This is a genomic window from Aeromonas media, from assembly GCF_000819985.1.
In the GTDB taxonomy this organism is placed as follows: domain Bacteria; phylum Pseudomonadota; class Gammaproteobacteria; order Enterobacterales; family Aeromonadaceae; genus Aeromonas; species Aeromonas media.
Genome location: NZ_CDBZ01000010.1, coordinates 56,812 through 101,804 on the forward strand (window position 1 = coordinate 56,812; position 44,993 = coordinate 101,804).

43 protein-coding genes and 5 tRNA genes (1 of these 48 running past the window's edge) are annotated in these 44,993 nt (G+C 61.6%); 20 read left to right on the top strand and 28 right to left on the bottom strand.

Annotation, left to right across the window (positions count from 1 at the left end; all coding sequences use genetic code 11):
- On the bottom strand, positions 1-59 hold the beginning of the coding sequence (locus BN1127_RS01055) for a bacterioferritin-associated ferredoxin (protein ID WP_041204947.1). Its footprint begins 148 nt before the window's first position; the window shows 59 of its 207 coding nt (coding positions 1-59); the start codon lies at positions 57-59; the stop codon falls past the left edge of the window.
- A gap of 139 nt (positions 60-198) precedes the next feature.
- On the opposite strand from BN1127_RS01055, the gene BN1127_RS01060 reads away from it, so the two are divergent.
- From BN1127_RS01060 to BN1127_RS01085, 6 genes are all read left to right on the top strand, one after another.
- A complete protein-coding gene (locus BN1127_RS01060; protein ID WP_042648173.1) occupies positions 199-513 on the top strand; it encodes an HlyU family transcriptional regulator in 315 nt (104 codons plus the stop codon).
- The gene (locus BN1127_RS01065; protein ID WP_042648174.1) at positions 510-2,582 is read left to right on the top strand and encodes a tRNA(Met) cytidine acetyltransferase TmcA; all 2,073 of its coding nucleotides are present in this window, start codon (positions 510-512) and stop codon (positions 2,580-2,582) included. The genes BN1127_RS01060 and BN1127_RS01065 overlap by 4 nt, the downstream gene beginning before the upstream one ends.
- A gap of 366 nt (positions 2,583-2,948) precedes the next feature.
- Complete coding sequence (coxB, locus tag BN1127_RS01070) at positions 2,949-4,109, top strand: cytochrome c oxidase subunit II (protein ID WP_082029915.1); 1,161 nt, start codon at positions 2,949-2,951, stop codon at positions 4,107-4,109.
- Positions 4,110-4,118: 9 nt separating this feature from the next.
- On the top strand, positions 4,119-5,705 hold the full coding sequence (gene ctaD / locus BN1127_RS01075; RefSeq protein WP_041204949.1) for a cytochrome c oxidase subunit I: 1,587 nt from the start codon (positions 4,119-4,121) through the stop codon (positions 5,703-5,705).
- A 9-nt stretch (positions 5,706-5,714) separates the two neighbouring features.
- Entirely contained in the window at positions 5,715-6,269 is a 555-nt protein-coding gene (locus BN1127_RS01080) for a cytochrome c oxidase assembly protein (RefSeq protein ID WP_042648176.1), read from the top strand.
- A 2-nt stretch (positions 6,270-6,271) separates the two neighbouring features.
- The gene (locus tag BN1127_RS01085; protein ID WP_041204951.1) at positions 6,272-7,153 is read left to right on the top strand and encodes a cytochrome c oxidase subunit 3; all 882 of its coding nucleotides are present in this window, start codon (positions 6,272-6,274) and stop codon (positions 7,151-7,153) included.
- Positions 7,154-7,161: 8 nt separating this feature from the next.
- Here BN1127_RS01085 and BN1127_RS01090 read toward each other — a convergent pair whose 3' ends face one another.
- Positions 7,162-7,368: a DUF2909 family protein gene (locus BN1127_RS01090; RefSeq protein ID WP_005330432.1), complete on the bottom strand. Its 207-nt coding sequence runs from the start codon at positions 7,366-7,368 to the stop codon at positions 7,162-7,164.
- An 81-nt stretch (positions 7,369-7,449) separates the two neighbouring features.
- Between BN1127_RS01090 and BN1127_RS01095 the strand changes: the two genes are divergently transcribed.
- The 4 genes from BN1127_RS01095 to cyoE all read left to right on the top strand — a co-directional run bounded on the left by BN1127_RS01095 (position 7,450) and on the right by cyoE (position 10,586).
- Positions 7,450-8,112, top strand: a complete 663-nt coding sequence (locus BN1127_RS01095; protein WP_048824568.1) for an SURF1 family protein — start codon at positions 7,450-7,452, stop codon at positions 8,110-8,112.
- Positions 8,109-8,597, top strand: coding sequence for a hypothetical protein (locus BN1127_RS01100; protein WP_042648177.1), 489 nt, complete (start codon positions 8,109-8,111; stop codon positions 8,595-8,597). The genes BN1127_RS01095 and BN1127_RS01100 overlap by 4 nt, the downstream gene beginning before the upstream one ends.
- 70 nt (positions 8,598-8,667) lie before the next feature.
- Positions 8,668-9,684, top strand: coding sequence for a COX15/CtaA family protein (locus tag BN1127_RS01105; protein ID WP_042648178.1), 1,017 nt, complete (start codon positions 8,668-8,670; stop codon positions 9,682-9,684).
- Positions 9,681-10,586 carry a heme o synthase gene (gene cyoE / locus BN1127_RS01110; protein ID WP_005330425.1) on the top strand — a complete coding sequence of 302 codons (906 nt, stop codon included), beginning with the start codon at positions 9,681-9,683 and terminating at the stop codon, positions 10,584-10,586. Before BN1127_RS01105 ends, cyoE begins: the two co-directional genes overlap by 4 nt.
- A gap of 76 nt (positions 10,587-10,662) precedes the next feature.
- Here the strand turns inward: cyoE and BN1127_RS01115 are convergent, their stop codons facing one another.
- The 7 genes from BN1127_RS01115 to nhaC all read right to left on the bottom strand — a co-directional run bounded on the left by BN1127_RS01115 (position 10,663) and on the right by nhaC (position 18,781).
- Entirely contained in the window at positions 10,663-12,093 is a 1,431-nt protein-coding gene (locus tag BN1127_RS01115) for a gamma-aminobutyraldehyde dehydrogenase (RefSeq protein ID WP_042648179.1), read from the bottom strand.
- Between the two features lie 29 nt (positions 12,094-12,122).
- Positions 12,123-12,956, bottom strand: coding sequence for an ABC transporter permease (locus tag BN1127_RS01120; RefSeq protein ID WP_005330421.1), 834 nt, complete (start codon positions 12,954-12,956; stop codon positions 12,123-12,125).
- A complete protein-coding gene (locus BN1127_RS01125) occupies positions 12,946-13,914 on the bottom strand; it encodes an ABC transporter permease (protein ID WP_042648180.1) in 969 nt (322 codons plus the stop codon). The genes BN1127_RS01120 and BN1127_RS01125 overlap by 11 nt, the downstream gene beginning before the upstream one ends.
- Positions 13,911-14,924 carry an ABC transporter ATP-binding protein gene (locus BN1127_RS01130; RefSeq protein ID WP_005330414.1) on the bottom strand — a complete coding sequence of 338 codons (1,014 nt, stop codon included), beginning with the start codon at positions 14,922-14,924 and terminating at the stop codon, positions 13,911-13,913. The genes BN1127_RS01125 and BN1127_RS01130 overlap by 4 nt, the downstream gene beginning before the upstream one ends.
- Before the next feature lie 74 nt (positions 14,925-14,998).
- On the bottom strand, positions 14,999-16,144 hold the full coding sequence (locus BN1127_RS01135; protein WP_005330412.1) for an ABC transporter substrate-binding protein: 1,146 nt from the start codon (positions 16,142-16,144) through the stop codon (positions 14,999-15,001).
- A 198-nt stretch (positions 16,145-16,342) separates the two neighbouring features.
- Positions 16,343-17,266 carry a LysR family transcriptional regulator gene (locus tag BN1127_RS01140; protein WP_005330410.1) on the bottom strand — a complete coding sequence of 308 codons (924 nt, stop codon included), beginning with the start codon at positions 17,264-17,266 and terminating at the stop codon, positions 16,343-16,345.
- Positions 17,267-17,371: 105 nt separating this feature from the next.
- Positions 17,372-18,781 (bottom strand): Na+/H+ antiporter NhaC, encoded by a 1,410-nt coding sequence (gene nhaC, locus BN1127_RS01145; RefSeq protein ID WP_042648181.1) that lies wholly within the window; start codon positions 18,779-18,781, stop codon positions 17,372-17,374.
- A gap of 304 nt (positions 18,782-19,085) precedes the next feature.
- Between nhaC and BN1127_RS01150 the strand changes: the two genes are divergently transcribed.
- Positions 19,086-19,295, top strand: a complete 210-nt coding sequence (locus BN1127_RS01150; protein ID WP_041206801.1) for a hypothetical protein — start codon at positions 19,086-19,088, stop codon at positions 19,293-19,295.
- Positions 19,296-19,302: 7 nt separating this feature from the next.
- On the opposite strand, the gene BN1127_RS01155 is transcribed toward BN1127_RS01150, so the two are convergent.
- The 9 genes from BN1127_RS01155 to rsmC form a co-directional block, all read right to left on the bottom strand.
- The gene (locus BN1127_RS01155; protein ID WP_005330407.1) at positions 19,303-19,569 is read right to left on the bottom strand and encodes a late competence development ComFB family protein; all 267 of its coding nucleotides are present in this window, start codon (positions 19,567-19,569) and stop codon (positions 19,303-19,305) included.
- Positions 19,570-19,672: 103 nt separating this feature from the next.
- Positions 19,673-19,758: transfer RNA gene (locus BN1127_RS01160), tRNA-Leu, on the bottom strand.
- A gap of 71 nt (positions 19,759-19,829) precedes the next feature.
- Positions 19,830-19,915 (bottom strand) — tRNA-Leu (locus tag BN1127_RS01165).
- A 46-nt stretch (positions 19,916-19,961) separates the two neighbouring features.
- Positions 19,962-20,047 (bottom strand) — tRNA-Leu (locus BN1127_RS01170).
- Positions 20,048-20,093: 46 nt separating this feature from the next.
- Positions 20,094-20,179 (bottom strand) — tRNA-Leu (locus BN1127_RS01175).
- A gap of 51 nt (positions 20,180-20,230) precedes the next feature.
- Positions 20,231-20,316, bottom strand: a tRNA-Leu gene (locus BN1127_RS01180).
- A 116-nt stretch (positions 20,317-20,432) separates the two neighbouring features.
- On the bottom strand, positions 20,433-21,893 hold the full coding sequence (gene glgA, locus BN1127_RS01185) for a glycogen synthase GlgA (RefSeq protein ID WP_042648182.1): 1,461 nt from the start codon (positions 21,891-21,893) through the stop codon (positions 20,433-20,435).
- Positions 21,883-23,100, bottom strand: coding sequence for a glucose-1-phosphate adenylyltransferase (gene glgC / locus BN1127_RS01190; protein ID WP_005327542.1), 1,218 nt, complete (start codon positions 23,098-23,100; stop codon positions 21,883-21,885). Before glgC ends, glgA begins: the two co-directional genes overlap by 11 nt.
- Positions 23,101-23,248: 148 nt before the next feature.
- Entirely contained in the window at positions 23,249-24,277 is a 1,029-nt protein-coding gene (gene rsmC, locus BN1127_RS01195; RefSeq protein ID WP_042648183.1) for a 16S rRNA (guanine(1207)-N(2))-methyltransferase RsmC, read from the bottom strand.
- A gap of 278 nt (positions 24,278-24,555) precedes the next feature.
- On the opposite strand from rsmC, the gene dapA reads away from it, so the two are divergent.
- The 3 genes from dapA (at position 24,556) to BN1127_RS01210 (ending at position 27,927) form a co-directional block, all read left to right on the top strand.
- A complete protein-coding gene (gene dapA, locus BN1127_RS01200) occupies positions 24,556-25,428 on the top strand; it encodes a 4-hydroxy-tetrahydrodipicolinate synthase (RefSeq protein ID WP_042648184.1) in 873 nt (290 codons plus the stop codon).
- Positions 25,429-25,523: 95 nt separating this feature from the next.
- Positions 25,524-27,164, top strand: a complete 1,641-nt coding sequence (locus tag BN1127_RS01205) for a sensor domain-containing diguanylate cyclase (RefSeq protein ID WP_042648185.1) — start codon at positions 25,524-25,526, stop codon at positions 27,162-27,164.
- Positions 27,165-27,336: 172 nt separating this feature from the next.
- Positions 27,337-27,927 carry an HAD family hydrolase gene (locus tag BN1127_RS01210; protein WP_042648186.1) on the top strand — a complete coding sequence of 197 codons (591 nt, stop codon included), beginning with the start codon at positions 27,337-27,339 and terminating at the stop codon, positions 27,925-27,927.
- Positions 27,928-28,062: 135 nt separating this feature from the next.
- Here BN1127_RS01210 and hfq read toward each other — a convergent pair whose 3' ends face one another.
- Entirely contained in the window at positions 28,063-28,422 is a 360-nt protein-coding gene (gene hfq, locus BN1127_RS01215) for an RNA chaperone Hfq (RefSeq protein ID WP_005327536.1), read from the bottom strand.
- Positions 28,423-28,745: 323 nt separating this feature from the next.
- Between hfq and BN1127_RS01220 the strand changes: the two genes are divergently transcribed.
- Genes BN1127_RS01220 through BN1127_RS01230 form a run of 3 tightly spaced genes read left to right on the top strand, consistent with a single transcriptional unit; the run spans position 28,746 to position 32,225 of the window.
- Positions 28,746-30,017, top strand: a complete 1,272-nt coding sequence (locus tag BN1127_RS01220; protein WP_042648187.1) for a paraquat-inducible protein A — start codon at positions 28,746-28,748, stop codon at positions 30,015-30,017.
- Positions 30,010-31,656, top strand: coding sequence for an intermembrane transport protein PqiB (gene pqiB, locus BN1127_RS01225; protein WP_042648188.1), 1,647 nt, complete (start codon positions 30,010-30,012; stop codon positions 31,654-31,656). The genes BN1127_RS01220 and pqiB overlap by 8 nt, the downstream gene beginning before the upstream one ends.
- Positions 31,656-32,225 (top strand): PqiC family protein, encoded by a 570-nt coding sequence (locus BN1127_RS01230; protein WP_042648189.1) that lies wholly within the window; start codon positions 31,656-31,658, stop codon positions 32,223-32,225. The genes pqiB and BN1127_RS01230 overlap by 1 nt, the downstream gene beginning before the upstream one ends.
- A gap of 57 nt (positions 32,226-32,282) precedes the next feature.
- Here BN1127_RS01230 and ompA read toward each other — a convergent pair whose 3' ends face one another.
- Complete coding sequence (gene ompA / locus BN1127_RS01235; RefSeq protein WP_042648190.1) at positions 32,283-33,314, bottom strand: porin OmpA; 1,032 nt, start codon at positions 33,312-33,314, stop codon at positions 32,283-32,285.
- Positions 33,315-33,599: 285 nt separating this feature from the next.
- The gene (locus BN1127_RS01240) at positions 33,600-34,607 is read right to left on the bottom strand and encodes an SGNH/GDSL hydrolase family protein (RefSeq protein ID WP_042648191.1); all 1,008 of its coding nucleotides are present in this window, start codon (positions 34,605-34,607) and stop codon (positions 33,600-33,602) included.
- 237 nt (positions 34,608-34,844) lie between these two features.
- On the opposite strand from BN1127_RS01240, the gene BN1127_RS01245 reads away from it, so the two are divergent.
- Positions 34,845-35,225 carry a YgiW/YdeI family stress tolerance OB fold protein gene (locus BN1127_RS01245; RefSeq protein ID WP_042648192.1) on the top strand — a complete coding sequence of 127 codons (381 nt, stop codon included), beginning with the start codon at positions 34,845-34,847 and terminating at the stop codon, positions 35,223-35,225.
- Positions 35,226-35,288: 63 nt separating this feature from the next.
- Here BN1127_RS01245 and mltC read toward each other — a convergent pair whose 3' ends face one another.
- From mltC to BN1127_RS01270, 5 genes are all read right to left on the bottom strand, one after another.
- Complete coding sequence (gene mltC, locus BN1127_RS01250; RefSeq protein WP_042648193.1) at positions 35,289-36,389, bottom strand: membrane-bound lytic murein transglycosylase MltC; 1,101 nt, start codon at positions 36,387-36,389, stop codon at positions 35,289-35,291.
- Positions 36,390-36,571: 182 nt separating this feature from the next.
- A complete protein-coding gene (locus BN1127_RS01255) occupies positions 36,572-36,844 on the bottom strand; it encodes an oxidative damage protection protein (protein ID WP_041204967.1) in 273 nt (90 codons plus the stop codon).
- Positions 36,841-37,914, bottom strand: a complete 1,074-nt coding sequence (gene mutY / locus BN1127_RS01260; protein WP_042648194.1) for an A/G-specific adenine glycosylase — start codon at positions 37,912-37,914, stop codon at positions 36,841-36,843. Before mutY ends, BN1127_RS01255 begins: the two co-directional genes overlap by 4 nt.
- A 94-nt stretch (positions 37,915-38,008) precedes the next feature.
- Positions 38,009-38,695 carry a GspB family T2SS assembly factor variant ExeB gene (gene exeB / locus BN1127_RS01265; RefSeq protein ID WP_042648195.1) on the bottom strand — a complete coding sequence of 229 codons (687 nt, stop codon included), beginning with the start codon at positions 38,693-38,695 and terminating at the stop codon, positions 38,009-38,011.
- Positions 38,695-40,338: an ExeA family protein gene (locus BN1127_RS01270; protein ID WP_042648196.1), complete on the bottom strand. Its 1,644-nt coding sequence runs from the start codon at positions 40,336-40,338 to the stop codon at positions 38,695-38,697. Before BN1127_RS01270 ends, exeB begins: the two co-directional genes overlap by 1 nt.
- A 219-nt stretch (positions 40,339-40,557) precedes the next feature.
- On the opposite strand from BN1127_RS01270, the gene BN1127_RS01275 reads away from it, so the two are divergent.
- Positions 40,558-41,796, top strand: a complete 1,239-nt coding sequence (locus BN1127_RS01275) for a multifunctional CCA addition/repair protein (protein ID WP_042648197.1) — start codon at positions 40,558-40,560, stop codon at positions 41,794-41,796.
- Positions 41,797-41,863: 67 nt separating this feature from the next.
- Here the strand turns inward: BN1127_RS01275 and BN1127_RS01280 are convergent, their stop codons facing one another.
- Both BN1127_RS01280 and BN1127_RS01285 read right to left on the bottom strand, forming a co-directional pair.
- Complete coding sequence (locus BN1127_RS01280) at positions 41,864-43,129, bottom strand: inorganic phosphate transporter (protein WP_005327500.1); 1,266 nt, start codon at positions 43,127-43,129, stop codon at positions 41,864-41,866.
- A gap of 25 nt (positions 43,130-43,154) precedes the next feature.
- A complete protein-coding gene (locus BN1127_RS01285) occupies positions 43,155-43,835 on the bottom strand; it encodes a TIGR00153 family protein (protein ID WP_025328355.1) in 681 nt (226 codons plus the stop codon).
- A 169-nt stretch (positions 43,836-44,004) separates the two neighbouring features.
- Here BN1127_RS01285 and BN1127_RS01290 point away from each other — a divergent pair, with 169 nt between their 5' ends.
- Entirely contained in the window at positions 44,005-44,949 is a 945-nt protein-coding gene (locus BN1127_RS01290; protein ID WP_042648198.1) for a CYTH domain-containing protein, read from the top strand.
- The last annotated feature ends 44 nt before the right edge of the window (positions 44,950-44,993 follow it).

Consider the following 44,993-nt stretch of genomic DNA (forward strand, 5'->3'; position numbering starts at 1 on the left):
GCCTGTACCGCCTTGCGGATCTGGTTATCTGTGATGCCGCGGCACAAACACACGTACATATTAATGAACCTCATGCTGGAATGAGATGAAATCTAAATGAGAATGGTTCGTAATGCAAAGAACGAATGGTAATAAGATCCCCTGCTTGCCAGTGATTCCCCCCTTGAGGAGAATACAACCATCAGAGAGGAGACCAAGATGCTCAAGAAACTATTCAATGCCCTGTTCAAAGAGCAACCTGCCCAGATAGTCGATGTCACGCCCACCGAATACGCCGGTTATCTCATTTATCCCGAACCCATGGCGGAAGGGGGGCAGTTCCGGCTTGCAGGACGCATCACCAAGGATGTGGATGGCGCCCTGCAAACTCACCGCTTCATCCGCTCCGATCTGTTCACCAACCCAGCCGACGCCGAGCGCTTCATGGTGCAAAAAGCCCATACCTTCATCGATCAGATGGGGGAGCGCATGTTTGAGCCACGGGTGAAGCCGGGCGACAGCTCATCCTCATGATCCCAGCCGAGGTGGATCTGTTGCGCCAAGGTCTCGCTCACGCCGGTGAGCGTCGCCTGATTTGGCTGGAAGGTCTCGAAGCCGATTGCATCACCCGCGCCGAACCCTTGCTGGGGGAGGTGGTCTTCTGGCTGGGAGATGGCCCCGAGCACCATGGACCGTTGCCCGCTGCCAAGGCGCTACAACGGCTCGGTCAGGAGTGCGATACCCTGGTGTTCAATGCCTTCAGCGGCTTTCATCCCGATGCGTTCGGCGCCTTGGCGGGCACGCTGCGCGCCGGTGGCCTGCTGCTGCTGCTGACGCCTCCCAGAGCGGCGTGGCCAGCCTACCCGGATCCCGACAGGTTGCGGCTGGTCGCCCAGCCCGAGGATGCCAAGCGGGCGGGTCATGGTTTTATCGCCCGCCTGGTGCGGCTGCTGACAGGGGACCCGGCCCTCTCCTTGGGCCCTCCCGTCGGCGTCGAGCCCTGGCGTCCTATTGACGCAAGCCGGCCACTCAGTGCCGATCAAGCCCGTGCGCTGCCGGCCATCCACAAAGTATTGCATGGTCATCGCCGTCGTCCGCTGGTGCTGAGCGCGGATCGTGGCCGCGGCAAGAGTGCGCTGCTGGGTCTGGCCAGCGCCGATCTGCTGCGCCAGGATCCCGGCCTGCAGATAGTGGTGACGGCTCCCGCCCAGGCGACGGTCGCCACGCTCTTTGCCCATGCCTCGGCGGCGCTGGCAGACATGCCTGAGCGGTTGACGGGGCTGACCTATGTGTCGCCAGACCGAGTCGCTCAAGGGGATGTGCAAGCGGATCTGCTGCTTGTGGATGAGGCGGCCGCCATTCCGACCCCGCTGCTGGAGGCCATCCTTGCCCATCACAGCCGCATAGTGTTCGCCACCACCGAGCACGGCTATGAAGGGACGGGGCGTGGCTTTCATCTGCGTTTCAAGCGGGTGCTCGATAGGCAAACCCCGGATTGGCAGGAGCTGCATCTGGCTGAACCCATCCGCTGGAGTCGGCATGATTCGCTAGAGCCGCTGATCTTCCGGTTGCTAGGCCTCAATGCCGACATAGTGGCACCTCAACCTCCGAAGACACCGAGCTGGCGACGGCTGGCACAGGAGGCGCTGGCCTGGGATGAGGCTCTGCTCAATCGGGTGTTCGGCCTGCTCGTCCTGGCCCATTATCAGACCAGTCCCAGCGATCTGCGGTATTTGCTGGAGAGCCCGGACCTAGACATCCACCTGCTGGAGCAGGAGAGGGAGTTGCTCGGTGTTGCCCTGGTGGCTCGGGAAGGCAACATAGCGCCAGCGCTGGCTCATGATATCTGGGCTGGGCGACGACGTCCCCGCGGCCATCTGCTGCCCCAGTCGCTGCTGGCACACGCCGGTTTCATCACGGCAGGGGAGCGCACCTATGCCAGGGTGATGCGCATTGCCATCCATCCCTCCTTGCATCGTCTGGGACTGGGTTCTTTGTTGCTGGCTCAGCTGGAAACACACTACCGCACGCAGGGATACGACTATCTGGGGTCAGCCTTCTCTGCCAGTCCTGATTTGCTGCCATTCTGGCTCAAGGCGGGGTTGACGGCATTGCGCATCGGCCTGCAGCGAGATGCGGCCAGTGGCAGCCATGCGGCCTTGTTGCTCAAACCGCTGAAAGCGGAACTCGATTCGGAACTGGCTCAATGGCGACGGCGCTTCGTGAGCCAGTTGCCCACCCTGCTGGCAGGAGAGCTCAAGGGGCTGGAGCCCGAATTGGTCTGGCTATGTCTGAGAGGTAACGTGGCCGTAGAGGTGCCCGAACTGGATGAGTTCGAGTATCAGGAGCTCGATTGCTTTGCCCATCATCACAAGCCGTTCGAGCTGTGCCAAGCCAGCCTGCAACGCTGGCTGGCCAGTCGGTTGACTGTGCTGGATGAACTGCTTCCCGACGAGCGTCGGCTGCTGATTGCCCCCATCTGGCAGTATGTGGACTGGAATGAGTTGGCAAAGACGTTGGGGGTTGCCGGCAAACCTGCACTTATCAAGATGCTGCGCAGCCTGCTGGCCCGGCTGCTGGACAAACCGGCACCCATGGCCTGATGACGGACGACATGGCCGCGGCGGTGCGAGATGACACCTGCGGTTGCTATTAGAACAAGGGGCCTGTGTGGCCCCTTCTCTTTTGTCGAGCGGCCCTGGCCGTTCGCTATCGGATATCTCCTGTGATTGTGCCATTCAGGGCGATGCCATGGGGCAATGGCCGCCGCCAGCATCCCCTCCTTCACTCTGGATAGGACGCCAACTGCTCTGACGAGTCCCTCATCGGCTGGCATAACTTTGGTTTTTTCAGAATATGGACTAATACTTGAGTGTGACTGAACGTTTAATAAATGCATTATTTTCAGATGGTTAGCTTTTAAGTTGTCAATGCCTGCCATCTTTTCTAACGTGCACAGGGAGTGCAATGTGGGAAAAAATGCAATCAACCATGGCGCATGGATGGTGTGGCTCGCCAGCAGCAGTGTTTCCGCCAACGACATCACATTCAACATGACACGCGGGGCGACCGCCATCAGCCAGCAGGTGTATGACCTGCATATGACGATCTTCTATATCTGCTGTGCCATTGGCCTTATCGTCTTCGGGGCCATGCTCTGGTCCATCGTCCACCACAGAAAGTCTCGCGGCGCCAAGGCCGCCCAATTCCACGAGAGCACCCGCATCGAGCTGCTATGGACGGCCATCCCGGTGCTGATCCTGGTCGCGATGGCGGCACCGGCGACCTCGACACTGCTGAAAATGGAGGATACCTCCAAAGCCGATCTCACCGTGCTTATCACGGGTTCGCAATGGAAATGGCATTACAAATACCTCGAGCATCCGGTGGAGTTTTACTCCTTGTTGGCGACCAGCAAGAAGCAGATCTCGGGCGACGAACCCAAGAGCGGCACCTATTTGCTGGAAGTGGATCAGCCTTTGGTGTTGCCCGTCGGCAAGAAGATCCGATTCCTGATGACCTCGGACGATGTAATTCATTCCTGGTGGGTGCCCGCCTTCGCCGTGAAGAAAGATGCCAATCCCGGTTACATCAACGAATCCTGGACCCGCATCGACAAGGCTGGCACCTACCGGGGGCAGTGTGCCGAGCTGTGCGGCAAAGACCACGGCTTCATGCCCATAGTGGTGGTGGCCAAGCCGGCCGGGGAGTTCGATGGCTGGATCGCAAAGACAGCAGCAGATCAGGCAGCGGCCAAGGCCCAGCAGCAAGACCTGGCCAGCCAGACCATGACGCTGCCGCAGGCCATGGAGCTGGGTGAGAAGGTGTTCCTGGGGCATTGCGCCGCCTGCCATCAGCCCGCGGGTACAGGCTTGCCCGGCATCTTCCCGGCCCTCAAGGGCAGCAAGGTGGCGACGCTACCAGAACACAGGGCCCAGCATCTGGACATAGTCCTGCATGGCAAGAGCGGGACTGCGATGCAGCCCTTCGGCAAGCAGCTGACGGCGCAGGAACTCGCCGCCGTCGTGACATACGAGCGCAATGCCTGGGACAACAAGACCGGTGATGTCATTCAGGCTGCAGAGGTGCAGTCCCTTCTGAACCCAGTCGAACCAAACAAGGACAAGTGAGGCGCCAGCATGAGTGATGGAATCACGGATACCCTGCACAGCGAGCACGCCCACCAACCTGCATCGGGCCTGAAACGCTGGTTATACACCACTAATCACAAAGATATCGGCACTCTCTATCTGTTGTTCGCCCTGACCATGTTCTTCACCGGTGGCGCCATGGCCATGGTCATTCGGGCCGAGCTGTTCCAGCCCGGTCTGCAACTGGTCGAGCCCCTGTTCTTCAACCAGATGACCACGGTACATGGCCTCATCATGGTCTTTGGCGCCGTGATGCCCGCCTTCACCGGTCTCGCCAACTGGCTGATCCCCATCATGATCGGGGCCCCGGACATGGCATTGCCCCGGATGAACAACTGGAGCTTCTGGATCCTGCCATTTGCGTTTCTGATCCTGCTGTCGAGCCTGTTCATGGAGGGTGGTGGCCCCAGCTCGGGCTGGACCTTCTATGCCCCCCTGTCCACCAAATACAGCGGCAACAGCACGGCGCTATTCGTCTTCGCCATCCACATCATGGGCATCTCCTCCATCATGGGAGCCATCAACGTCATCGTTACCATCTTCAACCTGCGGGCGCCGGGCATGGGCTGGATGAAGATGCCGCTGTTTGTCTGGACCTGGCTTATCACGGCCTTCCTGCTCATTGCTGTCATGCCGGTTCTGGCTGCGGCGGTGACCATGGTGCTGACGGACAAGTATTTCGGGACCAGCTTCTTCGACGCGGCCGGGGGAGGGGATCCTGTGATGTTCCAGCACATCTTCTGGTTCTTTGGCCACCCTGAGGTGTACATCATGATACTGCCGGCCTTTGGCATCGTCTCCAGCATCATTCCCACCTTCTCTCGCAAGAAACTGTTTGGTTATCGCTCCATGGTCTATGCCACCAGCAGCATCGCCTTGCTCTCCTTCATGGTCTGGGCTCACCACATGTTTACGACTGGGCTGCCGGTTGTCGCCGAACTGTTCTTCATGTACGCCACCATGCTGATCGCGGTGCCGACCGGGGTGAAGGTATTCAACTGGGTGGCCACCATGTGGCGGGGGTCACTGACGTTCGAGACCCCCATGCTGTTTGCCATCGCCTTCATCACCCTGTTCACCATAGGTGGCTTCTCGGGGTTGATGCTGGCCATGATCCCGGCCGATTTCCAATATCACGATACCTATTTTGTCGTGGCCCATTTTCATTATGTGCTGGTCACCGGCGCCGTCTTCTCGATCCTGGCCGCCGCCTATTACTGGCTGCCCAAATGGACGGGGCACATGTATGACGAGCGACTCGGCCAATGGCATTTCTGGTGCTCGCTCATTTCGGTCAATGTGCTCTTCTTCCCCATGCATTTCGTCGGTCTGGCGGGCATGCCCCGTCGCATTCCGGATTACGCGCTGCAGTTTGCCGACTTCAACATGCTGATCAGTCTTGGCGGCTTCGCCTTCGGGTTGTCGCAGTTGTTGTTCGTCTGGGGGGTGATCAAGTGCATCAGGGGCGGGCAGCAGGCGAGCAATCAGGTGTGGGAAGGGGCGGAGGGGCTGGAGTGGACGCTCTCATCCCCCCCTCCCTACCACAGCTTCAAGACCCCACCAGAGGTGCGGTAAGGAGGTCATATGGTTCAGGTCAATCACGGTCCCCTGCTCAGAAAGCTGGCCCTGGTGGTGCTTGTCATGTTCGGGTTCGCCTTTGCACTGGTGCCGCTGTATGACGTCTTCTGCAGGATCACCGGTCTCAACGGCAAGACTGCAGTACAGCCGGCCACGACAGAGCGGGCGGTGATCGACAGCAAACGGACCATCCAGATCGAGTTTCTTGCCCATGCGGACACCCGGATGCCGTGGCAGTTCAGCGGCGAAACGGCGCGGTTGTCGGTGCGGCCTGGTGAAATGAAGCTGGTCAATTATCGGGTGTTCAATCCCACCGATCGCACCATGATTGGTCAGGCGGTACCGTCAGTCTCGCCCGGTCCTGCCGCCGCCTATTTGAAGAAAGTGGAGTGCTTTTGCTTCAACCGTCAGGAGTTGCAGGCGGGAGAGAGCAAGCTGATGCCGCTCAAGTTTTATGTCGACCCCGATTTGCCCGACAACATCAACACCATCACGCTCTCCTACTCACTCTATGAGATCACTCAGTCCACCCCAGCCCCGACGCTGGCGCAGAGGAAATAATCATGGCCAAAGTGAACCAGACGTATTACGTCCCTGACCAGAGCCGCTGGCCCATCATAGGGGCGGTGGCCCTGTTTTTCCTGGCTTTCGGGGCGGGGCATCTGGTCAATGAGGTGGCGAGCAAGCAGGCCGGGGTCGGCCGGTACTTGATGATGGCTGGCGTTGCCTTGCTGATTTTCATGCTGTTTGGCTGGTTTCGTCACATCATCCAGGAGTCTATGACCGGGCTCTACAGCGCCCAGATGGACAGATCCTTCCGGCAAGGCATGGTCTGGTTCATCTTCTCCGAGGTGATGTTCTTCCTTGCCTTCTTCGGAGTGCTGTTCTATGCCCGCCAGCTTGCCATGCCCTGGCTGGACGGCGCGGGCAACAAGGCGATGACGGCCCAGTTGCTGTGGCCGGATTTCTCGGCGCACTGGCCCATGGTCAAGACCCCGGGAGGAACCACGACCCAGGCCATGCCCTGGCACGGAATCCCCCTCATCAATACCCTGATCCTGCTCGGCTCCTCCGTCACCCTGCTGTTTGCTCATACCGGGCTGGAGAATGGAAAACGCAGTCGTCTCAAGGGGATGCTGCTTGTGACCGTGCTGCTCGGGTTGGCGTTCCTCTGGCTGCAAGGCTATGAATACCTGCATGCGTACCGGGATCTGGGGCTGCGACTGGACTCCGGCATCTACGGCAATACCTTCTTCATCCTGACCGGATTCCATGGCTTGCATGTCACCCTGGGGACTGTGTTCCTGCTGATCATATGGTTGCGGATAGTGCTGAAGGATCACTTCACCGCCGAGCGCCACTTCGCCTTCCAGGCCGCGGCCTGGTACTGGCACTTCGTCGACGTGGTATGGCTCTGCCTCTTCGTGTTCGTCTACCTGCTCTGAGATCGGGATCAGTAAGGGCGCGGGTTGGGCTCCAGCCAGCCCATCATCAGGGAGAGCAGCAGGATGACGACCACCAGCAGGGAAAAGAACACCCGACGCCCCAGCGGGGCGGACATCTTCTGGGGATGACCCGTGGTCATCATCAGCCAGAGGGCATGAAACAGCTGCCCAATGATGAGCAGCAGCATCAGTACCAGCACTATCTTGATCAACATGTTGGAGCCCTCCGTTATATGCGTGACATGGCTACATGGGATAAGCAGCGACCATGGCATCACAGGCGCTGGATCGTACTGATGTTCACTCTGGTTGTGACGGCGGGTTTGTGCAAGCTGTCGCTTTGGCAGTGGCAGCGGGGGATGGAGAAAGAGGCCTGGCTGGGGCGGATGGCAGTGGCGCAGCAGGTGGCGCCACTGACGCTTGCCCGGATCGACTGGCGCAACCTCGAGTCACTGGACGGCCTGTCACTGGGAGGGGAGGTCGAATGGGTGTCCCCTCATGTCTGGTTGCTGGACAACCAGGCGGTGGCGGGCGAGATCGGCTATGACGTCATCATACCGGTACGCGCCGGTGATGCCCGTCCCTTGTTGCTGGTCAACCTGGGCTGGGTGCCTGTACCCGCCAGCCGGCAGCAGCTGCCAAGGCCCGTCATCCCGGCAACTCTGGAGCTCGACGGTCTGTTGCGCACAGCCCCCGGTGGCGTCTTGCTGGGTCAGAACATAGAGTCCGGCCCCTATCCTAACCGGCTGCAGTCCATCAGGGTGAATGCCCTGAGCGAGATCATCGGCTCGCCCCTTGCTGACGCCGTGTTTTATCAAAGGCAGACTCCCTTCCTCCATCACTACCAGCCGAATGTCATGCCGCCCGAGAAGCACAGGGCGTATGCAGTGCAATGGCTTGGGCTGGCACTGGTGATGCTGGTGGGCGGTCTGGTGCTGACAAGGAGGTTGTCCCCATGAACTCATGGTCAAGATGGAAGGTACCTGTCCTTTTTTGGCTGGTGATACTGCTGCCTGTGGTATTGGCTGCGCTGACCCTGAGGCAGGGCTGGTATGAACCCGGTACTCGCAACAAGGGGGCCTGGTTGGATCGGGAGGTCTATCTGTTGCAGCCGCTCCCGTCCCATCAGAGCAAATGGCGGCTGGTCTATCTGGCTGCCAGGCGTTGTGAGGCGCAATGCCAGCAGGTGCCAGAGTTGATGTCGCGGATCCAGAGCGCCCTTGGCCGCAATCTGGACAAGCTGGAACTGGTGCAACTGACCGATGCGCCGCCGCGCGGGGCGAACGGAGCCGTGCGGGCGGGCGATATGATGCTGGTGGACTCGCAAGGGCTGGCCATTCTGCGTTACGAGGTGCCGGCCAGCACGGCGGCGTGGCCGCTGCTTGGCAAGGCAGTGCTGTCGGATCTGCAGCAACTGCTCAAGTATCAGCGAGGTGTGCAATGAACGCGCACCTGAGGCCTGTGTCGTGTGTCCTGTTGCCATCATCCGGGTACAAGCTTCAGCGGGGGGGCGTATGAAAATACAGAAGAGGCTGGCATCGATCGCCATTGTGCTGGCGGTGTTGGTCATCGTGCTCGGTGCCTATACCCGGCTGACGGATGCCGGGTTGGCCTGCCCCGATTGGCCCGGTTGTTACGGCTCCCTGGCCGTCCCCCAATCCGTGCATATGGAGCGGGCGGCCCAGCTCTATCCGGATACACCGCTGGAGCCTCACAAGGCGCGCAGCGAGATGGTTCATCGCTACTTCGCCGGTGTGCTGGGTGGTGTGATTGCGTTGCTGTTCATGCTGAGCTGGCGCGCTGGCGGTCGTCTGCGCCACCTCTCGGGGGCCTTGCTGGTGCTGGTGGTTGGCCAGGCAGCCCTTGGTATGTGGACGGTGACGCTGGCGCTGCATCCTCTGGTGGTGACCACCCATCTGCTGGGTGGGTTCGCCATCCTGACCCTGCTCTGGCTCTATCGGACCGAGCTTGTGCGCTCCCCCGCGAACGCGCCCGTCTGCCACGGTGAGGGCTTGCCCTGGCTGGGCAATGCGGCCTGCGGTGTGCTGCTGCTTCAGATAGCGCTGGGGGGCTGGACGTCGGCGAACTATGCGGCCATGGCCTGCGTCGAGCTGCCTCTCTGTCAGGGGAGCTGGCAGGCGCAGCTGAACTGGGAGGAGGCATTTCATCTGCCGTTCGGCCACGCTAGCTATGAGTTCGGGGTGCTGAGCAAGGAGGCGCGCCAGACCATCCATATCGCCCATCGTCTGGGAGCCCTTGCCACCGCCCTGCTGGTGGGGGGCTTTGCCCTCGCTCTGATCCGTCAGGGGGCCCCGTTGCGCTTCCTGGGGGGGGGCTTGCTGGCCCTGCTGCTGGTGCAAATTGCCTTGGGGCTGGCGAATGTCCACCTGGCCCTGCCGTTGGCCAATGCCCTCGCGCACAACCTGGTGGCGGCGCACCTGCTGGTGTGTTGTGTACTGGCCCGTGGGCGGCTCTCCCGCCCCCGGCTTTCCCCTTCGCTGTCGCCTGAGGCGATCAGGAGTCAGACATGAACAGCAAGTCATTGGCCCGCTTCATCGACACCCGGCTGTTGCGGGACTACTACCAACTGACCAAGCCCAAGGTGGTGGCCTTGCTGCTGCTGACCGCCTGGGTCGGCATGCTGCTGGCCGAGCCGACCCAGGCCTCACTGGACGAGATGGTGCTGGGACTGACGGGGATAGGGCTGCTGGCTGCGGGGGCCGCGGCCATGAATCACTCTCTGGATCACGGCATCGATGCCCAGATGCGCAGAACGCGCTGGCGACCGGTCGCCATGGGGCGGATCGGGCCTAAGTCTGCGATGGTGTTTGCGCTCTGGCTGGCGTTGACGGGCTTCGTCCTGCTCTATTGGGGCGTGAATCCTCTGACCGCCTGGCTGACCCTGGCCAGCCTGTTTGGCTATGCGGTCGTCTATACCCTGCTGCTCAAGCGGGCCACACCACAGAACATCGTCATCGGCGGGTTGGCAGGGGCCATGCCACCGCTGCTGGGCTGGACCAGCATAACGGGAGGGCTCTCGGCCGAGCCCTGGCTGCTGGTGATGATCATCTTCACCTGGACGCCGCCTCACTTCTGGTCCCTGGCCATCCACAGACGGGATGACTATGCTGGCGCGAACATTCCCATGCTGCCCGTCACCCACGGCATCGCATTCACCAAGACGGCAATCCTGCTCTATCTGATGATCCTGACCCTGGTCTGCCTGCTGCCCTACCTGATCGGCATGTCCGGGCTGCTTTATCTGATCGGCAGTCTGGCGTTGAACCTCGGGTTCTGCTGGCATGGCTGGTTGCTGAAGTATTCGGATCGCCCCGGTCAGGCGATGCGCACTTTCCGCTTCTCCATCTATCACCTGATGTTGCTGTTTGGTCTGCTTATTCTGGATCACCACTGGTTGTGGCGGCTGTCATAGGGGGGAGGTATCTGGCAGGGGATATGGGTAGTGGTTTGCACATTCAGGCTGGCCCCGAGGCCAGCCTGAATCATGTTCAGAGCTTGACCATGATGTGGCGCGGCACCGTGTAGTCTTCCAGCGCGTAGAGGGAGAGATCCTTGCCGTAGCCGGACATCTTCATGCCGCCGTGGGGCATCTCGGAGGTGAGCATGAAGTGGGTGTTGATCCAGGTGCAGCCGTACTGCAAGTGGCTGGCCACCTTGCTGGCGAGGCTCAGATCCCGGGTCCAGACCGAGCTGGCGAGGCCGTAGTCCGAGTCGTTGGCCCACTGCACCACCTGCTCGGCGTCGGTGAAGCGGGTCACCGACACCACCGGGCCAAACACCTCCCGGCGCACGATTTCATCCTCCTGACGGGCGTGGGCGATCAGGGTCGGCTCGAAGAAGAAGCCGTTGCCGGGGCGGATCTTGCCCCCCGCCGTCACCTCCACGTGACCGCTGCTCTGGGCCCGCTCGACAAAGCTGGCGACCCGGTTGCGCTGCCGGTCCGAGATGAGCGGCCCCATCTCCACCCCCTCCTCGCGCGGGCCGCCCACCTTGATGGAGGCCACCGCCTCGGTCATGGCGGCGACAAACTTGTCGTAGATCTTGCCCTGGGCATAGATGCGGCAAGCGGCGGTGCAATCCTGACCGGCGTTGTAGAAGCCGAAGGTGCGAATGCCCGCCACCACAGCCTCCAGATCCGCATCGTCGAAGATGATGACCGGCGCCTTGCCCCCCAGCTCCAGGTGGGTGCGCTTCATGGTGCGGGCGGCGCTCTGCAGGATCTTCTGGCCGGTGGCAATATCACCGGTGAGCGACACCATGCGCACCAGCGGGTGCTCCACCAGCGGTGCCCCTACGCTCTCGCCCCGGCCGCAGACGATGTTGATGACGCCGCGCGGGAAGAGCTCGCTGGCGAGCTCCGCCAGGCGCAGGGCGGTGAGCGGGGTCTGCTCGGAGGGCTTGAGCACCACCGTATTGCCGGCGGCGAGTACGGGAGCCATCTTCCAGGCCGCCATCATCAGCGGATAGTTCCAGGGGGCAATGCTGCCCACCACCCCGATGGGGTCGCGGCGGATCATGCTGGTGTGCCCCTCGATGTACTCCCCCGCCAGCGGCCCCTGCAGGCAGCGAGCCGCGCCGGCGAAGAAGCGGAAACAGTCCACCACCGCCGGCAGCTCGTCATTGAGCACCGCCAGATAGGGCTTGCCGCAGTTGAGGGATTCGAGCGCCGCAAACTCCTCGGCGTGGCGCTCGATGGCATCGGCCAGGCGCAGCAGCAGGGTGCTGCGCTGGGCCGGGGTGGTGCGGCTCCACTGGGCGAAGGCGCGCTGGGCACCGTTCACCGCCCGGTTCACCTGCTCGAATGAAGCTTCTGGCACCGAGGCGAGAAGCTCCCCGGTGGCCGGGTTGAGGATGGGCTCGGCCTGGCCGTCACCGGTGACGAACTGACCGTCGATCAAGAGTTGGGTAGAGAGTTTCATGGTTGCATCCTTGCGCACGCGTTGAGTCGTTATTTGCCACTGCCGGCGACGTCCTGGCCGTCGCGGGTGAGGTAGTAGGCAAGCAGAATGGGAATGGTGGTGAAGGCCACTATGATGAGCGCCACCACGTTGGTGACCGGCCTGTCCCGTGGCCGGATCAGCTCCTGATACATCCAGATCGGCAGTGTGGTTTGCTGACCGGCGGTGAAAGTGGTGACGATCACCTCGTCAAAGCTGAGCGCAAACGCCAGCATGCCCCCCGCCAGCAGGGCGGTGGCGAGGTTGGGCAGGATCACGTAGCGCAGGGTCTGGAAGCCGTCGGCACCAAGATCCATCGACGCCTCGATGAGACTCTGGTTGGTACGGCGAAAGCGCGCCAGGGCATTGTTGTAGACCACCACCACGCAGAAGGTGGCGTGACCGATGACGATGGTCCAGAAGCTGAAGGGGATCTCCATCACCCCATAGGCGGAGCGCAGCGCGATACCGGTGACGATGCCGGGCAGGGCGATGGGCAGCACCAGCAAGAGCGACACCACCTCCTGACCGAAGAAGCGGCTGCGGGCGATGGCCCCCGCCGCCAGGGTGCCGAGCACCATGGCGGCCAGCGTCGCCAGTCCCGCTACCTCCAGCGACAGCTGGATGGCACGCCACACGTCGGGGCGGTTGAGGGTCACCTCGAACCACTTGAGAGTGAGCCCGGGCGGTGGGAACTGGTAGCTCTTGCTCTCGCTGGTGAAGGCGTAGAGGAAGATGAACAGGATCGGAAAGTGCAGGAACAGGAGGCCGCCGATGGCCGCATACTTGAGCAGGCCGGAAGGCTGGTTGCCATGGTCCCGTTTCTTAGGCTGATTAGAGCGCATCGAAGGCCCCCAAGCGTTTTGCGATGGTGAGGTAGATGGCGATGATAAGGATCGGCACCAGCGAGAAGGCGGCGGCGAAGGGCAGGTTGCCCGCCGTGCCCTGCTGCATGTAGACCACCTGACCTATGTACATGGTGGAGTTGCCTATGATGCCGGGGATGATGTAGTCCCCCAGCGTCAGGGAGAAGGTGAAGATGGAGCCCGCCACCACGCCGGGCAGGGCCAGCGGCAGGATCAGGGTACGAAAGGTCTGGGCCGGGGTGGCGCCGAGATCGCCGCTCGCCTCAAGCAAAGAGCGCGGGATCCGCTCCACCGCCGCCTGGATCGGCAGGATCATGAAGGGTAGCCAGACGTAGACGAAGACGATGAAGGTGCCGAGCCGCGAGAACGACAGCGAGGGGCCGCCTATCACCGGCAGGGAGAGGATGCCATCCAGCAGCCAGTCCAGCCCCAGGGTGTCTGCCAGCCAGCTGATGACCCCCTCCTTGGCCAAGATCAGCTTCCAGGCGTAGACCCGCACCAGATAGCTGGACCAGAGTGGCAGCATGATGCCGACGTAGAACAGGGCCCGGGTCTTGCCGCTGGTGTAGCGCGCCATGTAGTAGGCCACCGGAAAGCCGAGCAGGGCGCAGGCCAGGGTCACCAGCAGCGACATGCCGACGGTGCGCAGGATCACGTCCAGGTTCTCTGCCCGCAGCAGGGCGACGAAGTTCTGCAGCCCCAGTTCGTGGCGGATCTGGCCGCTGAATTCGTCCAGCCCGAAGAAGGCGTTGGAGAGCAGCATCAGCAGGGAGCCGACATAGATGATGCCGAGCCAGAGCAGGGGTGGCCCGAGCAGGATGGCCAGCAACAGACCGGGACGGCCGTAGAGCAGGGTGGAGAGGCGCCGCAGCGGCCGCAAGCGTGCAGGTTCGATGGCGTGGCTCATGGCTAGACTCGCACTGTGGGGGAGGCTCATGGCTGAGCCCCCGATCCTGAGGCGCTCAGGCGGTGGATGGCTTGCTCAGGCCAGCTGAGGCTGACCCGGGCACCACGGGCCAGGCGGGCCTGCCCCTCGTTGGGGTGGTTGACGATGAGCTCGAGCTGCTCGCCGAGATCGACCCGGTAGCGCACGAAGGGGCCGAGGTACTCCACTTCGCGCACCTCACCAGACCAGCCCGGTGTGCCGGCCTCGGCAAGCCGGATCCGCTCCGGGCGCACCATCATCTGGCGAGCATCGCCGCACAGACGGCGGGCCTGCTCCCCCTCGAACAGGTTGACGGTGCCGACGAAGCGGGCGACGAAAGGGGTGGCGGGGGCGTCGTAGATGGTATCCGGCGCGGCTATCTGCTCGATCTTGCCCTGATTGAAGATGCAGATGCGGTCGCTCATGGAGAGCGCCTCCTGCTGGTCGTGGGTGACGAAGATGAAGGTGATGCCGAGCTGGCGCTGCAAGGCTTTCAGTTCGAGCTGCATCTGCTCGCGCAGCTTGAGGTCGAGCGCCCCGAGCGGTTCGTCCAGCAGCAGGATGCGCGGCTGGTTGATCAGTGCCCGGGCGATGGCGATGCGCTGGCGCTGGCCGCCGGAGAGCTGGCCGGGCTTGCGGTTGCCGACGCCGGGCAGGCGCACCAGCTCCAGCATCTCGTCCACCTTGCGGTAACGCTCCGCCTTGGCGACGCCCTTGAGCATTAGGCCATAGCCGATGTTGTCGCGCACATCCATGTTGGGGAAGAGTGCATAGTCCTGAAACACGGTATTGAGGTTGCGATCGTAGGGGGGCACGGTGGAGCAGGGCTCGCCGAACAGCCGGATCTCTCCCTCGCTTGGGTATTCGAAGCCTGCGATCATCCGCAGGCAGGTGGTCTTGCCGGAACCGCTCGGCCCCAGCAGGGTGAAAAACTCGCCGGCCGGGATCTGGAAGGAGATGTCATCGACCGCCTTCACCTCGCCATAGTGGCGGCTGACCCGGTCAAATTGTACGGCGTTCATGGGACGTCCTTGTCTGTGTGGGAAAAGGCCGGACTCCTGTCCGGCCCGCCGGGTAGTGCGTTGTCAGCCCAGGCTCAGCGACCCCCCAGGATGGCGATATAGTCCGAGACCCAGCGATAGTAGGGCACACAGGTTCCCTGGCTCTTGCACTGGGAGACGGGGGTACGCCAGAAGTGAACCCGATCGAAGTTGTCGATGCCGTTGGTCTTGCAGCCCTCTTTCCCGAGCAGGGCGTTGCCCTCGCAGGCGGCGGGCACCACGGGCACGGAGCCGAACCAGGAGGCGAGATCCCCCTGCAACTTGTTGTTCAGGGAGTGCTCCAGCCACTTATAGGCACAGGTGAGGTTCTTGGCCTCGTTGTGCACCATGCTGGTGTCGGCCCAGCCGGTGACGCCCTCCTTGGGCACCGTCGTGGCGATGGGCTGCTTGTCGGCGATCAGGGTATTGGCCTGGAACGGCCAGGAGCCGGAGGCCACCACCCCCTCGTTCTTGAAATCATCTATCTGGACGAAGGCATCGTGCCAGTAGCGCCCCACCAGCTGGCGCTGCTTGCGCAGCAGATCGAGGGAGGCTTTGTATTGCTCCTCGTTCAGTTCGTAAGGATCCTTGATGCCGAGCGCGGGCTGGTGGCTCATCAGATAGAGAGCGGCATCGGCGATGTGGATGGGGCCGTCGAACGCCTGCACTCGCCCCTTGTTGGTCTTGCCGTCCGGCAGGGTCTGCTCTTCGAACACCACGCTCCAGGAGTCGGGCGCCTTGGGGAACACCTTGGTGTTGTACATCAATATGTTGCCGCCCCACTGGTAGGGCACGCCATAGTGCTTGCCATCTACCGTGTGCCAGGGAGCATTCTGCAGGCGGGGGTCTATCTTGCTGTAGCTCGGGATGAGCGCCAGGTTGAGTGCCTGCACCTTGCCCCCCGCGATGAGGCGCAGGCTGGCGTCGCCGGAGGCAGTCACCAGATCGAAGCCCCCTTCGTTCATCAGGGCCACCATCTCGTCCGAGGTGGCGGCCGTCTTGACGCTGACCTTGCAGCCGGTCTCCTTCTCGAAGCCGGTTACCCAGTCGTAGTTCTTGTCGGTCTCGCCGCGCTCCACGTAGCCGGCCCAGGCCACGATATTGAGCTGGCCTTCACCCTTGCCGAGTTCGGTCGGGGCGGCCTGGATCTGGCCTGCCAGCAGGGCAGGGATCAGGGCCAGGGTCAGGGGGGTCAGTTTCATCTTGCTCTCCTTGCATGAACTGGAGCCATGCGATACCGCAATGGCACTTAACATCCTGTTAACCAGTCATGAGCGTAGGAGAAGGCAGTGGGAATGAGAATTTCAATTTTTGACGCCAGAGGTATCTGCCAAATCTATATCGAGTGCAGATGAATCTTTTTTTTGATGATGGCTCGGTGATCACCCTGAGGGCGCTGGCTAGCGGGAGACCGGCTGGCGGGCCCGCAGCCGGCTCTGATCCCGCGCTATGTCAATGAACTCGCGGGCGGTCCAGTCGAGCCGCGAGCCGCGCCGCCACACCAGGCCGATGTCGATGGCGGGGATGGGCTCCTTGATGGCGCGGGCCTCGACCCGCTCCTGCTCCAGCGACCAGGGGCGGTAGGCAAAGTCCGGCAGCAGGGCTAGCCCTAGCTGGCTCGCCACCAGGCTGCGCACCGCTTCCACCGAGGCGGTACGCAGCACGATGCGCGGTGCTATGCCGTAGCGGCGCAGGCCGGCCCCGATGATCTGATCCAGCTGATCGGCGGTCAGCGAGATCATGGGCTCGTCACCCAATGCTTTGAGGGAGAGGGTCGATTCGGCGCAGAGCGGGTGGTTGGCGGCGAGCCAGACCCGCAGTGGCGAGCGGGTCAGCAGTTCGGTATCGAACGCCTCCTGGCGTATGGTGCGGTTGGTCATCAGTATTCCCACGTCCACCTCGCCGTTGACGATCTGATGCTCCAGAAACGGCTGCTCATCCTCCTTCACCTCGATGCGCACCGCCGGAAAGGCGCGGCGAAAGCGGCCTATGGCCTCCGACAGGTAGTAGCCGGCCACCAGCGTCGTCACCCCTATGGTGAGCTGCCCCTGATCCTGCTGGGCCACCGCCTTGAGGGACTGGCCGGCTTCGGTCATGGCGCCGAGAATGCGCCTGGCATGGAGCAGAAACTGGTGGCCCTGGGCCGTCAGGGTGACGCCACGCGGGTTGCGCTCGAACAGGGCCGCGCCGAGTTCGGTCTCCAGCTCGCGGATGGCGCTGGTGACTGCCGACTGGGATATGTGCAGCTCGGCGGCGGCGCGGCTGACCGAGAAGCTGTCGGCCACGGCCACGAAGTAACGGATCTGGCGAAAGGTGAAGTTCATCTGGGCATCCTGCCACGGGCGACGAGGTTGGCTGCCAGCTTAACCCCGAACTTCCCCCAAGCAAAAGGCGCCGTGATGGCGCCTTTATCAGTATTTTTCCTGCGGTTAGCGGGAGCTGGCCGCCTCGATCACCGGCACCCGGTTCACCGCCTTGCCGAGATAGGCGAGGGTGATGGTCACTATGATGCAGGTGAAGCTGAGCCACATGTAGGGCAGGTAGTCGAGGGTGGCCACCCCCAGCACCCCGGCCATGAAGATGCCGTTGTCGCTCCAGGGCACCATGCCGCAGGTGAGGGTGCCGCCGAACTCGGCGTTGCGGGAGAGGTTCTTGCGCGCCAGTCCCAGCCGGTCGTAGTTCTTGGCCATGATCTTGGGGGTCAGGATCAGGGATACATACATGGCGGAACCGAACACGTTGGCCAGGAAGGCGGTGGCTATGGTGTGGCTGGTCAGGCTGCCGACGCTGTTGATGCGCTTCTCGAAGGCGCTGGCGATGACTTCCAGAATGCCGACCTTCTCCAGCAGGCCGCCAAAGCCCAAGCCGAAGATGATGACGGCCACCGAGCCCAGCATGGACTCCATGCCGCCGCTCCCCAGGATGTTGTCGATGAAGTCGACGCCTGAGGTGATGGCGAACGGGCTATAGGCGGAGTGCATCGCCTTGACCGGATCCATGTCCTGGAAGGCGATGGCCCAGACAAGGCCGAGCAGGGCGCCGAAGCTGATCACCGGGAAGGCGGGTTTGCGGTTCGCCAGCAGGCCCAGCACCAGCACCACCGGCACAATGGCCAGCGGGGTGATGTTGAACTGCTTGTCGAGGGCCTCCATCACCAGGTTGACCTGCTCTAGGCTGACGTTGCCGGAGTACTGCATGCCGACCACGGTGAACAGGGCGGCGGTGATGACGTAGGAGAACAGACTGATGGGCAGCATCCCCTTGATGTGTTCCACCACATCGACGTTGGACATGGTCGAGGCCAGTACTACGGAGTCGGAGAGCGGGGAGAGCTTGTCACCGAAGTAGACGCCGGAGAGCACGGCACCGGCCACCAGGGGGGCGGGCACCCCAAGACTGTGGCCGATCCCCATCATGGCGATCCCCGCCGTGGCGGCAGAGCCCCAGGAGGTGCCGGTAGCCAGCGAGGTGAGGGAGCAGATGATCAGGGTCGCCAGCAGGAAGATGGAGGGGTGTATCACCTTGAGGCCGAAGTAGATGATGCTGGGGACTATGCCGCCGGCGATCCAGGTGCCCACCAGGGCACCGACGGAGACCAGTATCAATATGGCCCCCATCCCCTTGGCGACGCCGTCGACGGCCGCCTGCTCCAGAGACTTGTAATCATGGCCTAGCCGGATGCCGAGCCCCATGATGACGAACCAGGCAATGAACAGTGCCAGCTGGATCGGCAGATCGAGCACGCTGGTGAACGAAAAGGCCAGGGCCAGGAAAATGGCCAGGCAGGCAAAGACCTGTGCCATGCCAGGCAATCGGATGTGGTTTTGTTGGTTTTGCATAGATACTTCCTAAACTCTTGCTCGCCAAGGTCGGTCCCTCTCGTCCTGTGGATACACGTATCCCGAGGGGCCGGCCCAAAAAGAGGCCGCAATCTACCACAAACCCGGGGCGCAAAATCCCAACTTATTTAGCAAAAATGCATTAATGTTTGATAAATCTACTCATTAGTTGATCTCATCGGCGCTTTTTTTGAATATCAGGCCGATGCAGGGCAAATAGCCAAAACCCATAGAGAAGTCCGATTGCACTCTCCACAGTCACAAACGATAATCGTTATCGTTTGATTCTATGAGTAGCATCATCATGATCTGGATAGTGCGGTGTCTCTTACTGGCAGCCTTGCTGGCGGTGTTGGGCTGGGGTCAGGACAAGGCATACGGCCTGTGGAGTCTGGGCTTCTTGCTGGCCGCCTGGGTCATGCTGGAACCCAGGCTGAGGCCGGCGCTGATCCTGCTGCCGGTCGCGGGCATGACGGGGGTCGTCACCCTGCTCTGGCAGCAAAGCTGGCTATAGGAGCCGTTCAGCGGGAAGGGACGGCCCGGATCTTGTCATAGGCCTGGCGGAGGGCGGCGATGACCTTCTGCTCCATCTCGGTGCGTTCGGCATCCGGGGTGAAGTAGATCATGTCGACGTTGTGGCGTATGTAGTGAGAGGGGAGTTGATTGAGGGTCAGGCAACAGAGATCGGCCAGCTGGTAGGGGGTCAGTGTCTGGTTAAGCCCTTGTTTTTCTATCTCTTTGAGCACCAGATGCTCATAGAAGTTGTGAATGTCGGTATCCAGGATCATGGGAAAACCCCTGTGGTGGCATGGCATTCTCAACAGCATAGCCATGGCAGGGGCAAAAACAAAAGGCCCATCACTTTCGTGATGGGCCTTTTTGCATGATGAATGGTGCGAAGAGAGGGACTCGAACCCTCACATCCGTGGGACACTAACACCTGAAGCTAGCGCGTCTACCAATTCCGCCACCTTCGCACACTGATTTTCTCCAGCTGGTTTTTAAATGCGATTGGAGCGCATTGCTCTGTGTTTACATGTCAGAATCATGGTGCGAAGAGAGGGACTCGAACCCTCACACCCGGGGGGCACTAACACCTGAAGCTAGCGCGTCTACCAATTCCGCCACCTTCGCACATTTGGGTTATCAGTCTGGATTTACATGCTGTCTGATAAAAGCATGGTGCGAAGAGAGGGACTCGAACCCTCACACCCGGGGGGCACTAACACCTGAAGCTAGCGCGTCTACCAATTCCGCCACCTTCGCACATTCGGGTTATCAGTCTGGATTTACATGCTGTCTGATAAAAGCATGGTGCGAAGAGAGGGACTCGAACCCTCACATCCGTGGGACACTAACACCTGAAGCTAGCGCGTCTACCAATTCCGCCACCTTCGCACATTGTCATCAATCTTGTTTTACATGCCATCGATGAAGCATGTTGCAGTATGGTGCGAAGAGAGGGACTCGAACCCTCACATCCGTGGGACACTAACACCTGAAGCTAGCGCGTCTACCAATTCCGCCACCTTCGCATCACTGCGGTGGGGGATTCTATAGAGTTTTGGGGGGGCGTCAACAGCCAAAGGGGACTTTTTTCGCTGTTGACGGATAAAGCCGTGTCAAGGGCACAAAACTTCAGCAATCTGGGTCACGCCGGGGCCAGTGCGTCCTGATACATCTGTTCGTACAGAGGGATGGAGTCGGCCCAGTCGAAGCGGGTGTGCATGGCATTTTGCTGCACGCGGGCAAACCGTTCGGGTTCTTGCAGGTAGTGGAGCAGGCTGCGGCGCATGGCATCGAGCAAGGTGCTGGCGGTGGGATCGTTGAAGCAGAAACCGGTCGCCCTGGCGGGATCGGCATCCCAGTCCACCACGGTATCTTTCAGTCCGCCGACGGCCCGTACCAACGGCAGGGTGCCATAGGCCAGGCTGTACATCTGGTTGAGGCCGCAGGGCTCGAACAGCGAAGGCATCAGGAAGAAATCGGCGCCGGCTTCCACCAGGTGGGCCAAACGGTCGTCATAGGCATTGATGAAGGCGAACCGGTCGGGATGTTGCTGGGCTATGGTCTGCAACTGGGCGGCGAGGGAAGGGTCGCCCGAGCCCACGATCACCACCTGGACCTGGTGTTGCAGGAACTTGTCCAGCGCCGGGATAAGCAAATGCACCCCTTTCTGCTCGGTCAGACGACACACCATGCCATAGATGGGCAAGTTGCCGACGGGCAGCCCCGTCTCCTGCTGCAGTGCCCGTTTGCAGGTGTGTTTGCCGGCTAAGTGGTCGGCGTCATAGGTGGCGGGCAGCAGGGGATCGAAGGCAGGATCCCAATCCTGATAGTCACAACCGTTGAGGATGCCGCGCAAGTCGCTCGCCCGTTGTTGGAACACGCTGGCCATGCCGTGAGCCCCCAGGTGCGTCAGCAGCTCGCTGGCATAGTTGGGGCTGACTGCATTGATCTTGTCTGCGTAGAGCACACCGCACTTGAGCAGGTTGATGTGACCGTAGTCGTAGTTGATGCGCTGCTCGTAGTCCTGGATCTCAGGCACTGCCCAGAACTGCTGGCGATCGAACACCCCCTGAAAAGCCGCATTGTGGATGCTGATGACAGACCGGGTGCGCTGGAAGAAGGGATTGTGAGCGTGGCGCGTCTTGAGCAGCAGCGGCAGCAGGCCGGTGTGCCAGTCGTTGCAGTGGACTATGTCAGGGGCGAAGTTCAGCTGCTCGCAGGCGTGCAGGGCCGCCGCCGCGAGGAAGGCGAAACGCTCGCCGTTGTCGGGATAGGCCTGATTGTTCTCGGCATAGAGCTGGGGCCGTTCGAAATAGGCTGGGCAATCGAGCAGATAGACGCAGATCCCGTCCAGTTCCAGCTGGTAGATGCGATAGCTGATGTCGTCCCGCCCCTGGGGGGTGGGCAACCAGCGCGAGGCGAATAGTCTGGCTTCATCCCGGCGCTTTAGCGTCTGGTAGAAGGGCAGGATGATGCGAACGTCGTGACCCTCCCGGGCGAGATGCTGCGGCAGGGCCTTGGCCACATCCGCCAGGCCCCCGGTCTTCACAAGCCCCTCAACCTCCGAGGCGACAAACAGGACTTTCAGTGGGTTAATAGCCAACTCTTGCTCCCTTAGGTACCACGACGATACCGCCTTCGGATACGGTAAACCGCTCTCTGTCATGGTCCAGATTCTCACCGATCACGGTGCCGGGTGCAATTTCAACGTTTTTGTCGATGATGGCGCGTCGAATTGAGCAGCCTTCACCTATCTTCACATCCCCGAGCAGCACGGACTCGCTGATGTGGCTGCAGGGGCCTATGTTGCAGCGAAAACCCAGGATGGAGCGCTGGATCTGGCTGCCCTGAATGAAGCAACCGCCGGAGATCAAGGAGTTGGCAATCTTGACCTTGCAGTCATCGGTGTCGATGAAGGTGGCGGGGGGCAGCGGCGGATAGTGGGTGTGCAGCGGCCACTTGCGATTGTAGAGGGAGAAGGGGGCGTCGTCGGCCACCAGATCCATGTGGGCTTGCCAATAGGAGTCGAGAGTCCCCACATCACGCCAGTAGACGTTGGGCTTCTCACCCGGGATCACGTTGGTGCTGTAGTCATAGACATAGACGGGAGCGCGCGGGAACAGGCTGGGGATGATGTCCTTGCCGAAATCGTGGCTGGAGTTTTCCTCGGCGGCATCGCGCTTGAGCTCGCGGTAGAGCGCCTCGGTCTCGAAGATGTAGTTGCCCATGGAGACCAGGGCCTGGGTGGGATCCCCGGGGATGGGCTTCGGATGCCTGGGTTTCTCTTCAAAACCTATCATGCGACCCTCCTGATCCACCTCGATCACCCCGAAGGCGCTCGCCTCCTCTATGGGCATGCGCAGGGCCGCCACAGTGAGGGCGGCGGCCTTCTGCTTGTGGAAGCTCACCATCTGGCTCACATCCATCTTGTAGATATGGTCGGAGCCGAAGATGCAGACGTGCTCGGGGTCGGAGATCTCGATGAAGCGCAGGTTCTGATAGATGGCGTCGGCGGTGCCGTCATACCAGCGTTTGCCCATCCGCATCTGGGCCGGAATGGGATCGATGAAGCGATCCGTGATGCCGACTATGTTCCAGCCCTTCTTCATATGCAGGTAGAGGGACTGGGACTTGAACTGGGTGAGCACATAGATGCGCAGGAAGTCGGCGTTGACGAAGTTGTTGAGCACGAAGTCGATCAAACGGTAGCTGCCGCCAAAGGGGACGGAGGGCTTGCTGCGGGTGGTGGTCAGTGGCTGGAGTCGGGTTCCTTCGCCGCCAGCCAATATCATGGTGAGTATGCCTGCCATCGTATTTCTCTCCCTGAATTCATACCTTGAAAAGGTTTTCATGTTGCCGCGAAAAAACACCCCTAAAGGGGTGGTAAACGTTTTCTTTGTACCTTAGCAGATCCCGTCTGGCACTCTCTACTTGTTTTATTACAACCGTTGCACTTATTTAGGCTTTGCTCAGATACACCTTGAATTTGCCATCGCTGGCTATCACTTCGGTCCGTTTGAAGTGCGTATCCAGTATAGGTTGGTAACGCAGGAAGGCATTGGCGACTATGGTCAGGGCGCCATCGGCGGTCAAAAACTCGGGTGCCCTTGCCAGGAAAGTTTCGGTGGCGGCATAGAAGGTCTTGAGCCCGGCATGGAAGGGGGGATTCGAGACGATATGTTGGAATCTTTCGGCAATATCGGAATAGACATCAGAGGCATAGACTCGTCCCTGCAAGCCGTTGACCGCCAGGGTGCGGCGGCTGGACTCAAGCGCCAGGGCGCTGATGTCCACCATGTTCACCGTCAGTGCCGGGTTGCGTTTGGCCAAGATGGAGCCGATGACCCCGGCGCCACAGCCAAAGTCGAGCAGCTTGCCCTGCATGGGGGGCAGGCTCGCCAGCAGCATCTGGCTGCCGAGATCCAGCCCGTCGGCGCTGAACACCCCCGGCAGTGCCATGACGGTCAGCTCGGTATCCCCGGCCTTGCACTCATAGCGGCTGAACCAGGCATCCAGCTCGAAGGGGGCGACCGGCTTGCCGAGCTCGCCGTGATAGAGGGAGCAGCGGCGCGCCGAGTCGCGTTTTATCGGCTTCCCGCCATAGGGGGCCAGCAGCTTGTCGGCCCCGTTGATGCCGCCCCGGTTCTCGCCGGCGAGGAACAGGTCGGCGCCAGGCTCCAGCAGCGGCGCCATCATGGCCAGCAGGTATTGCGCCTCGGCCTTGGCCTTGGGCATCAGCAGCAGCAGGGCATCGAAACGAGGGGCTCCGCCGAGCTGGTGATCGAACAGGATGCGCTCACCCAGGGCCGCCTGCTGGCTGAGGAAATAGCAGTAGTCTGTGGTGAAGACCGTCAGGGAGTCGGCCAGCTCGGCCAGCTGACGAGGGTAATCATCTTCCAGGGTGCCACACACCAACAGCCGTTTGCCGACAAAGAGGGCTTGATTACGTTCCAGCATCTGGCTGACGGCACTGACAGGACGGCTCATTGGGACTCTCCACGCTTTTTTGGGCGGCCATTATACATGGCCGCTTTCGCCTTGACATTTATGCTGTGTTCCCGAAATATGCCCAGACACCTTATTTATCCAGAGATGATGCAATGCGGTCATGCGTATCGAAACGAAAGCATAAACACAGCCTGACATTCGGGCCTGCTGGCGTGCGCGCGTAACCTCTCATCCCTGAGACGATTCAAGCCCCGGTAGCGACCCCCGTACCGGGGCTTTTTATTGACCAATCCATCTGTTTAGGAGAAGGAAATCCCATGTTTCAAGGTTCGATAGTTGCCCTGATCACCCCATTTCGACAGGGCCAGCTGGACGAGGCCGCACTGGCTCGCCTGGTGGAGTGGCACATAGAGCAGGGGACCCATGGCATAGTGCCGGTCGGCACCACGGGGGAGAGCCCGACCCTGACCCACGACGAGCATTGCCGGGTGGTGGAGCTGGTGGTCAAGCAGGTGGCTGGACGGATCCCTGTCATCGCCGGTGCGGGGTCCAACAACCCGGTCGAAGCCATCGAATACACCCGTTTCGCCGAGCAGATGGGGGCGGATGCCACCCTGCATGTGGCCGGTTACTACAACCGCCCGAATCAGGAAGGCTTGTTCCACCACTTCAAGGCGGTCCATGACGCCACCACCAAGCCCATCATTGTCTACAACATTCCGCCCCGCGCCATCGTCGATGTGCAGCCGGCGACCCTGGCCCGCCTGGCCGAGTTGCCGCGCATCGCCGGCGTGAAGGACGCCACCGGCGATCTGGCCCGCCCCTGGACCGAGCGTCAGCTCATCAAGAAGCCCTTTGCCTGGCTCTCCGGTGAAGACGCCACCGCCGTCGCCTACAATATCGGTGGTGGCCAGGGTTGTATCTCGGTGACGGCCAACGTGGCCCCCAAGCTGGTGGCCGAGGTCCAGAACCTGACCCTGGCCGGCGAGTGGCAAGCCGCCCGCGAGCTGCAGGACAAGCTGATCCCGCTGCATCAGGCCATGTTCGCCGAGCCGAGCCCGGCCGGTGCCAAATACGCCGTCTCCCTGCTGGGCCTGTGCAGCGAGGAGTGCCGTCTGCCGGTGATGCCGCTGTCTGACGCTACCCGCGAGCGTATCCGCGCCGCCATGCAGGCGTTGAATCTGTTGTAAAAACTGGGCTCTGGATCTCGCTTTTGACTGCCAGGTCAATTAATGGCCAGGCTTTGCCGATATACTCGCTTGGATACAACCAAGGATGATTTGGCATGCAAGAATGGGATCCGGAGCACTTCACCAGTTTTGAACATCTCTGTGAAGTGACGTTGGCGGCGGTCAGAGAAAAGACCGAGGCCGAGCAGATCTATCTGTGGCTGCGGGCGCCAACGCCCCAGCTCTACCACTACAGGCCTGAGCAGGGCTTGCTCTGTCTGAGCGCCGACATGCTCACCTCCCTCGACCTGCCTCTCCTCTTCATTGAACGTTCCCTCGATCTCGGCCAGTTGCTGGTGGAGCCGATCGCGCCGACTCGTGCCATCTGGGAGAGCGTCGAGCCGGAGAGCCCACGCCTGCGTGCAAGCTTCCCGCTCAAGCGCCACAAGGGGTTGGAGGCCGTGGTCTATCTGGAAACCCGGCGCCGCCTCGATCGCTTGCCAAGGCGTCAGCAACAGAGCATCCAGTTGCTGATGCACTACCTCGCCGCCGAGCTGGAGAGCCGGCGACTCGCCGGTCAGGTCGATCTGGAGCGGGATCAACGGATCAATACCCAGGCCGATCTCGTCCGCAGCCAGGCCCTGCAGGACTCCTTCCTCAGCATGCTGCAGGCATTGCACCAGGTAGGAGTCAAGCTGTCGCGCTGTGACGGTGAGGATCGCCTGCTGCACGATGCGGTGGTGCTGGCGCGCCAGGAGTTGCAGTTCGATCGCATCGCCATCTTCCTGACGGACAGTCAACTCAAGACCATGCACGGTACCTGGGGTACCAACGAGGCGGGTGAGCTCATCGACGAGCGCCATTTCATCAGTCCCATTCCTGATCATCCCACGGTGCAGGAGGCGCTGCGGCGCAAGGATTATGTGCTGGTGCTGGAGGATACCCCGCTCTATTACGAGAAGCAGGTGGTGGGGCGCGGCTGGAATGCCATGGTGTCGCTCTGGGACGGGGGCACCCCCATCGGCTGGATCGCCGCCGACAACCTGCTCTGGCGTCGTCCGCTCAAGGCGTATCAGAGCGAGATCTTCAAGCAATATGCCGCCGTGCTTTCCCAGTTGCTGATCCGCCAGCGCACCCAGGCGGCGCTCGAGCGTTTCAACCGTGACCTGGAGCTGCGGGTGCAGGAGCGGACCCGGCAGCTGGCCGACACCAACCGGGCGCTGGAGGAGGCCAACCGGCGTCTCTCCCTGCTGTCGCTGGAGGATCCCCTGACCGGGATCGCCAACCGCCGTCAGTGGGACATCACCATGGAGCGGGAGTGGGAGCGGGCGCGCCGTCATCAGGGGATATTGGCAGTACTGATGATAGACGTGGACGAGTTCAAGTCCTACAACGATCACTTCGGCCACGGCAAGGGGGATCAGTGTCTGCAACGGGTCGCGGCCCTGCTGCAGGACACCGAGCGGCGGCGTACCAATCTGGTGGCCCGTTATGGCGGTGAGGAGTTCGTAATCCTGCTGTGCGCCCCGCAACCCGGGGAGGCAGAGCGGCTGGCGGAGCAGATCCACCACGGGCTGGAAGCCCTGCAGATCCCCCATCCGGCCTCCCGGGTGGCGGCGGCGCTTACCGTCAGCATCGGCTTCAGTTACCTCATCCCCTCCTCGGACAAGGGGTGGCAGACCCTGACCGAGCAGGCGGATCAGGCGCTCTATCACGCCAAGTCACAGGGCCGGGCCTGTACCCTGGCCTATCGCTGACGTCGGACTCACCCTCTCTCCTTCCTCACCGCGCCAGGGGGCCAACGCTCTGGTGCATCTCTTTTCCTCGGCATAAATGTGGTGGCAAGCGTTTCTCGCCCTCTGACGCATGGCGATGGGGCCGGGGTCTGGCTAGAATGGGGGCCCATTTTTCACAGACAGATCCTGCACCATGACCCTATCCGGATTTCAAGGCCTGGTTTTCGACCTCGACGGCACCCTGGTGGACTCCATGCCTTTGCACCTGGCCGCCTGGGAACATACCGCCCGCGAGTTTGGCTTTCAGTTCGATGCCGACTGGTTTTATGAACTGGGTGGCATGCCCAGCCGCAAGATAGCCTTGCTGGTGGCCGAGGTGCAGCAGATCGCGCTGGACCCGCTGGTGGTGACGCGCTGCAAGACGGAGCACTATGTGGCCAACCTGCACAAGGCGACCCCCTTCCCGGCCATGCTGGATCTGGTCAGGCGCTATCACGGTCTCATTCCCATGGGGATAGGCACGGGATCACCTCGCATCAATGCCGAGGCGGTGCTGCGCAATACCGGACTGGATAGCTACTTCCCCGTGGTGGTGACCGCCGACGACGTGGCGCTGCACAAACCCCATCCGGATACCTTTCTGCTGGTGGCGCAGCGACTCGGGGTTGCGCCTGACGGCTGTCTGGTGTTCGAGGACACGGGCATAGGGGCGCAGGCCGGTGAGGCCGCAGGCATGCAGGTGTGCATGGTCAAGGAAGGGAAGCCGGTCGGATTGACCTACTGAGCAAACGGGCTGGCCGTCGAGGCCGCCTGGGGGAGAAGACCCACTCTCATACGGGACAGGCATGACATGAGAGTGGGGATGCGCGTCGTCACTAATTGACGCAGCGGCAAGCTCAGAGTCAGGAGGAGGCGAGCATCACTGCTCGCTGCTACCGCCCTGGTTGTCGTCATAACGGCTAGGGCCGCCGTGGGGACGCGGAGCCATGGAGACCCGTGGCTTGCGGGCGCGCTGGATGCTGACCTGGGGGCGGCCGGAGTGCATGGCGATGGTGGAGATCTTGGCCTTGTAGACCAGTTGCTGATTGCCATGGGCATCGGTCAACAGCACGCTGTACTGGTCGAAGCCGCTGATGGTCCCCTCCAGCTTGATGCCGCTCACCAGGAAGATGGCGACCTGACTGCGGTTCTTGCGCAACCAGTTGAGGGCAGAATCTTGCCCGTTCCCAAGGGAGAATGCCTGCTCGATGGTGGAGTAGCTTGGGGATTCAGTTGTCATAAATTATTGTCCCGCGGAAAAAAAGTGGCGTTTGATTGTGCTAAATGGTCACAGGCTTGTCAAAGTCATTCTCACCCTGCCGCCAAAGCATCGATGAACAGGGGCTGATGTGCGGGAGCTTGCGCAAATTTGCAGATAAATATGCCCCTTATCCCTGGGGCCAGGGTCGAGCTATGCCAAAAAAAACCTTTCCAGGCCGCGCCCCATGCCCATCTATCTCCCGTCCCTTAAGGCCCTGTACATGAACAGGGCTGGTGGTTAGCGGCGGTGGCTGCAATAATTGGCGCCTCTGGCCGTTCGCGGCCTCATGCTGGGGTCCTATCTTGCATCCGGTTTCACACCAACACCCGATTACCTATACCCATGACGCGACCGCGTGCGAAGAGTGTGACTTGCTGGTGCCGGCCACCGCGCTGGCCGTGGGGGAGACGAGCAGTTGTCCCCGTTGCGGTCACACCCTGAGTGCGCACCTGCCGCAGCAGGAGCTCAGACCCATCGCCTACGGCTTTGCGGCGCTCATCATGTTCGTGCTCTCCAACGCCTTCACCTTCATGTCGTTCTCGGCCAAGGGAGTGGGGCAGGAGATGACCTTCCTGCAGTGCATCACCACCCTGGTGGATCAGGGCTATCTGTTTCTGGGGGCCGTGCTGAGCCTGACCCTGATCGGTCTGCCACTGGTCTATATCGGCTCCATCATGCTGGTGCTGTGGCGGCTCGACAAGGATCTGCACAGCAATGCCCTGCGCTCACTCGGCCGATTGCTGTGCCGGATCAAACCCTGGTTGATGGTGGATGTCTTCCTCATCGGGGTGCTCATCTCTCTGGTCAAGCTGATGGGCATGGCCGACATCAAGATGGGGCTGTCGTTCTGGGCCTTCGTGGGCTACACGGTGCTGCTGATCAAGATGATCTCGTCCCTGGACCGGATGTGGCTGTGGCAACGTTTGTTCGGCCAGACCGAGGCGAGAGAGCTGGATCCCGAGGCCAGCGCCCTGGAGTACGGGCTGGTGGGGTGCCACATCTGCGGCGCGCTCAATGACGGCGATGCCCATAGCTGCTCCCGCTGCGGCGATCGTCTGCACCAGCGCAAGCCGGGCGGTCTGAACCGTACCTGGGCACTGCTCATCACCTCGGTGATCCTCTATATTCCTGCCAACCTCTATCCCATCATGGACACCGTCTTTCTGGGGGACGACAGCCCCTCGACCATTATGGGGGGGGTGGTGTTGCTCTGGGCCATGGGCTCCTACCCCATCGCCGCCGTCATCTTCTTTGCCAGCGTGGTGGTGCCCCTGGTGAAGATCCTGGCGCTGCTGTGGCTCTGCTACATGGTGCAGCGTGGCCGGGTCGGTTCTCCCCTTGGCAAGCTCAAGCTCTATCGCATGACCGAATTTGTGGGACGCTGGTCGATGATCGACGTCTTCGTGGTGGCCATCTTGGCCGGCCTCATCCGTCTCGATAATCTGATGACCATCTACCCGGGCCCCGCGGCCGTTGCTTTTGCCGGGGTCGTTTTGATCACCATGGTGGCCGCCATGAGTTTCGATTCCCGCCTGATCTGGGATTTACAACAAGGAGAGCGCGAACGTGAGTGAGCGTAAGACAAGGTGGAAACCGGGCTCTGACTTTATGAGCTCGGCCGCCGCTATCTGGATGGTGCCGCTGCTGGCGCTGTTCATCGGAGCCTGGATGCTGTTCCAGCACTGGTATTCACAAGGCCCCAGTTTCACCCTGACGGTTGCCACCGCGGAGGGCATAGTGGCGGGCAAGACGGTTATCCGCTCCCGTGAGGTGGAAGTGGGTCGCATCGAGGCGGTGGAGCTCAGCGATGACTACAGCCATGCGGTGCTCAAGGCCCGTCTGACCAATGCCGCCGCCGGCATGCTCAAGAAGGACAGCCAGTTCTGGGTAGTCAAACCCAGGGTCGGGCGGGAAGGGGTGTCGGGTCTGGGCACCCTGCTCTCCGGTGCCTACATCGAACTCGCCCCTGGCAAGAAGGGCAAGGCGCGCGACGAATACGCCATGCTGGACAAGCCGCCGCTCGCCTCGGTGGATGCCAAGGGGCTGCGGCTCTCTCTCAGCAGCCGCGATGCGCGCGCCCTGGGGATAGGCTCCCCCATCAGCTATCAGGGCTTCACCATAGGCCAGATAGAGGAGGCCAAGTTCCTGCCCGAGAAGAGCGAGATGCAGTACCAGCTCTTCATCAATGCCCCCTACGACATCCTGGTGAGCAGCAACTCCCGCTTCTGGCTGACCCCGGGCTTCGAGGTCTCCATGAGCAGCGAGGGGATGAAGGTGAAGATGGATTCGCTCGAGAGCCTGCTGGACGGCGGCATCACCATGGGGCTGCCACCGGGCTGGACACCCGGTGAGCCGGTCAAGCAGATGGACAGCTTCACCCTGTTCCAGGACGAGGCGAGCGTGCTGGCCGGTAGCCTGGATCAGTTCATCGACTACGTCTTCCTGTTCGAGGACAACGTGGGTGGCCTGCACCCCGGGGCGGCGGTGCAGTATCGCGGCATCCGGGTCGGTACCGTCATCTCCGCCCCCTACCTCATCGACGACAAGGGGGTGCAGATCTTCAAGAGCCGGCAGATCCCCGTGCTGGCCCGCATCGAGGTACAGCGCCTCTCCCATCGCTACGCCAATGCGGAGCGGGAGCAGTGGCGAGCGCTGTTCAGCAAGCAGTTCAAGGAGGGATTGCGGGCCAGCCTCAAGACGTCCAGTCTGCTGACCGGCGGCAAGGTGGTGGATCTCAACTTCTACCCGGATGCGCCTGCCTATGAACCTTTCAAGCTGGCAGGCTATCAGGTGTTCCCGACCGTGCAGGCCGGGCTGGACCAGATAGAGCGCAAGGTGAACCTCATCCTCGACAAGTTCGTCGACATGGACATGGCCACCACGCTGACGCAGGTCAATAGCACCCTGGCGACCCTGGACAAAACCCTCAAACACATCAAGGCCGTGAGTGCCAATCTGGAACAGTTCACCGGTCAGCGCTCGACCCAACAGTTGCCCGAATCCCTCAACCAGAGTCTCAAGCAGTTGCAGGAGACGTTGCAGGCTTATGATGCTGGTTCCCAGACCAACCAGGAGTTGCGCCAGTCGGTGCAGTCTCTCAATCAGCTGATGGGGGAGCTGCAACCCTTGGTCCACTCACTGAACGAGCAGCCCAGTTCGCTGATCTTCGACCGCTCCCGTCCCCAGGATCCTGAGCCCAAGCGAGGAAAATGATGAAAAAACGGATGATGACCCTGGCCTTGCTGGGTTTGCTGACGGGGTGCAGTGCCGCCCCGACGGCACTGCACTACTACTCGCTGGATGCGGAGCTCCCGCAGTCGAACAGCGTTACGGCACAGCCCCGGCATCAGCTGGTGCTGCGTCCCGTCGCCCTGTCTGGCCAGCTGGATCGGATGAGCCTGGTCTATCAGCTGGAAGGCAAGGAGCTGCACTTTGCCGAGTATCATCGCTGGGCGGGCTCGCTGGATGCGCAGTTGAACCAGCTTACCCTGAATGGCCTCTCCAGCAGGTTGCCGGGTTGGGTGGTGCGCCAGGACGGGGCCCGCAAGGGGCCAGTGCTGACCATCTCGGTCGAGCGCTTCCAGGGACGGCACGATGGCCGCGCCCTGCTCAGCGGCCGCTGGCGCTTGCTGACGGAGGAAGGGGTCGTGCTGCGGGACGTGCCTTTCCAGCAGGAGCGGGTCTTGCCGGCCGATGGTTATGGCGCCCTGGTGGACGAGCTGGGGCAGGGGTGGCAGCTACTGCTCGATCAGATTGCGGCGGATGTGCGCACGTGCAGCTGAACGGAACAATGAAAAACGGGAGGCCAATGCCTCCCGTTTTGTTATCTGACACAGGGATTATTGCTGAACTTCCGAGACCCCCTGCACCTTGACCTCTACCCGACGATCCGGGGCCAGGCAGACGATCAGCTCGCGCTTGGACTTGCTGGTGCAGCTGTCGCCGGTGACGGGAGAATTCTTGCCCTGACCCTCCACGTTTACCTTGCCGGCAGGCAAGCCCTTGCCGATCAGGTAGTCGGCCACGGTCTGGGCCCGCTGCTCGGAGAGCTTCTGGTTATAGGCGTCGGAGCCGATGCGATCGGTGTAGCCGATGACGGTGGCCGAGCCATCCTTGGGTCTGGCTTCTTCAATCTGGCTATAGAGGGTATCCAGTGCCTGGCCGGCTTCCGGCTTGAGGGTGGCCTTGTTGAAGTCAAACAGCACATCCGAGCTCAGGGTGAACTGCTTGTCGACCATCACTGGCTCGGGGGCCGGTGCCGGGGCGGCGACCGGCATGGCCGGTGGAACCTGGCCGAAGCGATAGACGGCGGCCAGGGAGAGCAGGCCGTTGTCCATGCGCAAACCCGTGTCTTCACGGCTGCCGTACGGGGTGCTGTACTGGTACTCGAGGCGGGCGGCCCAATCCAGATTGAAGGCGTACTCGGCCCCCAACGCACCGACGAAGACGGCGCGGCTGTCGCTGTCCAGCTCATCGCTGCTGGTCCAGCCGTAGCCGCCACCGAGGCGACCGTAGAGATCCAGATTGTCCGCTACCGGGAAGCCGAGCTTCAGGGTCAGCTGGGCCAGTTGGGCTTCGACAGAGTCATTGAAGGCAGCGGCATTGCGGGTACCGTTGTACTTGAGCTTGCCAAGGTAGTCGTAACCGAGCTCGATCCCCAGGTTCTGGTTGATCTGGTAACCGGCGAAGGCACCGGCGCCCACTTCATCGTCATCCTTGTCTTCGGTGGAGATGCTGTTGCTCTCGTCGACGCCGTAGAAGTTGGACCAACCCAGTTTGGCACCGCCATACCAGGTATTGTCTTGTCCGGCTGCCTGAGCGTTGGCCGCAAGCAAGCCTGAAACCAGCAAGGTAATCAGTGTTTTGTTCATATGAAGCCTCTGCAATTTGTCTGTGGGAGAGATCGAATCTGTGTCGCCTCGCCTCATGGGTTGGGCCAGCGTTGAGCCACAACATGTTTAAACGTAGCCCGTATTTTTTGAACCACAAGCAACTGATATAAAACATATTGTGATAACTATGCCCATCATAGGGGAGTTATCCGGGCAGGAAGGCCAGTATGACTCCAATTTGTGACGGGAGTCATATGAGCTGTGTGTTTACTGTCCAGTCAGGCAAGCACAAAAAAGGCCGACATTGTGTCGGCCTCTGCATCCTCACTGGGGGATGAACTCGTACTCCCGTTCGATGAAGGTGGCGGCGCGCTCGCTCAGGGCGGCGTGCACGGCCGTGGTCGGGTGGACCTGATCCCAGAACATCTTGCCTTCACAGTTGAGCTCACTGGCGCTGCGGCGAGCCAGCGGACTGGCAACGGCCTGGGCCAGCAGGGGGTTGCCGGCGATGGCGAGGCGCTCCTGCGCATTGAAGGGGGTAAGCTGGCTGTCGGCGGTGGCGCTGCGGGAGGCAAACGGCTTCCACACATAGCCGCCGCCGTAGCAGGCGTTCTCGGTGTCGCTCAGGCCGAAGTTCTGTGGGTCCCGCAGCATCTCGGCGAACTGCTTGTCGATCTCGAACAGTTTCACCATGCCGGTGGGAGCCAGTTCGCGGGCCAGGTTCAGCAACAGCTCGTTGTGATAGCGGGAGACATGGCTGGCCGCCTCCACCACCTTCTGGCTGCGGGCCGAGGGGTTCTGGCCAAGATCCGGCAGGTTGAATAGCAGGATCTGCTTGGCACCGTTCAATACCATGCGGTTGGCCGAGTCGCTGATGACGTCGCGCACCCGCTTGGCGTCCAGCTCGGTATTCCAGCCATAGGCGAGATAGTCGTTGGCGCCGACCCAGAGGATCACCAGATCGTCGGGTTTGAAGCTGTCCTTCTCCAGAAACTGGGTAATTTCATAGTCCAGGTTGTTGATGACCTGGTACTTGGGGTTCCAGGAGATCTTGTTGTAGGCCACCGCGGTGGCGCCCCCCTCCGCCTCGTTGACTATTTTCAGTCCCGGGAACGGCTGGGTCAGCTGCTCCAGCCAGACCGGGCCATTGGAGAAGCGGCCCTGGTAGTAGGGCGGGCTGGAGGGGAGATAACCGCGCATCTTGCCGTACATCTTGCCGGTGTCGGAGAGGCTGTCGCCGAACATCACGATGCGGGAAAAAGCGGGACGCGTCTCGGCGGCATGGGCCGTCAGGGCGAAGAGTCCCAGTAAACACAGAAGCCATTTGTTCATCTTGCTGTTCTCATGGAGTGGAGGCAGGCGCTGCCTGCGGGCTGTTCCTCGAAGGCAAGGGGCTGGGGACCCCGGTTGCCAGGCTGCACGGTATCCACTCGAATACAATCTTGCAGCAAGCCAGGGGCATTAAATCGATTGCGGTCACACTGCTCTCCCCTGGATGGGGAGGCTTCACGTTTGTTTCACGCACGCCCTGGCAAGATGCCTGCATACCCCAATGACAGGAGCGTGAAAATGAACAAAGCAAAGGTAATCGGCCTGCTGGCCCTGATGTCCGTCTCTTCCTTCGCCATGGCGGCCTACACCGGCCCCGAGGAGCAGAACAAGGTCTCGGTCGCGCAGTTGAAAGACGTGGCAGATGATCAGTGGGTGACCCTGGAAGGCAAGCTGGTAAAGCACCTTGGCGGCGAGAACTACAGCTTCCGCGATGACAGCGGCGAAGTGGAAGTGGAAGTGGACGGGGACGTGTGGCGCGGCGTCGAAGTGGGCCCGAACGATCTGATCCGCATCCGTGGCGAGGTTGACCACAGCTGGAACAAGACAGAGGTCGAGGTCGAGCACCTGGAGAAGGTTGGTGCCGCTCCCCAGAGCAAGGGCGGCTTTATCGCCAAGTGATCTGCTGGACATCAATGGCAAGAGGGGCGCTCCATCAGCGCCCCTCTTGCTTTTTTAACGCCGTCAGCCCGCCCGGACGGCGACGGTACGCTTGAACCCCTTCTCGGCCTGATTGACCTTGTAGAGGTAGCGACGGGCCTCCGCCTTGGGGTGCTGCTCGGTCAGCACCTGATAGACAGCCTCGGGAGAGAGCCGGTTGATCATATCAGGGGCCGCCTTGCGGTTGCTGGAGAAGGTGTTGAGCACCCCGCCCGCACCGCCGTTGTAGGCGGAGATCACCGCATAGCGACGGGATTGGGGATCCTGGATATCCGCCAGATAGACGGTCTGCAGCAGGTGCAGATAGGCCGTCCCCACGTCTATGTTGTAGGCCGGATTGAACAGATCCTCCCGGGTTGGCTGGCCATTCTTGCCCTTGACCCGCACATAAACGTCCCGTCCGGCGGTGGCCGGGATCACCTGCATCAGGCCATAGGCATTGGCATGGCTGACCGCATAGGGGTTGAAGCTGCTCTCTGTCTTGATCACTGCATAGATCAGGCTCTCGGCGACCCCGTACTTGCGGGAGGCCTCGCGGATGATGCTGGCGTACTTGTAGCCGCGCTTGTCCTCATGGTTGGCCACCATGGGGATGTCGACGAAGAAGATGGTGCGAATGCCAAGGGTGCGCTTCTTCATCGCGCTGGCGAGCAGGTAGTCGGCATAGCGCTCTGCGCGCCAGCTGGAGCGGATGGCCTGCCCCTGGTTGTCCAGCACCTGGCCGTAGAGGAAGGGCTCGCCACCGGGCATGATCTCCCTGTCCGAATAGAGATCCACTTCCGCCGGATCGTCCGGAGTCAGCAGGGTCTCTATGATGGCACGGCGCAAGTGGGCACGGGGATCGAGCCCGGAGACCGTCTCCACCATGATGTGGCCGCTGGAGAAGTCGATGTGGGCCCGGCTCTTGTATTGATCCGTGTATTTGACGTAGTCAAACTTGCCCGCAAACAGTGCCTCGCGCCCCCATATCTCGTTCACGTTATGGGAGAGTGCACTGATCATGTGTTCGAAGCCGCGTATGTCCTTGCCGTTGACCAGATCTTCGTCTTCTGCCCCGGGTTTGGGAGAAGAGGAGCAGGCAGAGAGAAACAGCAGGGCGCACAGCAGCCAAAAAATTCGACCCATAAGATCCTCAAACTGGGCGGTGGGGTCGCCCGTCACGCACGTGCCGTGAACCAGAAGAGTGCCAGCCGTTGATGGGCACTCAAGCTGGATCACGGTGACAACTCATTGGCACCGGGCCGGGAGAAGCATGGCCATAGATAGCCGGGTTGCGGCGCTCTGTGCTCCCTGCTCATCGGCTCGACTCACTGGCTGGGAGGGGTATAGCCGTCGATGGCCACTTCACCGGCTTCAAACAGGTAGTTCACCATCTCTTTTTCCAGCAACTGGCGGTGCTCGAGATTCATCATGTTCAGCTTCTTCTCGTTGATCAGCATCACCTGCTTCTTCTGCCATTCGGTCCAGGCTTCCTTGCTGATGTTGTCGAAGATCCGCTTGCCGAGTTCACCGGGGTAGAGTTGGAAATCGAGACCCGGCGCCTCTTTTTTCAGACGCTGGCAAAATACGGTACGGCTCATGTTGACCTCTGTGGTTGTAAGTCCGGGTAGGCGAGCAGGCGGGCCGTGGCGGCCGCCAATCCCACCTCGGCAGGATGGCGTAAGTTATACCAGAGTCGGGAATCTGCTTCCATGAGCAAGGGCGGCGGCGGGGCAGCCATTTCGATCAGCAAGGGGCGAATATCGAGGTGGAAGTGACTGAAAGTGTGGCGAAATCCAGCGAGCTCCCGGTAGTCGGTCTCATCGAGTCCCAGCCCCTGCAAGCGGCCCGTCACCTCCGTGAGCGACTCCACCTGCGGGAAGCAGTATAGCCCGCCCCAGATCCCCTGGGGCGGGCGCTTCTCCAGCAACAGCTGGTCGCCGTGACGGATGATCAGCATGATGCCGTTGCGGGCCGGAATGCTTTTCTTCGGTTTGCTGTTGGGGTAGGTGGTGGGGTTGCCCTGCGACAGCCCCTGGCAATCGACCTGTACCGGGCAGCGCGCGCAGGCGGGCTTGCTGCGGGTGCAGACGGTGGCGCCCATGTCCATCATGGCCTGGTTGTAGTGGGCCACGCCGAGCCTTGGGGTGAGGCGGGTCGCCAGCTCCCAGAGATCGTTCTCCACCTGCTTCTGGCCGGGCCAGCCCGGTAGCGCCAGCCAGCGGGTGAGCACCCGCTTCACGTTGCCGTCCAGGATGGCATGGGGCTGACCGAGAGAGAGGGAGAGCACGGCACCGGCGGTGGAGCGCCCTATCCCGGGCAAGGCCATCACCTCTTCCAGTCGCTCCGGAAACAGGCCGCCGTGCAGATCACGGATCTGCTGCGCCGCCTTGTGCAGGTTGCGGGCACGGGCGTAGTAACCGAGCCCGGTCCAGTGGTGCAGCACCTCGTCGATGGGGGCGTCGGCCAGCGCCAGCACATCGGGGAAGCGGGCCATGAAGCGCTGATAGTAGGGGATGACGGTGGCTACCTGGGTCTGCTGCAGCATGATCTCGGAGATCCAGACCCGGTAGGGGGTCTTGTCCTCCTGCCAGGGCAGGGTCTTGCGGCCGTGGATCTGGTACCAGTCCAGGATCCGGGTGGCGAAAGTGCTGTTATCTGAATTGCTCACGGGGTTCTCATGTTTTGATTAAAAAGGGGAGCTCTCGGGCTCCCTCTTGAGATGGCTGCCGGGCCAGCAGATCCTGCTTGTTACTGTGGCCCGGTCAGCCGCGCCAGTCCTGCAACGCCTTGAGGCTGACATGCTGACCGCCGACCTGCAGGATGATGTAGTCCTGGGCGATGGCAACCAGCAGCACGCCGGGGGCGACCTCGCTGCCCTCGCGCAGCTCCCGCCCGTTGATCACCACGGCCCGTTTGGCCGGGTCGGAGGAGAAGTTGTGGGCACCATAGGTCAGGGGAGGAACCTGTTGTTTCAGCGCGGGATCCAGAGAGCTGAGGGGCATGGCTCCGGACTGGGGCTGGGCTTGCGGTGCCCCCTCTTCCACCAGCGGGGTGTTGTTGAGGGCCATCATGATGCGCTCGGCCAGGCTCTGGGGGCCATTGCCGGCGGTCGCCTCTGCGGGAGCGGCGGCAACGGGTCTGGGTTGTACCACGGGCTCCGGCAGGGGCGGGGGCAGCGGGCGGGTGACCATGGATCTGGGTTCGACTCGCACGAAGGGCGGCGTCACCACCTCCTTCACCTCGATCTGCTGTTCGAGTGGCTTGAGGTGGTAGAGGTGCCAGCCGTAGTTGGCGGCGGCCCCCATGAGCAGGGCCAGGGGAGTCAGGAGCCACCAGATCCAGCGGCGGCCTGGCTCTTCTTCCTGGCTCACGGGCAGGCCCATGAGCGGCATGTGGGGAGTGAACTGGGATTGGTCGGCGCGGCGCAGGGCCTTGAGCAGGGTAGACATCAGGAGGCATCCTCCATCAGGGGATCCATGGTGTCATCCGCCACGGCATCCAGATCGACAGGCGTGCTGGCACGCAGGGATTCATCTTCCAGCCTCGGCATGGGTTCACCGGCCACGGCATTCAAGCGCAACAGGGTATTGCTGCCGGCGATGCCGTCCGGGGTCAACCCCTGCTCACGCTGGAACTGTTGCAGCTTGCTCTTGAGGGCTGCATCAAAGCGGCTCACCTTGCGATCCGGCTGCTGCATGGCGCGGTTCAGTGCATTGTCCAGCCACTGGGCCTGGGCCGCACTGGCATTACTACCTATCAGGGGCACGCCGCCCTTGGGCATACGCCATAGCAGGGTATAACTGCCCCCCCAGGCGTCGGACAGCCACTGCCTGTCCACCTGCCAGCTCTGATTGCCGATGAGCAAGGACGCCTTGTCCGGCCCCAGGCTTACCAGGGTGGCGTAATAGAGTCCTCCTGTTTCATCGGTCAGGCTGATGAGGGCGGGATATTGCAGCGCCTGCAGCTCGGCCAGCGAGGCTTCCCCTTCCTGGCAACGCAGGCCGGCACGGGGGGCGTCATTGCAGGTCGCCTCCTCCAGCTCGGTCTGATAGCCCCATACCCTGAAGAGATTCTGCATGGCGACGTCCGGCTCCAGCGCCTGATTGATGGCGCGGGTCAGCTGTTCCAACTGTTCCGGCGTCTCATCCACCTTGACCGGCACTTCTACCTTGACCAGGGGGCGGGCAGGGAAGACGCCGAAGAACTGCCAGCCCCACCAGCCAGCGGCGACCAGCAGGGCGCCTGCCAGGGTCACGGTGAGGCCGGACTGCCAGCTTCCCTCGTCACGAATGCCGCTCACTTCATAGGCCGCCAGGCTGATGTCGCCGTGGGCTATCTTGTGGCTGCCGCGGGCGAAGGCGGCGATCAGGGCGCGGTCGCAGATGAGGTTGATGAGGCGCGGGATGCCGCCGGAGAGGCGGTGCAAGGTCTGGATTGCCCTAGGGGTGAAGATGGGCTGGACGCAGCCCGCCACCTGCAGCCGGAAGCGCACATAGGCGTCTACATCCTGACAGGAGAGCGGCAGCAGATGGTAGCGGGCCGTGATGCGCTGGGCCAGCTGGCGCAGCAGGGGCTGACGCAGCATCTGCTGCAGCTCGGGCTGGCCGATGAGCACTACCTGCAGCAGCTTCTTCTCGTCGGTCTCCAGGTTGGTGAGCAGTCGCAACTGCTCCAGCACGCCGGGCAGCAGATGCTGGGCTTCATCCACCAGCACCACGCTGCGCTTGCCCGCCGCCAGATTGGCCAGCAGGTGATCGCGAATGAGGTCGAACAACTGCTTGAGACTGGCTTCCTGGGCGTAGGGCAACTGGAACTCGTCACAGATGGCCGCCAGCAGATCCCGTTCGGTCAGGGAAGGATTGAGGATGTAGGCGATCTCGGTCTCGGCGGGCAACTGCTGGAGCAGGCAGCGGGAGACAGTGGTCTTGCCCGTGCCCACTTCCCCCGTCAGCAGCACGAAGCCGCCGCCGTCCTGCAACCCGTAGTTGAGGTGGGCGAGGGCCTCCCCGTGGCGTTCGCTCATGTAGAGATATTTGGGGTTGGGCGAGATGGAGAACGGGGGCTCCGACAGACCGAAGAACTGTGTGTACATAAGGATCCATTCCATTGTTATGGCGGCAGGTTAAAGCCTCCCCAGAGGGATGTCAAAGACCCGGATACCATAAGAGGGGCATCCCGGTCACCGGCTCAAACGGCAATGAGGCGCGGGGTCGAATGATCAGAGGGTAGTCGCACTTCCTGAGCCGGGATCCGTCGTGTCTGTCGGCCAAAAGCGGTATCATCGAGGCAGGTTTATCGAGGGAGAGTGCGCGTGCAGATTTATCTGGTTGGGGGAGCGGTCCGTGATCGCCTGTTGGGATTGCCGCAGGGGGACAGAGACCACCTGGTGGTCGGTGCTACCGTGCAACAGATGCTGAGCCTCGGGTTCACCCAGGTTGGTCGCGACTTTCCGGTGTTTCTCCACCCCAGCACCCAGCAGGAGTATGCCCTGGCCCGCACCGAGCGCAAACAGGGCCTGGGTTATACAGGCTTCGTCTGTCATGCCTCTCCCGAGGTGACGCTGGAGCAGGATCTGCTGCGCCGGGATCTCACCATCAACGCCATCGCCGAAGATGAGGGCGGGCAACTGCACGATCCCTATGGCGGTCTCAGGGATCTGGAGGCGCGGCTGTTGCGCCACGTCTCTCCGGCGTTTGCCGAAGATCCCCTGCGCATCCTGCGGGTGGCGCGCTTCGCCGCCCGTTTCCATGAGCAGGGCTTCGTGGTGGCCCCCGAGACGCTGGCGCTGATGCGGGAGATGACCGACGCCGGCGAGCTTGCCCACCTGACCCCGGAGCGGGTCTGGAAGGAGTTGGAGAAGGTACTGCTGGGGCAGACTCCCCGGGTCTTCTTCGAGGTATTGCGCGAATGTGGTGCCCTCAACGCGCTCTTCCCCGAGCTGGACGCCCTGTTCGGGGTGCCGGCACCCGCCAAGTGGCACCCGGAGATCGATACTGGCATCCACACCATGATGGTGCTGGATCAGGCCTGTCAGCGCTCTTCGGATCTGCCGGTTCGCTTCGCCGCCCTCTGCCACGATTTTGGCAAGGGTGTGACACCCCCTGCGTTTTGGCCCAGCCATCACGGTCATGGTCAGAAAGGGCTGCCGCTCATCCGGGATTTCTGCGAGCGGTTCAGAGTGCCGAACGACTGCCGTGATCTGGCGCTGCTGGTGAGCGACCTGCACACCCATATCCACATCGCCTTCGATCTCAAGCCACCGACCCTGCTGAAGGTATTCGACAAGACGGACGCCTGGCGCAGGCCGGATCGCTTCGCCCAGTTGCTGGATGCCTGCCGCGCCGACTTCCACGGCCGTACCGGTTTCGAAGAGAAGGTCTACAGCCAGCCGGATTATGTGGCCCAGGCCCTGGCTGCGGCCCAGGCGGTGCCGGTCAAGGAGATAGTGGCGGCGGGTTTCAAGGGGGAGGGGATCCGCGAACAGCTCGCCAAGCGGCGGCTCGATGCCATCAGCCGGGTGCGAGACGAGTGGACCTTTATCGAGGAGTGATGTCGGCCCTGAATGCCAACCATGAAAAAGCCCGAGTCACTGACTCGGGCTTTTTGCTGTGAGGTGCTTAAGAGAAGCAGGCCTGCAGCACGTAGAAGATGGCGATGGCCAGGATGGCACCGGCGGGCAGTGTGATGACCCAGGAGACCACGATGTTGCGCAACACGCCCAGGTTCAGGGCGGCGATGCCACGGGCCAGACCCACCCCCATCACGGCACCGACCAGGGTCTGGGTGGTGGAGATGGGCAGACCTGTCCCCGAGGCGATCACCACGGTGGCGGCGGTGGCCAGCTGGGCGGCGAAGCCACGGCTCGGGGTCAGGTGGGTGATGCCGGTGCCGACGGTGGCCATCACCTTCTCACCCATGGTGGCCAGACCGATGACGATACCTATGCCGCCAAGGGGCAGTATCCACCAGGCGATGTGAGAATTGCCGGTGATCTGGCCGGCACTCTCGACGGTGGATACCACGGCGGAGAGCGGGCCTATGGCGTTTGCCACGTCGTTTGAGCCGTGGGCGAAGGCCATGGCACAGGCGGTGATCACCATCAGGATGCCGAACACCTTCTCCACGTTGGCGAAGTGCATCTTGTTGTCATCCTGCGGGTTGTACTGCTGACCGCGAATGTAGAACCAGCCACCGATGGAGAGGGTCACCGAGATGGCGATGGAGAGCAAGATGCCCTCGCCGTCACTCAGGTGCAGACCGACGTGGGTCAGCCCCTTCTTGATGGTCACCAGGCAGATGACCAGCGCGGTCAGGAACATGTAGAACGGGACATAGCGCTTGGCGTTGGCCAGCGGGTTGTCCGTGTTGAAGATGAGCTTCTGCACGCTGATGAACATGAAGTAGGCGATGATGCCGGAGATGGCCGGTGTGACCACCCAGGAGCCGACGATGCCGCCAAACTTGCTCCATTGCACCGCTTCCGGGCCGACGCTCACCACGGCGAAGCCGACGATGGCCCCGATGATGGAGTGCGTGGTCGAGACCGGCCAGCCGAAGTAGGAGGCCAGGATCAGCCAGAGGCCCGCGGCCAGCAGAGAGGCTATCATGCCGAGCACCAGCACATCCGGGGTATCGGTGAAGGCATTGGTATCTATGATGCCGTTACGGATGGTCGCCGTGACTTCGCCGCCGGCCAGATAGGCACCGGCGAACTCGAAGATCATGGCGATGATGATCGCCTGACGTATGGTCAGAGACTTGGTGCCGACCGATGTGCCCATGGCGTTGGCGACGTCGTTCGCCCCTATGCCCCAGGCCATCAAAAAGCCGAACAAGGCCGCCACGAGCACCAGGGTGGTGCCGTAATTTGCGATAATGTCCATTAGTAGTGTTTACCCAGTCAGTCGATTACGAACGAGCCAGCATCAGTTCCAGACGGGCGCCAACGCGCTCGGCCTGATCAGCCAGGTCACCTACCCATTCGAGGATCTTGTAGAGGAACATAACGTCGATCGGATTGTATTTGTGCTCAACGGCTTGCAGCTGTTGGCGCAGCCCGATCTGCATGGTGTCAGTATCGTCCTCGATGAGATCCAGCTGGTGGATCATCTCGGCAACCATTTCAACTTCACGTCCTTTAAAGCCGGTTTCGAGCAGCTCATCGAGTTCTCCGATGGCTTTTTCGGCTTGGGCGGTCGCATCGATACAACGTTTGAGATAGGCCATGAAATCGGCACGCATCTCGGTGGGGAATTCCATCTTGCGGCCAAGCATGCGGCCGGAAATATCCTTGGCACGATTGGCGATCTTGTCCTGCTGGGTCAGCAGTTCCAGCAGATCGGTACGAGCGACCGGCAGAAACAGGCCGCGAGGCAGTTTAAGGCGAATTTCGCGTTTGAGAATATCCGCTTCTTTTTCCAGCTGGGCTATCTGTTGCCGGATTTTTTCGGCATCTTCCCAACGGTCTTCGGCAACGGCATCAAAGAAGGGAACCAGCTGCTGGGAGCACTGGTGAACCTTGACGATATGCTTCTGCAGCGGCTTGATGGGGGACTTGGCAAAAAGACCCAAAATAGTATTTACTGGCATGGCCAAACCTGTGTCGGTGAAAAAACACTCGATACGATTTTATGAGGGGCGCAGGATAACCGAACTGTGCCATCAATAAAACCGTGAATTAATCCTTATCTATCGCTGGCATTATATCCTCGCGACCCGGATCATGCCCCCCAAAGTTGCCTGCCTGCCCGGAATGACTATGCAAACTGAGATCGAGATAAAGTTTTTCGTCACCAGCAATATTAAAAAATCTCTCTCCAACTTTCTGAATTCACTTGAAATTATCTCCTCTGAGCAGGTTCGCCTCGGCAATGTCTATTTCGATACGCCCAAGCTCGATTTACGCCGGCTCGACATGGGATTGCGGATCCGCCGCAGCGACCATTTTTCCGAGCAGACCATCAAATGCCGTGGCCAGGTGGTCGGCGGGCTGCACGCCAGACCCGAATACAATGCCCCGGTGAGCGGCAATCTGCCGACCCTGTCCGCGTTCCCTGACCACATCTGGCCAAGTCTGGCCATGCGCGACGAGATCCAGTCCCGCCTGGTGGCCCAGTTCAGCACCGACTTCCTGCGTCGTCACTGGCTGATCGTCTTCGACGGAGCACAGATTGAACTGGCCTGGGATCGGGGGGAGATTGTCGGTGTCCTGGGCCGCGCCCAGATCGATGAGCTGGAGCTGGAGCTCAAGTCCGGTGAGGCGAGCGCCCTGTTCGAGTTGGCCGCGCGCCTGGCGGATTTGGGAGGGGTCAGGCTGGGATCCCAATCCAAGGCGCAGCGGGGCTATCGGCTGGCGGGGCTAGGCAAGCCGCTGGCGGTGCAACCCCTGCCGGATATCGGCGGGCTCGATGGCAAGGCCCGCATCACGCTCGGCCTGCAGCTCTGGCAGCATCACGAGCAGCTCTGGCTGGAGTGCGGGAAGGAAGAGCGGCAGCAGGCGCTGCAAGGGATGCTGCAGGGTTGCGACCTGGTGGCCGAGGCCGCCGAGAACCTGGCGCAGGCCCCTGCCTGGTTGCCCGTTCTTCGGGGGCAGCAGCATTTGCTGGCTGAGGCGGGGGAGGAGCGGCTGTCGGCCCTGCTGCACGAGGCGGATCTCGTGGGCCTGCAACTGGCCATTGCAGCCTGGCTGCACCTGGATTCTTGAGGGTTCAGGTTCGCACTGAATGCAAAAAAGGTGAGCCATGGCTC

Bases quoted from the DNA above. Each gene is read 5' to 3' on its own strand.
- BN1127_RS01060 (WP_042648173.1), top strand. From the start codon at position 199: ATGCTCAAGAAACTATTCAATGCCCTGTTCAAAGAGCAACCTGCCCAG.
- BN1127_RS01065 (WP_042648174.1), top strand. From the start codon at position 510: ATGATCCCAGCCGAGGTGGATCTGTTGCGCCAAGGTCTCGCTCACGCC.
- ctaD (WP_041204949.1), top strand. From the start codon at position 4,119: ATGAGTGATGGAATCACGGATACCCTGCACAGCGAGCACGCCCACCAA.
- BN1127_RS01080 (WP_042648176.1), top strand. From the start codon at position 5,715: ATGGTTCAGGTCAATCACGGTCCCCTGCTCAGAAAGCTGGCCCTGGTG.
- BN1127_RS01085 (WP_041204951.1), top strand. From the start codon at position 6,272: ATGGCCAAAGTGAACCAGACGTATTACGTCCCTGACCAGAGCCGCTGG.
- BN1127_RS01090 (WP_005330432.1), bottom strand. From the start codon at position 7,368: ATGTTGATCAAGATAGTGCTGGTACTGATGCTGCTGCTCATCATTGGG.
- BN1127_RS01095 (WP_048824568.1), top strand. From the start codon at position 7,450: ATGTTCACTCTGGTTGTGACGGCGGGTTTGTGCAAGCTGTCGCTTTGG.
- BN1127_RS01100 (WP_042648177.1), top strand. From the start codon at position 8,109: ATGAACTCATGGTCAAGATGGAAGGTACCTGTCCTTTTTTGGCTGGTG.
- BN1127_RS01105 (WP_042648178.1), top strand. From the start codon at position 8,668: ATGAAAATACAGAAGAGGCTGGCATCGATCGCCATTGTGCTGGCGGTG.
- cyoE (WP_005330425.1), top strand. From the start codon at position 9,681: ATGAACAGCAAGTCATTGGCCCGCTTCATCGACACCCGGCTGTTGCGG.
- BN1127_RS01115 (WP_042648179.1), bottom strand. From the start codon at position 12,093: ATGAAACTCTCTACCCAACTCTTGATCGACGGTCAGTTCGTCACCGGT.
- BN1127_RS01120 (WP_005330421.1), bottom strand. From the start codon at position 12,956: ATGCGCTCTAATCAGCCTAAGAAACGGGACCATGGCAACCAGCCTTCC.
- BN1127_RS01125 (WP_042648180.1), bottom strand. From the start codon at position 13,914: ATGAGCCTCCCCCACAGTGCGAGTCTAGCCATGAGCCACGCCATCGAA.
- BN1127_RS01130 (WP_005330414.1), bottom strand. From the start codon at position 14,924: ATGAACGCCGTACAATTTGACCGGGTCAGCCGCCACTATGGCGAGGTG.
- BN1127_RS01135 (WP_005330412.1), bottom strand. From the start codon at position 16,144: ATGAAACTGACCCCCCTGACCCTGGCCCTGATCCCTGCCCTGCTGGCA.
- BN1127_RS01140 (WP_005330410.1), bottom strand. From the start codon at position 17,266: ATGAACTTCACCTTTCGCCAGATCCGTTACTTCGTGGCCGTGGCCGAC.
- nhaC (WP_042648181.1), bottom strand. From the start codon at position 18,781: ATGCAAAACCAACAAAACCACATCCGATTGCCTGGCATGGCACAGGTC.
- BN1127_RS01150 (WP_041206801.1), top strand. From the start codon at position 19,086: ATGATCTGGATAGTGCGGTGTCTCTTACTGGCAGCCTTGCTGGCGGTG.
- BN1127_RS01155 (WP_005330407.1), bottom strand. From the start codon at position 19,569: ATGATCCTGGATACCGACATTCACAACTTCTATGAGCATCTGGTGCTC.
- glgC (WP_005327542.1), bottom strand. From the start codon at position 23,100: ATGGCAGGCATACTCACCATGATATTGGCTGGCGGCGAAGGAACCCGA.
- rsmC (WP_042648183.1), bottom strand. From the start codon at position 24,277: ATGAGCCGTCCTGTCAGTGCCGTCAGCCAGATGCTGGAACGTAATCAA.
- dapA (WP_042648184.1), top strand. From the start codon at position 24,556: ATGTTTCAAGGTTCGATAGTTGCCCTGATCACCCCATTTCGACAGGGC.
- BN1127_RS01205 (WP_042648185.1), top strand. From the start codon at position 25,524: ATGCAAGAATGGGATCCGGAGCACTTCACCAGTTTTGAACATCTCTGT.
- BN1127_RS01210 (WP_042648186.1), top strand. From the start codon at position 27,337: ATGACCCTATCCGGATTTCAAGGCCTGGTTTTCGACCTCGACGGCACC.
- hfq (WP_005327536.1), bottom strand. From the start codon at position 28,422: ATGACAACTGAATCCCCAAGCTACTCCACCATCGAGCAGGCATTCTCC.
- BN1127_RS01230 (WP_042648189.1), top strand. From the start codon at position 31,656: ATGAAAAAACGGATGATGACCCTGGCCTTGCTGGGTTTGCTGACGGGG.
- ompA (WP_042648190.1), bottom strand. From the start codon at position 33,314: ATGAACAAAACACTGATTACCTTGCTGGTTTCAGGCTTGCTTGCGGCC.
- BN1127_RS01240 (WP_042648191.1), bottom strand. From the start codon at position 34,607: ATGAACAAATGGCTTCTGTGTTTACTGGGACTCTTCGCCCTGACGGCC.
- BN1127_RS01245 (WP_042648192.1), top strand. From the start codon at position 34,845: ATGAACAAAGCAAAGGTAATCGGCCTGCTGGCCCTGATGTCCGTCTCT.
- mltC (WP_042648193.1), bottom strand. From the start codon at position 36,389: ATGGGTCGAATTTTTTGGCTGCTGTGCGCCCTGCTGTTTCTCTCTGCC.
- BN1127_RS01255 (WP_041204967.1), bottom strand. From the start codon at position 36,844: ATGAGCCGTACCGTATTTTGCCAGCGTCTGAAAAAAGAGGCGCCGGGT.
- exeB (WP_042648195.1), bottom strand. From the start codon at position 38,695: ATGTCTACCCTGCTCAAGGCCCTGCGCCGCGCCGACCAATCCCAGTTC.
- BN1127_RS01270 (WP_042648196.1), bottom strand. From the start codon at position 40,338: ATGTACACACAGTTCTTCGGTCTGTCGGAGCCCCCGTTCTCCATCTCG.
- BN1127_RS01280 (WP_005327500.1), bottom strand. From the start codon at position 43,129: ATGGACATTATCGCAAATTACGGCACCACCCTGGTGCTCGTGGCGGCC.
- BN1127_RS01285 (WP_025328355.1), bottom strand. From the start codon at position 43,835: ATGCCAGTAAATACTATTTTGGGTCTTTTTGCCAAGTCCCCCATCAAG.
- BN1127_RS01290 (WP_042648198.1), top strand. From the start codon at position 44,005: ATGCAAACTGAGATCGAGATAAAGTTTTTCGTCACCAGCAATATTAAA.